Annotated in this window: 46 protein-coding genes and 1 pseudogene; 31 read left to right on the forward strand and 16 right to left on the reverse strand. The window is 62.9% G+C overall.

The window, feature by feature from the left end:
- The first annotated feature begins 518 nt into the window (after nucleotides 1–518).
- The 3 genes from ACFFIC_RS19325 to ACFFIC_RS19335 are packed head-to-tail and all read left to right on the forward strand — an operon-like array spanning nucleotide 519 to nucleotide 6,340.
- Nucleotides 519–1,823, forward strand: coding sequence for a TolC family protein (locus tag ACFFIC_RS19325; protein ID WP_377053356.1), 1,305 nt, complete (start codon nucleotides 519–521; stop codon nucleotides 1,821–1,823).
- On the forward strand, nucleotides 1,823–3,082 hold the full coding sequence (locus tag ACFFIC_RS19330) for an efflux RND transporter periplasmic adaptor subunit (RefSeq protein ID WP_377053358.1): 1,260 nt from the start codon (nucleotides 1,823–1,825) through the stop codon (nucleotides 3,080–3,082). The genes ACFFIC_RS19325 and ACFFIC_RS19330 overlap by 1 nt, the downstream gene beginning before the upstream one ends.
- Nucleotides 3,083–3,094: 12 nt before the next feature.
- Entirely contained in the window at nucleotides 3,095–6,340 is a 3,246-nt protein-coding gene (locus ACFFIC_RS19335; RefSeq protein ID WP_377053360.1) for an efflux RND transporter permease subunit, read from the forward strand.
- Between the two features lie 787 nt (nucleotides 6,341–7,127).
- On the opposite strand, the gene ACFFIC_RS19340 is transcribed toward ACFFIC_RS19335, so the two are convergent.
- Entirely contained in the window at nucleotides 7,128–7,778 is a 651-nt protein-coding gene (locus ACFFIC_RS19340) for a TFIIB-type zinc ribbon-containing protein (protein WP_377053362.1), read from the reverse strand.
- On the opposite strand from ACFFIC_RS19340, the gene ACFFIC_RS19345 reads away from it, so the two are divergent.
- From ACFFIC_RS19345 to ACFFIC_RS19360, 4 genes are all read left to right on the forward strand, one after another.
- Entirely contained in the window at nucleotides 7,738–7,971 is a 234-nt protein-coding gene (locus ACFFIC_RS19345; RefSeq protein ID WP_377053675.1) for a hypothetical protein, read from the forward strand. The two genes, ACFFIC_RS19340 and ACFFIC_RS19345, sit on opposite strands and share 41 nt — an antisense overlap.
- Nucleotides 7,972–8,148: 177 nt before the next feature.
- The gene (locus tag ACFFIC_RS19350) at nucleotides 8,149–8,559 is read left to right on the forward strand and encodes a MerR family transcriptional regulator (RefSeq protein ID WP_377053364.1); all 411 of its coding nucleotides are present in this window, start codon (nucleotides 8,149–8,151) and stop codon (nucleotides 8,557–8,559) included.
- 85 nt (nucleotides 8,560–8,644) lie between these two features.
- Nucleotides 8,645–9,571, forward strand: coding sequence for a cation diffusion facilitator family transporter (locus ACFFIC_RS19355; RefSeq protein ID WP_377053366.1), 927 nt, complete (start codon nucleotides 8,645–8,647; stop codon nucleotides 9,569–9,571).
- 110 nt (nucleotides 9,572–9,681) lie between these two features.
- Nucleotides 9,682–11,979 carry a heavy metal translocating P-type ATPase gene (locus tag ACFFIC_RS19360; RefSeq protein ID WP_377053368.1) on the forward strand — a complete coding sequence of 766 codons (2,298 nt, stop codon included), beginning with the start codon at nucleotides 9,682–9,684 and terminating at the stop codon, nucleotides 11,977–11,979.
- On the opposite strand, the gene ACFFIC_RS19365 is transcribed toward ACFFIC_RS19360, so the two are convergent.
- On the reverse strand, nucleotides 11,969–12,472 hold the full coding sequence (locus tag ACFFIC_RS19365; RefSeq protein ID WP_377053370.1) for a DUF2933 domain-containing protein: 504 nt from the start codon (nucleotides 12,470–12,472) through the stop codon (nucleotides 11,969–11,971). The two genes, ACFFIC_RS19360 and ACFFIC_RS19365, sit on opposite strands and share 11 nt — an antisense overlap.
- A 421-nt stretch (nucleotides 12,473–12,893) precedes the next feature.
- Here ACFFIC_RS19365 and copM point away from each other — a divergent pair, with 421 nt between their 5' ends.
- The 4 genes from copM to ACFFIC_RS19385 all read left to right on the forward strand — a co-directional run bounded on the left by copM (nucleotide 12,894) and on the right by ACFFIC_RS19385 (nucleotide 16,519).
- Nucleotides 12,894–13,346, forward strand: a complete 453-nt coding sequence (gene copM / locus ACFFIC_RS19370) for a CopM family metallochaperone (protein ID WP_377053372.1) — start codon at nucleotides 12,894–12,896, stop codon at nucleotides 13,344–13,346.
- Between the two features lie 124 nt (nucleotides 13,347–13,470).
- Nucleotides 13,471–13,980: a DUF305 domain-containing protein gene (locus ACFFIC_RS19375; RefSeq protein ID WP_377053374.1), complete on the forward strand. Its 510-nt coding sequence runs from the start codon at nucleotides 13,471–13,473 to the stop codon at nucleotides 13,978–13,980.
- A gap of 786 nt (nucleotides 13,981–14,766) precedes the next feature.
- On the forward strand, nucleotides 14,767–16,212 hold the full coding sequence (locus ACFFIC_RS19380) for a calcium-binding protein (protein WP_377053376.1): 1,446 nt from the start codon (nucleotides 14,767–14,769) through the stop codon (nucleotides 16,210–16,212).
- 76 nt (nucleotides 16,213–16,288) lie between these two features.
- Complete coding sequence (locus tag ACFFIC_RS19385; protein ID WP_377053378.1) at nucleotides 16,289–16,519, forward strand: hypothetical protein; 231 nt, start codon at nucleotides 16,289–16,291, stop codon at nucleotides 16,517–16,519.
- A gap of 335 nt (nucleotides 16,520–16,854) precedes the next feature.
- On the opposite strand, the gene ACFFIC_RS19390 is transcribed toward ACFFIC_RS19385, so the two are convergent.
- From ACFFIC_RS19390 to ACFFIC_RS19400, 3 genes are all read right to left on the reverse strand, one after another.
- Nucleotides 16,855–17,742: a copper resistance D family protein gene (locus ACFFIC_RS19390; RefSeq protein WP_377053380.1), complete on the reverse strand. Its 888-nt coding sequence runs from the start codon at nucleotides 17,740–17,742 to the stop codon at nucleotides 16,855–16,857.
- The gene (locus tag ACFFIC_RS19395) at nucleotides 17,739–18,116 is read right to left on the reverse strand and encodes a copper resistance CopC family protein (protein ID WP_377053382.1); all 378 of its coding nucleotides are present in this window, start codon (nucleotides 18,114–18,116) and stop codon (nucleotides 17,739–17,741) included. Before ACFFIC_RS19395 ends, ACFFIC_RS19390 begins: the two co-directional genes overlap by 4 nt.
- 150 nt (nucleotides 18,117–18,266) lie before the next feature.
- Complete coding sequence (locus tag ACFFIC_RS19400; protein WP_377053384.1) at nucleotides 18,267–18,473, reverse strand: heavy-metal-associated domain-containing protein; 207 nt, start codon at nucleotides 18,471–18,473, stop codon at nucleotides 18,267–18,269.
- 229 nt (nucleotides 18,474–18,702) lie between these two features.
- Here ACFFIC_RS19400 and ACFFIC_RS19405 point away from each other — a divergent pair, with 229 nt between their 5' ends.
- Nucleotides 18,703–19,698 (forward strand): hypothetical protein, encoded by a 996-nt coding sequence (locus ACFFIC_RS19405; protein ID WP_377053386.1) that lies wholly within the window; start codon nucleotides 18,703–18,705, stop codon nucleotides 19,696–19,698.
- A 113-nt stretch (nucleotides 19,699–19,811) separates the two neighbouring features.
- Here the strand turns inward: ACFFIC_RS19405 and ACFFIC_RS19410 are convergent, their stop codons facing one another.
- The 4 genes from ACFFIC_RS19410 to ACFFIC_RS19425 all read right to left on the reverse strand — a co-directional run bounded on the left by ACFFIC_RS19410 (nucleotide 19,812) and on the right by ACFFIC_RS19425 (nucleotide 25,102).
- A complete protein-coding gene (locus tag ACFFIC_RS19410; protein WP_377053388.1) occupies nucleotides 19,812–21,176 on the reverse strand; it encodes a sensor histidine kinase in 1,365 nt (454 codons plus the stop codon).
- Nucleotides 21,164–21,898, reverse strand: coding sequence for a response regulator (locus ACFFIC_RS19415; protein ID WP_377053390.1), 735 nt, complete (start codon nucleotides 21,896–21,898; stop codon nucleotides 21,164–21,166). Before ACFFIC_RS19415 ends, ACFFIC_RS19410 begins: the two co-directional genes overlap by 13 nt.
- A 118-nt stretch (nucleotides 21,899–22,016) precedes the next feature.
- Complete coding sequence (locus tag ACFFIC_RS19420) at nucleotides 22,017–22,667, reverse strand: copper resistance protein B (RefSeq protein ID WP_377053392.1); 651 nt, start codon at nucleotides 22,665–22,667, stop codon at nucleotides 22,017–22,019.
- Between the two features lie 143 nt (nucleotides 22,668–22,810).
- Complete coding sequence (locus ACFFIC_RS19425; RefSeq protein WP_377053394.1) at nucleotides 22,811–25,102, reverse strand: multicopper oxidase domain-containing protein; 2,292 nt, start codon at nucleotides 25,100–25,102, stop codon at nucleotides 22,811–22,813.
- A 325-nt stretch (nucleotides 25,103–25,427) separates the two neighbouring features.
- On the opposite strand from ACFFIC_RS19425, the gene ACFFIC_RS19430 reads away from it, so the two are divergent.
- On the forward strand, nucleotides 25,428–25,913 hold the full coding sequence (locus ACFFIC_RS19430; protein ID WP_377053396.1) for a hypothetical protein: 486 nt from the start codon (nucleotides 25,428–25,430) through the stop codon (nucleotides 25,911–25,913).
- Between the two features lie 92 nt (nucleotides 25,914–26,005).
- Here ACFFIC_RS19430 and ACFFIC_RS19435 read toward each other — a convergent pair whose 3' ends face one another.
- A complete protein-coding gene (locus ACFFIC_RS19435) occupies nucleotides 26,006–28,408 on the reverse strand; it encodes a heavy metal translocating P-type ATPase (protein ID WP_377053398.1) in 2,403 nt (800 codons plus the stop codon).
- A 191-nt stretch (nucleotides 28,409–28,599) separates the two neighbouring features.
- On the opposite strand from ACFFIC_RS19435, the gene cueR reads away from it, so the two are divergent.
- The 5 genes and pseudogenes from cueR to ACFFIC_RS19460 all read left to right on the forward strand — a co-directional run.
- Entirely contained in the window at nucleotides 28,600–29,091 is a 492-nt protein-coding gene (gene cueR / locus ACFFIC_RS19440; RefSeq protein ID WP_377053400.1) for a Cu(I)-responsive transcriptional regulator, read from the forward strand.
- Nucleotides 29,088–29,555: a DUF411 domain-containing protein gene (locus tag ACFFIC_RS19445; protein WP_377053402.1), complete on the forward strand. Its 468-nt coding sequence runs from the start codon at nucleotides 29,088–29,090 to the stop codon at nucleotides 29,553–29,555. The genes cueR and ACFFIC_RS19445 overlap by 4 nt, the downstream gene beginning before the upstream one ends.
- A gap of 576 nt (nucleotides 29,556–30,131) precedes the next feature.
- Nucleotides 30,132–30,908, forward strand: coding sequence for an efflux RND transporter permease subunit (locus ACFFIC_RS19450; RefSeq protein WP_377053404.1), 777 nt, complete (start codon nucleotides 30,132–30,134; stop codon nucleotides 30,906–30,908).
- A gap of 27 nt (nucleotides 30,909–30,935) precedes the next feature.
- On the forward strand, nucleotides 30,936–31,061 hold the full coding sequence (locus ACFFIC_RS19455) for a hypothetical protein (protein WP_377053406.1): 126 nt from the start codon (nucleotides 30,936–30,938) through the stop codon (nucleotides 31,059–31,061).
- A 337-nt stretch (nucleotides 31,062–31,398) separates the two neighbouring features.
- Nucleotides 31,399–31,503 (forward strand): annotated as a pseudogene (locus ACFFIC_RS19460) (transposase domain-containing protein); the annotation flags it as partial.
- Between the two features lie 145 nt (nucleotides 31,504–31,648).
- On the opposite strand, the gene ACFFIC_RS19465 reads toward ACFFIC_RS19460, so the two are convergent.
- On the reverse strand, nucleotides 31,649–32,308 hold the full coding sequence (locus tag ACFFIC_RS19465) for a PEP-CTERM sorting domain-containing protein (RefSeq protein WP_377053408.1): 660 nt from the start codon (nucleotides 32,306–32,308) through the stop codon (nucleotides 31,649–31,651).
- Between the two features lie 474 nt (nucleotides 32,309–32,782).
- On the opposite strand from ACFFIC_RS19465, the gene ACFFIC_RS19470 reads away from it, so the two are divergent.
- On the forward strand, nucleotides 32,783–33,838 hold the full coding sequence (locus ACFFIC_RS19470; protein ID WP_377053661.1) for a transposase: 1,056 nt from the start codon (nucleotides 32,783–32,785) through the stop codon (nucleotides 33,836–33,838).
- A gap of 586 nt (nucleotides 33,839–34,424) precedes the next feature.
- Here the strand turns inward: ACFFIC_RS19470 and ACFFIC_RS19475 are convergent.
- Entirely contained in the window at nucleotides 34,425–35,744 is a 1,320-nt protein-coding gene (locus ACFFIC_RS19475) for a type II restriction endonuclease (RefSeq protein WP_377053410.1), read from the reverse strand.
- A 419-nt stretch (nucleotides 35,745–36,163) separates the two neighbouring features.
- Between ACFFIC_RS19475 and ACFFIC_RS19480 the strand changes: the two genes are divergently transcribed.
- Nucleotides 36,164–36,451, forward strand: coding sequence for a hypothetical protein (locus ACFFIC_RS19480; protein WP_377053412.1), 288 nt, complete (start codon nucleotides 36,164–36,166; stop codon nucleotides 36,449–36,451).
- A 70-nt stretch (nucleotides 36,452–36,521) separates the two neighbouring features.
- On the opposite strand, the gene ACFFIC_RS19485 is transcribed toward ACFFIC_RS19480, so the two are convergent.
- Nucleotides 36,522–37,844 carry an MFS transporter gene (locus ACFFIC_RS19485; protein WP_377053414.1) on the reverse strand — a complete coding sequence of 441 codons (1,323 nt, stop codon included), beginning with the start codon at nucleotides 37,842–37,844 and terminating at the stop codon, nucleotides 36,522–36,524.
- A 601-nt stretch (nucleotides 37,845–38,445) separates the two neighbouring features.
- Here ACFFIC_RS19485 and ACFFIC_RS19490 point away from each other — a divergent pair.
- The 3 genes from ACFFIC_RS19490 (at nucleotide 38,446) to ACFFIC_RS19500 (ending at nucleotide 44,344) form a co-directional block, all read left to right on the forward strand.
- Nucleotides 38,446–39,819, forward strand: a complete 1,374-nt coding sequence (locus ACFFIC_RS19490) for a TolC family protein (protein ID WP_377053416.1) — start codon at nucleotides 38,446–38,448, stop codon at nucleotides 39,817–39,819.
- A 203-nt stretch (nucleotides 39,820–40,022) separates the two neighbouring features.
- Entirely contained in the window at nucleotides 40,023–41,060 is a 1,038-nt protein-coding gene (locus ACFFIC_RS19495; RefSeq protein WP_377053418.1) for an efflux RND transporter periplasmic adaptor subunit, read from the forward strand.
- 11 nt (nucleotides 41,061–41,071) lie between these two features.
- Nucleotides 41,072–44,344: an efflux RND transporter permease subunit gene (locus ACFFIC_RS19500; protein WP_377053420.1), complete on the forward strand. Its 3,273-nt coding sequence runs from the start codon at nucleotides 41,072–41,074 to the stop codon at nucleotides 44,342–44,344.
- A 324-nt stretch (nucleotides 44,345–44,668) separates the two neighbouring features.
- On the opposite strand, the gene ACFFIC_RS19505 is transcribed toward ACFFIC_RS19500, so the two are convergent.
- The gene (locus tag ACFFIC_RS19505; protein ID WP_456306951.1) at nucleotides 44,669–45,013 is read right to left on the reverse strand and encodes a metal-sensing transcriptional repressor; all 345 of its coding nucleotides are present in this window, start codon (nucleotides 45,011–45,013) and stop codon (nucleotides 44,669–44,671) included.
- A gap of 790 nt (nucleotides 45,014–45,803) precedes the next feature.
- On the opposite strand from ACFFIC_RS19505, the gene ACFFIC_RS19510 reads away from it, so the two are divergent.
- From ACFFIC_RS19510 to ACFFIC_RS19545, 8 genes are all read left to right on the forward strand, one after another.
- A complete protein-coding gene (locus ACFFIC_RS19510; RefSeq protein ID WP_377053424.1) occupies nucleotides 45,804–46,418 on the forward strand; it encodes a PepSY domain-containing protein in 615 nt (204 codons plus the stop codon).
- 98 nt (nucleotides 46,419–46,516) lie between these two features.
- Nucleotides 46,517–47,308, forward strand: a complete 792-nt coding sequence (locus ACFFIC_RS19515) for a COG4705 family protein (protein ID WP_377053426.1) — start codon at nucleotides 46,517–46,519, stop codon at nucleotides 47,306–47,308.
- A gap of 811 nt (nucleotides 47,309–48,119) precedes the next feature.
- Complete coding sequence (locus ACFFIC_RS19520) at nucleotides 48,120–48,743, forward strand: cytochrome b/b6 domain-containing protein (protein ID WP_377053428.1); 624 nt, start codon at nucleotides 48,120–48,122, stop codon at nucleotides 48,741–48,743.
- Nucleotides 48,740–49,417: a winged helix-turn-helix domain-containing protein gene (locus tag ACFFIC_RS19525; RefSeq protein ID WP_377053430.1), complete on the forward strand. Its 678-nt coding sequence runs from the start codon at nucleotides 48,740–48,742 to the stop codon at nucleotides 49,415–49,417. The genes ACFFIC_RS19520 and ACFFIC_RS19525 overlap by 4 nt, the downstream gene beginning before the upstream one ends.
- Nucleotides 49,418–49,607: 190 nt before the next feature.
- Nucleotides 49,608–50,360, forward strand: a complete 753-nt coding sequence (locus ACFFIC_RS19530) for a COG4705 family protein (protein WP_377053432.1) — start codon at nucleotides 49,608–49,610, stop codon at nucleotides 50,358–50,360.
- A 321-nt stretch (nucleotides 50,361–50,681) separates the two neighbouring features.
- On the forward strand, nucleotides 50,682–52,112 hold the full coding sequence (locus ACFFIC_RS19535; protein ID WP_377053434.1) for a sensor histidine kinase: 1,431 nt from the start codon (nucleotides 50,682–50,684) through the stop codon (nucleotides 52,110–52,112).
- Between the two features lie 53 nt (nucleotides 52,113–52,165).
- Nucleotides 52,166–52,861, forward strand: coding sequence for a phosphatase PAP2 family protein (locus ACFFIC_RS19540; RefSeq protein WP_377053436.1), 696 nt, complete (start codon nucleotides 52,166–52,168; stop codon nucleotides 52,859–52,861).
- A gap of 188 nt (nucleotides 52,862–53,049) precedes the next feature.
- A complete protein-coding gene (locus tag ACFFIC_RS19545) occupies nucleotides 53,050–53,856 on the forward strand; it encodes an undecaprenyl-diphosphate phosphatase (protein WP_377053438.1) in 807 nt (268 codons plus the stop codon).
- A 111-nt stretch (nucleotides 53,857–53,967) separates the two neighbouring features.
- Here the strand turns inward: ACFFIC_RS19545 and ACFFIC_RS19550 are convergent, their stop codons facing one another.
- Nucleotides 53,968–54,564: a cation transporter gene (locus ACFFIC_RS19550; protein ID WP_377053440.1), complete on the reverse strand. Its 597-nt coding sequence runs from the start codon at nucleotides 54,562–54,564 to the stop codon at nucleotides 53,968–53,970.
- 259 nt (nucleotides 54,565–54,823) lie between these two features.
- Complete coding sequence (locus ACFFIC_RS19555) at nucleotides 54,824–56,170, reverse strand: ImmA/IrrE family metallo-endopeptidase (RefSeq protein WP_377053442.1); 1,347 nt, start codon at nucleotides 56,168–56,170, stop codon at nucleotides 54,824–54,826.
- Nucleotides 56,171–57,549 lie beyond the last annotated feature (1,379 nt).

Raw genomic sequence — 57,549 nt, forward strand, 5'->3', positions numbered from 1 at the left:
TTACACTTAACCGAAGTGCGGTGCGTGACAGCCGCAGAGGGATGGGTTAGAGGCTGTCAGAGTATGTTCCCCGTGGAGACATCGCCGTTCTTCGCAGCCTGCCGTCGCGGGCTCTCGGCGTTGCTGTGCGTCCTTCTGCTCTCTGCCGCGGTTGTTCCCCCCTCCGCGGCCTCCCAGGCCGCCTACCTGTCCAGTGAGTTGTGCGCGATCACCGCTCAAGCTGGAGATGCCGAGGGCGGGCCGGACAGACCCGATCAAGCGCCCTGCAATACCGCCCATCATTCCTGCGGTAACCCGGCAGCGCTTCTCCCAAACGACATGGCCGATGGTCCTTGGGTGACCCAACGCTTAGCGACACTCACGCCAGCGCCTACCCACGCCCTGCTGTCCGGCATCTCGGAACTCCCGACAGAACCACCGCGCGCCTAGCGCTCCGCTTCTCCCTGCCGGTCCAGCGCGGTTGCCATCTCGGCATCCCCGCTAGGCCCGTCCGCGGCTCGCAATAGCTAGGTGCATTTATGCAAATCAGTGCTGTTTGGCTGGCGGTAACGCTTGCCGCCTTACCTGCTGTGGTGCACGGGCAGGACGCCCGCACCCCTGCTGGGCCAATCACGATCAGCTCCCCTCAGCAGGCAGTTGCCGCGGCCCTGGCCCGCTCACCTGCCCTGCGGGGTGCTGGAGCAGCCCAGCAGGCCGTGAGAGCCGATGCCCTCCAGGCTCCGCTTCGGCCTAACCCGGAGGTCGGCGTAACCGTCGAGAACTTCGGTGGCCTTGGCGGGCGTGGTGATTACCGCGGTGGCCGCACCGTTGAGACCACAATTGGCGTCGCGCAGCGGTTGGAGCTAGGCGGCAAGCGCGCTGCTCGGATCGGCTTTGCCGCCCGGAGCGGCGAGCTTGCAGGCCTGGATTTCGCCAGCTTCAGGCTGGACCTGACCCGCGACGTTATCACGGCGCTCGCCGATGCCGAGGCCTCGTTCCGTTTGGTTGCGGTAGAGCGTGAGCGCGCCCGGCTGGCTGGAGAAACACTCCGGGCCGCACGTGCCCGGGTCGAGGCGGGCCGGGATCCACTACTCCAAGCCCAGAGGGCTGAAGTTGTACGTGCGACTGCCGAGATCGCGGCCGAACGGGCGCAGCGCGACTCCGAGATCGCTTTGACAGATCTGGCAGCACTGATCGGGGCGCCCCGAGTTGATCTGGCACCGAGGCAGGCTTGGTTCGAGGACATCGGGCGGGCACCTGGCACCCCGGTACCGGCCGATCCTCTTGCCCGTCTCGCGGGCAATCCTGACCTGGCCCGGCTCCAGGCCGCCGTTCAACAGCAGATCGCCAACGTGGCTCTCCAGCGATCCACGGCCGTCCCTGACCTTACTGTGCAGGGGTATGCGCGTCGCTTCGAGGAGACTGGCGAGACCGCCTTTGTTGCTGGAGCCTCCATCCCCCTCCCGTTCAGCAACCGGAACCAGGGCGGCATCGCCAGGGCTCAGGCCGAGCTACTGCGGGCCGAGGCAGAAGCCGATCGCACGCGGATCGCGCTTGTAGCGGCCCTGACCGCGGCCGAGCAGCGGACCGCCCTGTCCTGGAGAACCGTCCAGAGCCTGAGGCGCGACGCCTTGCCAGCTGCTGAGCAGGCCGCCCGGTTTGCTTCGGGCGGCTTTGCTGAGGGCAAGTTTTCCTTCCTTGAAGTCCTGGATGCCCAGCGCGCCCTTTCGGACGCTCGGGCTCAACTGATCGACGCCATTCGCGAGTTCCACACCCGCCGCGCCGCCGTCGAGCGGCTCCGCGGTCAGCAGCCCGCCGCTATGGCGAATGGGAGTGCCCGTTAATGCTCCGGCTCACCCTGGCCGCTGGCGCCGCCCTGGGCGGGCTGGCGCTTGCCACCGCCTTTCCGTCCATCCCACAGACTGCTCGAAGCCTGGTCGGCCTCCCCGTCTCGTCAGCCTCTGGCGCGGCGCAGCCCGCCGCTCCGGCACCCGCACGCCAGCAGGACGGCCATGGTCACGCCGCGGGCAAGGAGGAGGACCACGGCGAAGAAGGCCACATCGCCATGACCGCCGAGCAGATTGAGGCGGCAGGCATCCAGGTCGCCAAGGTCGGCGGCGGCAACCTTGTGACCAGGACTGCGGTCCCCGGCGTCCTGTCAGCAAGCCAGGACCGACTGGCGCGGGTTACAGCCCGGCTTAGCGGAACTATTGCCGAGGTCCGAAAGGGCCTGGGTGACGACGTGGCCCAGGGTGACATTCTTGTCGTCATCGAGAGCCGCGAGATCGCCGACGCCAAGGGTGAGTACCTGGCTACCCTGCGCCAGGCTGCCCTGGTGGAGACAACCCTCCAGCGTGAAACACGGCTGTGGCGGCAACGCATCTCCGCCGAGCAGGATTTCCTCCAAGCCCGAGCGGCAGCGGAAGAGGTGCGGATCAAGATCGACCTCGGCCGCCAGCGCCTCTCGGCGCTTGGCCTCTCCGAGACAGAGATTGCGGGCCTGCCACGTCAGCCTGCGGCTTCCCTACGCCGTCACGAGGTGCGGGCACCGATTGCCGGTCGGATCACCACCCGGGCAGCGGTTCTTGGCGCTGCTGTCGGCGCTGACGCGGAGCTTTTCACCGTGGCGGACCTGTCCGTGCTCTGGGTCGAGATGGCGATCCCACCGCGGGATCTGCCACTGGTGCGACAGGGCCAGAAGGTGGCCATCGCTGGCGAGGATGATGTTCGTGGTGAAGCCAAGATCATCTTCCTCAGTCCCCTGTTGGATCCGGAGACCCGTTCTGCGCGCTCCGTCGCGGAGTTGCCGAATGCCGATGGCCAGTGGCGGCCGGGAGCCTTTGTCACGGCCCAGCTAACCACGGCTGAGCAGCCTGTCGATGTCATGGTCCCCCGGGACGCAGTCCAGGAGGTCGAGGGCACAAAGGTTGTCTTTGTTCGGACCGAGGACGGCTTTGAGAAACGCGAGGTCGCCTTGGGTCGGGAGGACGCAACCGGCTTTGAGGTTGTCTTTGGGCTGGATACCGGCACGGAGATCGCGGTCGGCAACGCGTTCTCGCTCCGCGCTGAACTCAGCAAAAGCGAAGCCGGTCATGCCCACTGAGGAGCACTCCACATGATTGGCCCCATCCTCGACTTCTCCGTCCGAAATCGCTGGACCGTGGTGCTGCTAGCCGTAATTGCGGCCTGCATCGGCGCCTGGTCGGTGACCCGGCTGCCTATCGATGCCACGCCGGACATCACCAACAACCAAGCCCAAATCAACACGGTGGCGCCCTCCCTGTCGCCTTACGAGATCGAGAAGCAGGTGAGCTTTCCGATTGAGACAGCGTTGGCAGGGATTCCTGGTCTAGAGAGCACGCGCTCTCTCTCCCGCAATGGTTTTAGCCAGGTCACCGCGGTTTTCACTGAAGCCACGGACATCTACTTTGCCCGTCAGCAAGTGCTTGAACGCCTGATCGAGGCCAGAGAAGCCATGCCCGAGGGGGTGGAGCCCCGCCTTGGTCCGGTCTCCACCGGCCTCGGCGAGGTGACGATGTGGACGCTCCGCTTCGCGGATCGGAAGCAGGGTGACGTCGTCCCCGACGGGCAGCCGGGTTGGCAGGCAGACGGTAGCTATCTCACCCCCGAGGGCGAGCGCCTTTCCGACGTGGCCGCACGCGCTACCTACCTTCGGACCGTGCAGGACTGGATCATCCGGCCCCAGATCAGGAACGTGGCGGGCATTGCGGGCGTGGACGCGATCGGCGGCTACACCAAGCAATTCGTGGTTCAGCCTGACCCGGCCCGCCTGATCGGTCTCGGATTGGGCTTTGCTGACCTATCCACAGCTATCGAGCGCAACAACGTCAGCACCGGTGCGGGCTACGTTGAGCGTGGTGGCGAAGGATTGGTGGTCCGCTCTGGCGGGCGGGTAACCAGTGTTGCGGAGCTGGAGCAGGTGGTTGTCGCCACCCGCGAGGGGGTGCCCATCCTGCTGCGGGACGTGGCGCGGGTCGCAATTGGGCAGGCACCCAGGACGGGCAGCGCCAGCGGCAACGGCCAGGAAATGGTCGTCGGCACCGCCCTGATGCTGATTGGCGAGAACTCCCGCACCGTTGCGGCTGCTGTCCACAAGAAGGTGGACGAGCTCAAGCGAACCCTGCCACGGGGGATTGAGGCAACGGCCGTGCTGGACCGTGGCATCCTTGTGGACGCCACCATCAAAACCGTTGCCAAAAACCTCGGCGAGGGCGCGCTCCTCGTGGTGGTCATCCTCTTCGTGATGCTGGGCAACATTCGGGCGGCCGTGATCACTGCGGCCGTCATACCGTTCACCATGCTTCTCACCGCCTTCGGCATGGTGCGCGGTGGCATCTCCGCAAACCTGATGAGCCTGGGCGCTCTCGACTTCGGCCTCATCGTGGATGGTGCCGTCATCATCACGGAGAACAGCCTCAGGCATCTGGCCGAGCGCCAGCACGAAAAGGGGCGTGGTCTCACGCTGGAGGAACGGCTGCGCACCGTGGCGGCGAGTGCTCGGGAGATGATCAGACCGTCTCTCTATGGCCAAGCCATCATCATCCTCGTCTATGCCCCGCTGCTCACCTTTACGGGTGTCGAGGGCAAGATGTTCATTCCCATGGCCTTGACGGTCATCATCGCACTTGTCTTCGCGTTTGTGCTCTCCCTTACGCTGGTGCCCGCCCTGATCGCGATCTGGATTACTGGTCGCGTCAAGGAAGAGGACGTCTGGATCGTTCGGGGCTTGAAGCGGGTCTACGCGCCTGCACTCAGCCGGGCCTTGCGTGTGCCCGTCATGGTGATCGCCGTGGGGGCCGTGCTGTTTGCGGGCTCCCTGACCATTTTCGGGCGCCTAGGACAGGAGTTCATCCCGACGTTGGACGAGGGCAACCTGGCCATGCAGGCGCTCCGCATCCCGAGCACTTCGTTGCAGCAATCACAAGCCATGCAGTCCGTGCTGGAACGACGCATCTCTCGCCTGCCGGAAGTACAAGTCATCTACTCGAAGACGGGCACTGCTGAGGTCGCGTCCGACCCCATGCCGCCGAACGCCAGCGACACCTTTATCATCCTGAAGCCCAGGGATCAGTGGCCTGACCCCTCTTTACCCAAGGAGGAATTGGTCCGGCGCATTGAACAATCGGTCGCGGGCATTCCCGGCAATGCCCTCGAGTTCACACAGCCGATACAAATGAGATTCAACGAGCTGCTGGCAGGCGTCCGTGGCGACCTGGCTGTCAAAGTTTTTGGGGACGAGTACGGCCCCATGCTCCAGGTAGCTGGGCAGATCGCACAAATCCTGAACAGCACCGAGGGTGCTGCCGACGTAAAGGTTGAGCAGGCGACCGGCTTGCCTTTCCTGGAGATCACCGTGAACCGGGCCGAGATTGCCCGACGTGGGCTCAACGTCGCCGACGTGCAGGCGGTGATCTCCGCCGCGGTTGGCGGTCGGGAAGCCGGGATGGTCTACGAGGGCGATCGAAGGTTTGCGATCGTGGTCCGCCTGCCAGACGCCCAGCGTGGTAACTTCGAGGCCCTCAGGGGCTTGCCGGTGCCCCTGCCCCCTGTTGCGGGCAGGCCAGCGGCGTCGGTTCCCTTGCAGCAACTGGCGACGCTCCGTGTCGTGGAGGGGCCAAACCAGATCAGCCGTGAGCAGGGACGCCGTCGCGTCGTCGTCCAGGCCAACGCTCGGGGACGCGACATCGGCTCGATCGTGGCGGAGGCACAGGCTAGAGTGGAACGAGAGGTCCAGTTGCCCCCTGGGTATACAGTGACCTGGGGCGGCCAGTTCGAGAACCTCGCCAAGGCCAGGGAACGGCTAAGCATCGTGGTTCCCGCCTGCTTCCTTCTGATCTTGGTGCTGCTCTACGCCGCTCTCGGGTCGGTGCGAGACGCCATCCTCGTCTTCAGCGGGGTGCCCCTGGCGCTCTCGGGCGGGCTGCTGGCTTTGTGGCTGAGAGACATGCCTTTCTCGGTTCCGGCTGCCGTGGGCTTCATCGCCCTCTCTGGCGTGGCAGTGCTGAACGGGCTGGTCATGGCAACCTCGATCCGAGACCTGATGGAACGGGGGCACCTATCTCTCAGGGACGCCGTGTTCCAGGGAGCGATGACCCGGCTCCGCCCCGTTGCAATGACTGCACTGGTGGCCTCCTTGGGCTTCGTTCCCATGGCTATTGCCACGGGTGCCGGTGCCGAGGTGCAGAAGCCCTTGGCGACTGTGGTCATCGGCGGATTGATAAGCGCAACGCTACTCACTCTGCTGGTGCTACCCGCCCTCTACGTTCGCTTCGGTCGCGTCCACACGCCTGCGGAAGCAGACTCCATCCTGGCCAGTGCACAAGCTGCACCGGCTGAGTAGAGACACGCGCAGGAAATCGGTTGAGAACCGGGCTCCTGCGTGCTGTGCCTGACATCAAGATAAGGGAATAGCCCGCATGAAAAATCTCGTACTCGCCGTCATCGCTGCGGCATCTCTGTCCACCAGTGCACTCGCTCAGGGGCATCAGGGGCATGCAGACCGTGGCGCACATGGCGGGCCCATGCAGGACGTTGTCGGAGTTCATGCCGAGCTCCTGCTGGCAGAACGGTCGGTGACCGTCCACCTCTACGATGAGGCAGGCAAGCCCGTTCCGTCCTCCGGGTACACGGTGTCCGCGCTCGTCGGGACGGGACAAGCACGCCAGGTCGTACAGCTAGCCCCTTCCGACGAGAACGTGCTGACGGGAACGGCACCGAACGTTGTTGCCCGCGGCACCCCTCTAACGCTCCAGATCAAGGCACCTAGTGGCCGGACTGGCCAAGTAAGGTTCTGAGTTGCGACGATGCATGACACTCGGCCAATGGCAGGGATGTCATGCATCGGCCAGCCATAACTACCTCCCACACGTGACCACAAACTATCATGGAGGGCGTCACATGCCGGTGCTCGGCCACCCCGGAAGTCGAGTGATCCCTTCTGTCCAGGGCAGAGAGAACGCCACGCATAGCGATGGCGTGGCAATGTAACGCGACATTCCCGTTCTGCTCAAAGGAAGCTGTCACAGGAGCCGGGTGTGACACGGCAGTGGACCGATGAGGGTGGATGGCACATAGCGGCCGAGATTGGCGCGGGTTCCATGCCACCATTTGCCTCCGCACAGCAACCGTCATCCCTGTATGGCGAGGGACGGTATATCATGGTGGTCGAGGACGACGAGGAGGTGCGGAAGCTTCTCCTGAGCCACCTGCGTCGTAGCGGCTTCCGTGCCAGCGGGGCGCGCGATAGCACTGAGATGCAACTCGTAACCGGCGTGTCCACCACCGGAGCCGCCATGGCCCCAGCTATACTCTTTGCTACCGCTGTGACCGGGCGCGTAGCTCCCTGGCGCTGGCGCACCAGCCAGCCGCGGGCCGCATTGCGCGGAAGCAGGAGGTTGCGCCAAGGGAGCGGACTGGATCAGCAGTTGCTGCAACTCAGCGCTCCGTTCGAGGATTTTATCGAGTTCTCCGCGATCAAGCCAGACGCCCCTGCACTGGGCGCAGTAATCTATTCGATGCCTTGGCGATAGCTCATGACGAGGTCTATGCGACACCGAGGGCGCGGCATTCCGACGGCCGCCCGGTCGGTGCTGAGATCGCTCATCGGAATGCTCCAGTTTTCCTGGGACGTCGGTTGTGGTTGTCTTGCTCGAGAAGTGACGGCGAGGACCGTCTCGAAGTCCACACCGCCTCATCGCAACTTCAGGGCTTTGCTGGGGCGCTCTTGTCACGGTGCTCATGTTCGTCCAGGTCACCTGCCTGATGACCCGGGTGATCATGGTGAGCCCCCGGCTTCTCGGTCACGCTCTTATCGCGGTGCCCATGCTCGTCGAGATCACCGGGAGTGTGACCGGGGTGATCATGATGCTGACCCGGAACTTCCCTAACGGACTTGTCGCGGTGCCCGTGCTGGTCCAGGTCGCCCGGCTTATGCCCAGGGTGATCATGGTGCTGACCAGGCTTCTCTTGTAGCATGTGGTTCTCCTTGCGTGACTAGCAGCAAAGACCAGCGCATTTCGGGCAACGCACATGCGCCTGTTGTGGCGCAGAGGTGCGTCAACTACCTGCGTGGTCACCGGAGGAGATCGAGATGTCTCCGTCTCTCCGGCCTCCCTCTGCTATTTGTTCCAGTCGCTAGAGGAGCAAGCCGTGATAGAAGACGTCCTTGCGATCGGAACCGTCTCAAGGTTAGCGCGCTTCAAGATCTCGACGATGCGATACGACGAATCGGTTGGCCTGCTTCCTGCTCCGCCTCGCTCAGAAGGAAATCGGCGGGCCTTTTGCATGGCGGACGTGAGACGGCTCATGTTCATCCGACATTCTCGCGCCCTCGGCTTTGGTCTGGATGCAATAAGGCAGCTACTCCAACTGGCGGAGATGCCAGAGGAACCTTGTGATGAGGCCGATGCAATCGCCCGCGAGCACCTAGAAGCCATACGGCGCAAGATCGATCAGCTGACCGCCCTGAGCGGGGAACTGAAGACCATGCTCGATCGGGGCGCTCATGGCACCATCGCCGAATGCCGTGTCATAGAAGCGCTTGCCGGAGAAGACGGCTAACCGCCATTTTCTGCTTGCACCTCCAGCCGCTGGAGATGTCATGCCTGGGAGTGGAAGCACGAATCAACCCGCCTCGAGGACATCCATGAGCCAGGATCACGACCACGTTGGGGGCAGTACCAACGCCGCGGCGCTCAGTAAGGCACTGGCGTTGACCGGAGGCTTCCTCCTGGTTGAGGTAGCTGGCGCATTCATCTTCAACAGTCTGGCGCTCTTGTCGGACGCCGCCCACATGTTGACCGATGCGGCAGCGCTGGCTGTTGCCCTGGCTGCCATCAAGATTGGCCGCCGTCCCGCCGACAAGCGACGGAGCTGGGGCTATCACCGCTTCGAGATCCTGGCAGCAGCGTTGAACGCCTCGCTGCTGTTCCTCGTCGCGCTGTACATCCTCTACGAGGCCTGGGGCCGGTTCCGCACGCCTGCTGAGGTTGGCAGCATTGGTATGCTTCTCGTCGCCGCGGTCGGCTTGATCGTAAACTGGATCTCCATGCGCCTCTTGGCCGCAGGCAGCACAGGCAGCCTCAATATGAAGGGGGCTTACCTGGAGGTTTGGAGTGATCTCCTCGGCTCTATTGCGGTCATCATCGGGGCAGGCGTTATCTGGGCCACAGGATGGACCTGGGTTGATCCAGTGCTGGGTGTTGGGATTGCGCTTTGGGTTCTCCCGCGGACCTGGACCCTGTTGATCGAAGCCGTCGATGTTCTCCTCGAGAGTGTTCCCCGCGGCATTGACCTCGACACTGTTGAGGCCGCGATAAGGGAGATGCCGGGTGTTCAAGACGTCCATGACCTGCATGTCTGGGCCCTGACCAGCGGCAAGGTTGCCCTATCTAGTCACGTGGTGGTGGACGGCTCCCTGGCGCGAGAGGAGCAGCTCGAGGACGGGCTGGCAGCCATGCTTGCCTCTCGCTTTGGCATCACGCACGCGACTGTCCAAACCGAACTCGCCAGTGCCCATGGAGGAGTTCCACCCAAGGAGTGGCACGCTCCAACAGCGGGCAACGCCCGCTAACGAACTTAGGGCGGAGGGTGCCATCAACCTTTGTGGTGTTGGCTGCTCTTTTCTCTTGATCCTCCAGTGGCTGGAAGTCGCAAGAAAGAGGCTACGCAGGAGTTCACGTGATGACCCGGATACCGACAACTGAGGACAATGGGCTGTCCATGTCCTGGCGCGTGGAGGGCATGGACTGTGCCTCGTGCGTCAGCAAGGTCGAGACTGCCCTCAACCGCCTTCCAGGCGTCACAGATGTCGCTGTGAACTTGATGGCGGAGCGGCTGACGCTGCGCCTGGCTCCTGGGCAGACTAGTGCGGAGGCGGTGGAGCAGTCCCTGTCAGGTTTGGGCTACACAGCTCACCAGGTCGGGACGCCGCCGGTGCAGATGCCCCTCCCACCTCTCGCAAGCGGGGTGGACAACGGCCACCCTGATGAGGATCATCATAGCCATCCTCATGCGGGGCACGCTCATGAGGAGGCGGGTGGGCATGGCGGTTTTGGGCACTCCCATGCGGATCATGACGACCCTGCTGACGCGTTGAAGCCGTGGTATGGCACCGGGAAGGCCCGTCTGGTCTCGCTTCTCGGCGCCTTTATTATTGTCGCTTACGTCCTGTCCCTCGTTCTTCCAGAGCGGCTTACCTACCCTCTTTTCCTGGTCGCCACCGCCGTTGCTCTTGTCCCGTTCGGGCGGCGCGCCTTTGCCTTGGCAAGGGCGGGGACCCCTTTCTCCATCGAAACCCTCATGGTTACAGCCACGGTGGGTGCCGCCGTCATTGGTGCCGCGGAAGAGGCAGCCATTGTTGTCCTGCTCTTTGCCCTGGGCGAAATGCTGGAGAATGTTGCGGCGGGGCGTGCCCGAGCAGGTATTCGCGCCCTTGCCACTCTCATGCCTCGGACCGCCCTGCGCCTGGTTGCAGAGGTTAAAACTGAGGAGGTCTCATCCGACCAGTTGGTGGTAGGCGACCTCGTTCTTGTTCGTCCGGGCGACCGTGTTCCCTGCGATGGCGTGATCGAAGAGGGTCAGTCCGCCCTCGACGAGAGCCCTGTGACTGGTGAGAGCGTGCCGGTGTCGCGTGGGCCAGGAGATGGTATCATTGCTGGCTCCATCAACTCGGACGGGGCTCTCCGTGTTCGCGTCACACGCGGAGCGTCGGATAATACAATCTCGCGCATAATCCGGATGGTTGAAGAGGCGACTGCCGCCAGAGCGCCAACCCAGCGCTTCATCGAAAGGTTTTCAAACTACTGGACGCCAGGTGCCATGGTGGTTTCTCTCCTCGTGATCCTGGTACCGCCCTTCCTGCTGGGCTGGGACTGGGGAACGAGCGTGTATCGTGGCCTGGCGGTTCTGCTCATTGCATGCCCATGCGCTCTGGTGATCTCCGTTCCTGCCGCGATGGCTTCCGGGCTGTCCGCCGGTGCGCGCCGGGGATTGTTGATCAAGGGTGGTGCCGCGTTGGAGGAGATTGGGGCTGCCCGCACGGTGGCCTTCGACAAGACCGGCACCCTGACGGAGGGCCACCCCCGGGTGACCGACGTGCTGCCCGTCGCTGGCATGACGGAGGACGATCTTCTTTCCCTTGCAGCAGGCGTCGAGCAAGGGTCATCTCACCCGCTCGCAAAAGCCGTCATGTCCGAGGCAGCTGCCCGCGGCATTGCTACACCCGCGACCTCCAACCAGGGCGCCATTCCCGGGCGGGCTGTTACCGCGGTTGTGGTTGGACGCCAGGTCAGCGTCGGCAGTCCCAGGTTTGCCGAGGAGTCCGGCGCATCTCTGGGTGCGCTCGCCGTGGAGGTGTCCCGCCTCGAGATGGAGGGCAAGACAGCCGTTGTTGTTCTTGCCGACGGAGCACTCGCTGGTGTTTTGGCCCTCCGTGATGAGCCGCGTGGGGACGCTGCAGAGGGAGTCGCGGCACTCAAGGCCTTGGGTATTCGCTCGATCATGCTCACCGGCGATAATGCTCGCACAGGTGCAGCAATCGGAGGCGGACTAGGCCTGGACGTCAAAGCGGGGCTCCTCCCCGATGACAAGCTGCAGGAGATTGCAGCCCTCCGTGCCAACGGGTCGGTGGTGATGGTCGGCGATGGCATCAATGACGCGCCAGCCCTGGCCGCGGCATCAGTCGGCATTGCTATGGGTGGTGGCACCGACGTGGCACTGGAGACGGCAGATGCAGCAGTGCTCAAGGATCGCGTTACCGGGGTTGCGGAGTTGGTCGGCCTCTCGCGCGCGACAATGGCAAATGTCCGTACCAACGTCGCCATTGCTGTCGGACTCAAGGGGGTGTTCCTGATCACGACCTTGATGGGAATCACCGGGCTATGGCCCGCCATTCTTGCCGATACCGGCGCCACGGTGTTGGTGACACTGAATGCCCTTAGGCTTCTGGGCTGGAAGCCTTCCAGTCCGCCTACGCGCTGAAAGGCATGTTCCTGGTCGTCCCAGACCGCCGTGAGGACGAGGCGTGGGCGCAACTGATCCGTCCTACATTCTTTCGGGCCGCCGACCTACCGGCGCAGTACCTGCCCGCGGTGAACTCAAGGCCAACCAGGATTCCATTGTCCGCTTGCTCAGGGCATGAGGCCGAACGGACCAATGCGCGTGAACTCGTCCCAAGGATTTCCCTGAGTTGCAGTCCGGTCCTCGGCTGCCGCGCATCCTGCACGGCACCCCTGACCTGACTGCTAGTTCCACCATTATGGCCGCCGTGGCCGTGATACATGAGCAGGTGCATCAGCGGACAGGCGAGGAGCAGGAGGTACGGCAAGCCCAAGGCGAGCACGTAATGCTCACGCAGGACGTAGAAGGCGACAATCAAGCCGAGGCCGATGAGGGCAACGCCGCCCCTGCTGCGCCACCAACGGGTCGCAGAATAGTTGTGCATCTCAGTTCTGCTCAATCTGCTTTCCAACATCGTCTCTGGCGGCGCCCTGCGGCGCCTTGATCCAACTCAAGCCCGGAAAAAACTGCCGGATTGGCACTCTTCCCACCCTGCGCTCGGTGCCGAACCAGGCGCGGGTCGCCGCAAGGTGGACCGAGTAGCACCCCGCTTCGGGGTGCCGCGGCGGGACCGTCTTCGGCAGCAAGGGCGTATTCCCAGTGCGGTCTCCCCTCGGCTTATAAAGTTTACGACGCACCTCTGCAGCCGGAGCTTGGGGAGTACTTCGTCATTGAGGGCACGCCGGGCCGGAAAGGAGCGTCACCCTTCAGCTTGTCCAGGCGCGGCAGACCGCCCAGACGGCAGATCAGGAAACAAAATGTTGTAATTCTGCGTCTGCCGGGCTGCCGCTTCGGAGCGTTACGGGCAGGCAGTCTGGATCGGCGCATACGACCGCGTGCTGCGCCTGCTTCCAGCAGGAGAAATTGCTCGATCCGTCACACGGCGCCATCGAAAAGATGAGAAGGAAGAGCATTCAATGAGCAAACGAGGCGACGTCGCCCGAAACACTGCTGCCATGGTGTTCGCACTTCCCCTTCTATGGAGTGTCCCATCAGTCGCTCAGGGCGGCGGTCAACAGGGCGGACATCAAGGGGCCACAGCTGGGTATCACGCGGTCATGGAGAAGATGAATCGCGAGATGGCGGCTGGCCCCGTGACCGGCAACGCCGACCATGACTTCGCGAGTATGATGGCGAAGCACCATCAGGCGGCCATCGATATGGCGCGGGTCGAGCTCGAGCATGGGCGTGACCCAGAGATGCGACGGACGGCTCAAGAGATCATCGCCAAGCAGCAAAAGGAAATTGCCGACCTGAGGACCTGGATGTCGCGGCATCCCTCTCGGTAGCTGCGCCTGACAACCAGGATCACTAAGCCGCCGTCCTTACAAGGCCCCCCGACGGCTACCCGGTTGAACTAGGCAGGAATAGCAAGATGCCAGCGGCCTGGCGCCGCCGTTTAAGGAAGTCGTGATGAGCTACGCCCGCTTTAGCGTAATGATCCTAGTGTCAACCGTGATCATGTTTGGCTTGATGTACCTCAACACCTACGCCCTTGAGCATGTCTTCTACAGCCAAACGCGAAACTGGATGGCCCTCCTGATGGGCGCGACCATGGCTGTCATCATGATGTTGTTCATGTTGAAGATGTATAAGAACAAGCGTGCAAACCTGGCGATCATCGCCGGGAGCATTGTGGTGTTCGCGGCCTCCCTCTTCCTGGTGCGCAGTCAGGCGACTGTCGGCGATGTCGACTACATGAAGGCTATGATCCCGCATCACTCTATTGCAATCATGACGAGCGAGCGGGCTCACATCCGCGACCCACGCGTCCGCCAACTCGCCGATCAAATCATTGAGGCCCAAGTTAGAGAGATTGCTGAGATGAAGCAGTTGATCGCGGGCCTCGAACGTAACCCGACACCTCCCAACGCGCCGGATCTGGCGCCGCGCAGTGTGAGGGTCGAGGCGGGAACACGTTGATCACTTCGACAGAGCGGCAACAGCACTTGGTCACCCTGAGGGCGTCCGCAGACCCGAGTGTCGTGCCATGCACGACGACAGGCATGTTATCAGAGCAGCGGTCCGCTCCGCTTTGAACACCACCAGGTGACTCCAGAGCCACTCCGGCCGGAGCTGCATGTGCTTCGGGTGCCTCCTCAGTATGGGGCATCGCCGTCCTCCCTCACAAAGCCGGGACGGCCAGACTGGTTCTCCTTACAATAGCCTTTGCCGCAGGCAATGCGCCGTTGCCGTCTGGCGCTGACGAGCGTGGTGCCCGCAATGCCGTCTAGCCAGGTATGACTGACTACGCGGGCCGCCCTGATAATGAGGCTGATCGCCGCCTTACTCTCGGCGGCGTGCCCACGGTCCTGGGCTCTGATGCTGGCCTTGAATAGGCGAGCCAGAGCCAGTCAAGTTGAATGACGGTCGCCCACCATCTCAGACTCCGCGCAATCACTGCGAAGCAGCGCCTGCGACCAGATGCCCTGGTGCGGCGACGTTCCATGAATATCCGCGCTCGGCCTGCCCAATATCAGTGCGAATGTGTTCCATATCGTCTGGCGAGATGTTATGAGATAATCTGCGATCTGAGACTGATAACATGCCGCAGATCGGTGTCAGCACAGCGCAGCATCTCACATTACATCGTTTTATTACACGCCAATCCCTTCCCGCCGGGATCCGTTTCCATTGACCCGCTGGTGAGGCGCGAACCTGAGTTCCGCTTCGGAGGTCGGTACACCATTTGTACAAAAGGAAACCGTCATGGCGCACAACCCAGAGCATACCGAGCTTGGTAGTGCCGATGGCCTGGAGCAGACGTTTGGCGACTACCACCTGCAGATAGGCAATTCAGGGCTGAACTTCCTCGCCGGGGCAGGCTCCATGGACATCCAGTTCGGCCGTGCGAACACGGATGTCCTGATTGGGGAAGTCCAGAACGATGATCTCCTTGGCGGAGCCGGAAATGACATCATAGCCGGTGGTGCGGGCATGAATCACCTCGACGGGGGTGAGGGTAATGATCTCCTGGTTGGCGGCGATTCTGCCGACCAGCTGCGAGGATCAGGCGGCCGCGACGTGCTGAGTGAGGGCACCGGACATGGCGATATCGAGGGAGGGGCTGGTAATGACCTCCTCTTTGGTGGGCTAGGCGGCGATGCGTTCATTGTTGATCGCACCAGTGGCCATGACATCGTCGGCGACTTCCAGGCAGGACCAGGCATCCTCGACCACATCGCCTTCCGCGACATCATGCCCGAGGAACTCGTCTTTCAGGACACCCTCGCTGGTGTGAAGATCAGCTGGAACGATGACAACGCCTCGGTGCTGCTTGCCGGTGTTCAGAAGGCGGACTTGGCCCAGGACGACTTTATGTTTGCGGACGACCGCATGCTGCTCCAGCCCACTAGCGCCGGTGCGAACCATGTCACGTCGGTCAGCTTTGCCGTGGACGAGGGTTTCAATCTGTCTGCGCCTGAGATCGGTGCGAGCACGACGCCAGCCACCTCTGTCTCCTTCGATGACTTCAACGTGCAGGTCGGCACGGCCAGGGCAGATACCTTTGCTGGTACGGAGGCCCGCGACTTCTACTTCGGCTTGGAAGGGGATGATCGGTTTTCAGGTGCAGCCGGTGACGATGACCTGACCGGGGATGCCGGAAGCGACACCCTGGACGGCGGAATGGGTCAGGATCACCTCGTCGGCGGCGTGGGGGCAGACCAACTCTTCGGGGGTGATCAGGCCGACAGCCTCATGGGCGAGGACGGCAACGACACCCTATATGCGGGTGCTGGTCACGACATGATTGAGGGCGGACGAGGCGATGACGTCCTGAACGGAGGCGATGGCGCCGACGCGTTCATCGTGGCACCGGATAGCGGCAACGACGTGGTCACAGGCGGTTTTGACGCCGGGCCTGGCGCGTTTGACCACATAGCTTTCCGTGACATCACTCCCGATGAAGTCAGCGTCGCCGACACCGCTAACGGCGTGTTGGTTAGCTGGACCACCGAAGAGGGTGTAGGGTCATTGCTGCTCTCTGGGTTGGCCAAGAGCCAGATGGCGCAGGACGACTTCATGTTCAACGCGGGTGCCGGTGCGAGTGGCGCATTCATCAACGATCCCGCCATCACGGACCAGGGTTCTCTCCTCCTCTTCCGGGATGGAACTGAGGCGGCTGCGGTGCAGCAAGACTACCTCTTTACCTAGTCTGGGCCTCGGAGCCCGCATGGTAACTCGTGCAGTATGAAGCCAGCGGTCCATGTAGCAGCACGGACCACTGGCGTTGATCGGCTACTTCGGTGCTTTGTGGCGATTTCCACCAACGGAAAACCGGATGTCCGGTGCCGAAGACCCCAAGGTCGTCCAGATTATTGCCAAAGGTGCACGTAGTCAGACTAGAAGTGTGATCGCGACCAACACCCTGATGCTCAACTCTGCTGAGAGCTTGGCCTACGACGCGGTCATCAATTGGTGGCACGAACTGATCATGGGTGTCTCTGCCAAGTTAAGATAGCAGATCGCGAGCTTGCCGCCTTGGACAAGGTGATACGCCAGAACTGGACCTGCTTGGGAGACGCCAACGACTTGCCACCCATCCGCCACCAATTGTGCGACTGAGCGGTTCAGGCTGACTTCCCCTACCGGTTGGCCGTCGTCAGGCGCCCCGCGCGATGACTGCGCAGAGCCGGGATGGGTCTGGATGACGGCCAAACAGATCAGGGCTCCTAACGTGACCGCTTTTACTACTCCCGGGATCAAGGCGGCGTGCCCTCCTCTGCGAAAGCGATGACAAGCGTCCGACGTTGGCCGAGCGGTCCCTGTTTCCAGGTCTGCTCGGCCAAGGCAGCTTCAGCCCTCCCCCTGGGGGCTGGTCGACGTCATCTCCGACACTGCCCAGAACACGAGAAGCATCACAGCGGTCTCCCAGGCGATCGAAGCCGCCAGGCGGGCTCCGGCTCCAGGAGCGTCTGCCGCCAGAGCGGGAGTTAGCCGAAAACGGTGCCACGCCGCGAAGCCGAGAAGCACACCAACCAAGCTAACCTTCGTAAGGAGGGCTATGCCGTACGGGGTCGTCACCAGGGCGTCCAAACGCCCGACCAGCAGCCATGCCAAGAGTGCTCCGGCGAGAACAAGACCGGATACGATCCACCCAGCAGCGCGTGCCCACCCCTCGATGAGGCGTGCCGCTGTTGCGCCACCGCGTTTGGAGGCCAGAGCCAGCGGCCACAGGCTTCCCGCCCAGAATGCCACCGCGAGGAGGTGCACCACCAAGGCGGCAGCCAGCAGAACCCGTGGCTGATGCTGCGTGGTGTGTCCGACCGCCGTAAAGCTACCCGCAACGGCCAAGATGCCGACAGCACCCAGGATCACCGCACTCCGCCCCACCCAGGTCGCCAAACCGATAGCGAGCAATCCTGCCCAGGTGATCATGACCGAGATCCCGGGGCGGGACGTCAGCATCACACCCCAGATCTCAACGTCGAGGACGTCCCCATCGGACGCCAGGGCGACCTGGGAGGCCAACCAGGCGCCACTGGCAGCCAAGCCGATCACCACCATACCCAAGGTAACCTGGCGACCGGCCGCGACGTCACGGGGATCCTGAAGGGTGCCGAAGCCTAGCGAGAAGATCGCCAGCCCAGCAGCTCCCAGGGACGCCACGTAGTAGGCGATCCTCAGTGCTGCGGCCGTTGCGCGGAGGAGTTCTGGTTCCGGCCGCAGGACCTCCAGGATCACCGGGCGGCAGCCACAGCAAACTTTACTGTCCCGCTCATTACATGCCCGTCGTCACCCATGGCGCGCCACTCCAGCCGGTAGGCACCGGACGGCAGAGGAGCCGCCACCGTAGCCGTCGCCCTGGCAGACGCCCCACGTCCCCCCTCGCGGCGCACCTGGTGCTCCCGGCCGCTCTCGTCGACCAGGCGCAGCGCCGTAACTCGGCATTCCTCGCTGAACGCCAAGTTCAGGGCGCGTGGCGAAGAAGGCAGGGTTGCCCCATCCGCCGGGTCAGAACTGTGGAGCATCGCGTGCGCCGATGCCGCCGCTGGGGTAAGCGCACCCAGGGCGAGCGCCAGCAAACCGCTCCTGAGGAGATGAAAGCGTGAAAGCATGAATTCTCCATTGCTCTGGCCCTGTGATCCCGCCTCTCATGAGAGAAGACGAATGCGGGCACAGCCTTTTCATAACTGGCCCCGCCGACCACGCCACCCGGATTTCCGCACCAATTTGTTGCCGCCGCGGTCACCCGAAGAGCGACAGCGTCAGGCGGCTACGATCTCCGCCTTCCAACCAGCAGCCTGGAGAGCGGCGATCAGCGGGCTGCCATCACTAGATATCCCAGTGACCGCTATCTGCTTGCGATCCAGGTCAACCTCGATCTGTGCAGAGGGGTTTGCCTCCTTTACCGTGGATGTCACCCCCTTTGCGCAGCCACGACAGTTCATGTTCGAAATCGCTATGCGAGCCATCGTAGTGCTCTCCTTTCCGGCAGTGAGACAGATGGGGTTTCCCATGGTGGGAAGGTCAAGCTCGGCTTGAGTTCGTCCCGTTATTTCTTCGTGCACCGGGCACGCGACTGAACCGTGCAGGCCTGCATAGGGGTACCAAGTCTGCCGAATCTCAAGATTTGAGGTCAGGGGGGCGTCACACATCGGGCCACATGCGTCGTTACGTCAGGGAGATCAGGAGTGCCGATCCATGGGCGTCTGCTCAATTGCCGCCGGTCGAACCGAGCGACTGCTCCAAGCAATCCCTCAGGATCGTTTTGCGAATACGCCTACCCTCCAAGCCCTTGCTGCGACGACCGGGCGCAACTCCGTTGCCGGACGCCGCCTCATCATTCGTATAGCTGAGTTAAACCTCGACGCCCGGCCCGTTGTCACTCATGGAAAACAGCACTCGGCCGTAGCCTGGAGCTATCCGTGCCCAAACCGCTTCCGGTTAGGGAGCGAAGTAAATGGCAATCGCGGCGTGGTGTTTGAAACCGCCGTGGCCATTGCCGGAAAGCGCGTCAAAAAGATCGCTGCCGCGGTGACAACCTGGTTCGGCTGGCACGCCCTCGCTCGCTGGTTTGAGCGAACTGGTTCGACTTCTCAGCCCGCCGCGTTGGCGGCAATGTCCGAAGCCGTACTGAGTGTCAACTTCATCCGCGCCATTGCGATCACACCCCTGGTGCGGGATGCGCTCCTCGAGCGCAATGGACATCTACCCATCGTGGTGCCCACAGCCAGTGGCGCCTTTCTCGGTTTTCTTCGCCTCATCTACATCGTAGACCGGTTCCATCTCGCTGCGGACCTCTCGACCTTCCTCCCCGACAACCGGCTGTCTTTGGGAGAACTGTCTGCGGCTCAGGATATCCGGGATCTTGCCTCCGCACATGACGTCCCAGCCGACCTTCTCGCACGGCGATTTATGTTAGCGATGGAGGCGGCGAACTACGACAGCGTAGCGGACAGGCGTCTGCGCCGATCCGGTGTCGCCACGTTCAAAGCCAATGCTCCAATAGCTTCCGTTCTGGATCAGGTGCTTTCATCCTTCTCAGCAACAGTCTCCCTATGTGTGGCCGGTCATCTCGGCCCTGATGAAACAGCCAAGCTGCTGGAGCATGAAGGAGCTGTTTACGATGCGACCAGTGATCAACGGGATCACGGCCTGCCCTCAACTCCGGGATCAGGCACTTGGGCTAACCGTTGAGGCAAGCGAGCTTTAGACTGGGTCAGCGCCAACGAGACGTCGCCGCCCGAACGCAGTATACCACCGTCCACCGCAGTAGCGTCCTGTCTTGGGCACGGGCACGACACCATCGACTACCTGTTTACGACGGAGGTCTCAGCGCGAGCTTGCCTCCGTGGAAATCGAAGCGTCACCACAGCTCCCTGCCCTGGAGTACTCTCAATTGAGAGGCTACCACCATGGGCTTCAACGATTGCCCGCGTTGTGGAGAGGCCCAGTCCGCTACCGCCCCGGCCTGCTGTTCTCGCGGGGTCGCCTCTGAAAAAGGGCTCAGTGACCCGCGGTAGATCCTGCATGGATATTCCAGACCCTCGGTCACCGACGCGAACCAGCACGTCATCTCCAGCTTCGACCACCTCGACCCAGGGTTCACGGCCATGCCTGACGGCGTTGGTGACGACGTTGGTCACCGCCCGCTTGACGGCAACCCGCCTGGCAGGGATGACCGCATTCTCATCCATGCGGCCTTCCTCGATAGGGGTGCCCGCATCCGCGAACTCATCGACGACCGTTCGGACCAGGGCTGTCACGACCAGCGGTTGGATGGCTTCACCGCCATGTCCGCCCCGCAGGTAGGCAAGGACATCGGACACCATGGTCTCCATCTCCGCCAGATCCCGGCGAATGGGTTCCTGGACCTCATCGGGTAGGTCCTCCGCCCTCAGGCGCAGCCGTGCGATAGGTGACATTAAATCGTGGGATAGTGCCCCAAGGGCCAGGCTGCGCTGGCGGAAAGCGTCGCGGGTACGTGCCGCCATATCATTCAAAGCCTGGGCCAACATCCGCACCTCACGAGGACCCGAGGCAGGCAGCGTCGGGATCTCCTTCTCGAGGTCGAGCCGGGACACGGTGGCGGCGAGGGCTGAAACGGGAGCAGATACCGACCGCGCGGCGAAGCCCACCGCCAGGAGCAGGACAAGACCAATGGCTGCGGCATAGGAGTGCAAGGCAGCCTGATCGGTCGACAACACGTTGAAAGAGGCAATCTCAACCTGGAGCCAGGAGCCGTCCTCCAGGCGAGCTATGGCACCGATGCCCGCAATGCTGGCCGAAGAGTTGTCGAGGCTACCCGAGCGGACGCGCACCTCCGTGGTCCGACCAGAGAGAGCTTTGGTTCTGGCCGCAACCGACTCCCAGTTGGCAGCCGTGGGGTGCTCTGGAGTAGGTTCCATGTCCCGCCGCCAGTGCACCGTTAAGTCTGTGCGCGACAAGGCGTGTGCAAGCCGGTCACGATCTGCTTCGGGTGCCGCTGCAACGGCATCGATTAAGATCGAGAGCCGCTGCGCCAGCAACTCCTCCGTCCCGTTTTCTACGGCCTTCCGCAAGAGGACATCGTGGAGCCCAACCATGGTGGCGAAGAGTACGGCAAAGGCGATCGTAAGCGCTGCGAGAGTTCGGGCAGCCAGGGACTGGGGAAGTAGCCGGGTCACCCCGTCCATTCCACAGGGCTCGAGAGCATATACCCGACCCCGCGGACCGTCTTGATCAGGCCGGGCTCTCCCTCCTCATGCGGCCTCGCACCCAGCTTGGCTCGCAGGCGACTGATCTGAACGTCCATGGACCTGTCCAATCCACCGTATGGGCGGTTCCGTGCGAGATCGAGGAGCTGGTCACGGGTCAGGATACGCTGGGGGCGTTCGACAAACGCCAGGAGGAGATCGTACTCGCCGCTGGTCAGCTCCACGACCACGCCATCTGGCCGGAGCAGTTCACGCCGCCTTGTGTCCAGGGACCACCTTGCAAAGCGAGCTACCTCCCGTCCCTCCCCGCCATGCGGTCCCTCGGGGTTCTCCACCCGCCGGAGGACGGCACGGATGCGAGCCACCAGCTCGCGTGGGTCTGCGGGCTTCACCACAAAGTCGTCCGCACCCAACTCAAGCCCGATCACCCGGTCCGAGGCTTCCGCGAGGGCCGTCAGCAGGATGATTGGGATCCGTCCCTCAGCGCGGAGATCTCGGCAGAGTTCAAAGCCTGAACGCCCCGGCAGCATGACATCGAGCACAACGAGGTCCACAGGGGCCGAGGCAAGAAGACGGCGCATCTCGATGCCGTCCCGAGCCCCGCTAACCCGGAACCCGCTCCGACGCAGCAGGGAAACCAGGAGCTTGCGCAGCTCGCCGTCATCCTCGACGATAAGAACATGCCGTCCTTCGCCGGACATCGGTGGTAGATCAGGTGCCGACACACCTCGATGAGGGGAGCCTCCAGCACGGTCGCTCACCGTGCTGCTCCCCTGATCTGCGGACGAACACAACGTGCTCTCACCGGTGTGGCCCCACTCAGAAGTAGAGGCGGACGCCCGTAAGGAACTCAAACGACTCTGCTTTGCCTCCCTCGTCCCGGACATAGCGTGCCGCTTCCCCAAAGCGACGCGTATAGTTGACACCAACATAGGGAGCGACCTCACGCGTAAATTCATACCGGAGCCGAAAACCTGCCTCGACGTCACTGACGCCGCTGTTGACACCAAGCTCTCGCACCCGCTGAGCCGCGACGTTGATCTCGACGTTCGGCTGGAACACCAAGCGTTGCGTCACATAGAGGTCGTAGGATGCCTCGAGACGGGCAGAGAGGTCACCCCTCTCGCTCACGAAGGCCTGCAGATCGACTTCAAAGAGTCCAGGCGCCAAGCCCTGGAGCCCAATCACACCATAAGTGCGGTCCGGTAGGGGACGTGCGTCATACCGTACACCGGCTTGGAGGTCCCAATAGTAGCCCAGGAGCCTGGAGTAGAGGAGCTGGACCTCGGCGTTCTCGGCCCGGCGTCCGCGCTCAAGCTCGCCCTGGGTCTTTACCCACACCTTGTCGTAGTCCGTGCCGTACCAGGCCTGCCCATCCCAGCGTGCGATGTTGGGCGTGCCGTTTAGGCCGATACCCCACTCCAGCTTCTCAAAGAGCACAGCACCATAATAGAGCTCATGGGAGGCCATGGCGTGGGCGCCTGGATCGCGGGCTGCGTTCTGTGAGGCCGCCTGCTGCGCTGAGGCTGGGCCGCCTCCGGCGAGTCCAAGCAGGACTGATAGAGCGAGGAGGATCGTGGACGAGCGACGCACCGATGTTTGCTCCATAGCCGTTAACCCGCGGACGCGACGCGCGGCGAGCGCCGGATTTCAACCTTGCGCATCATCCCCGTCTCCATGTGGAAGAGCATGTGGCAGTGGAACGCCCACCCGCCCTCGGCATCGGCTTCCACATCGACGTCCATCGTGCTGCCGGGTCTGATTGCGACAGTGTGCAACAGAGGATTCTGGGCACCATTGCCGACTTGAGGCTGCATCCACACACCATGCAGGTGCATGGGGTGGGACATCATGGTCTCGTTGATGAAGCGAAGCCGCACCCGTTCACCAAGCACCAGCGAGATAGGCTGTGCTTCGCTGAACCGATTGCCGTTGATGGCCCAAAAATACCTCTCCATATTTCCGGTGAGGCGGACCTCAATGATCCTGTTCGGTTCCCGCACGGGGTAGGGGTTCGCGAGTGCCTTGAGGTGCCGATAGGTGAGCACCCGGGTGCCAGGAGGCGCCCCCGTGTTCACGGCGAACGCGTCGGGTGGCGCCATCCCGCCATGGCCAGCGTGGGCGTTCGCGGCAGACATATCGACCTGGCCGACCTGCCCCGTGCCCGGTGCGCCGTGCCCCATAGCCGCGTGATCGGGGGCTGCCGGAGCCGCACTGCGCTGATCACGCCTGGGGGCTGGGGGCTGGTTCTGCCGTCCCTGGGGCCTGCTGGGTGGGGTCTGCTGGGCCGGGCGCTGCTGGCCCATGCCAGGCATGTTGGAGTGGTCCATACCCGGCATGTTCGAGTGATCCATGCCCGGCATGGCACCCTGCCCCTGGCCAGCCTGTGCGAGGGTGAAGCCACCTGCACTCTGCACGGATGCCAACGGCAAGCGTGCGGAGGCCAGCTGGAATCCGGGGTCGCTGGCAAGGGAGGACCTTCGCCCCATACCGGGCATCGTGGAGTGGTCCATACCCGGCATGTTCGAGTTGTCCATGGCAGGAGCGCGAGAGGGCGCTGTTGCCCCCCTTCCGCGCCCGGCCGCGGGCGGGGCGGTCATCCCGGGCATGTTGGAGTGGTCCATGCCCTGCATGCCGCCCCCGGCGCCACCGCTCATGCCGGACATCCCAGACATGCCGGAGTGGTCCATGCCACCCATGTCTCCCATGGAGCCCATGGGAGCGATCTGACCAGGCTGGTCGGTCTCGGGGCGCAGAGTGCCGCGATCCAGGCCCTTGGGTCCGTAGTCGCCACCCATGTCGGCCATGGTCAGGAGCGGCCGCTCGCGGTGCGGCGGCAGGGCCATCATCGGCAGCCCCTCCTGGGTGGCGATGCTCGCGCTGGCGAAGCCCTGACGCCCCATGGACTCCGCCAGGACCTGGAATTGGCGTCCATTGGTGGGGCGCACAAGGACGTCAAAGGTCTCGGCGGGTGCGATGCGGAATTCGTCAATGGGGACAGGCTGCACGTTGTTGCCGTGCGCCTGGACCACGGTCATCTCCAGGCCGGGAATGCGGACGTCGAAGTGGCTCATGGCGCCCGAGTTGATAAAGCGCAGGCGGACGGTCTCACCGGGCCGATAGACTGCCGTGAAATTCTGCTGCGGCGTCCGGCCGTTCACCAGAAAGGTGTAGCCGGTGACATCCTCGATGTCGGTCGGGTCCATGCGCATCTGGCCCCACATCATCCGGTCCCGGATGACGGCTTCCCGGGCCGCCGCATTCGGTGCCCGCGCCAGTTCGGCCGCAAGGCTCGCAGCGGTGCGCTTGTTGTAATTATAGTAGCCGGGATCCCGCTTGAGGTTCTGGATAACCCGGTGAGGGTTCTCGTCCGTCCAGTCGGAGAGCTGGATGATGTAGTCGCGGTCGTAGCCAAACGGGTCGGGACGGGTCGGCTCAATGATCAGCGGACCGTAGAAGCCCGCCTGCTCTTGGGTGCCCGAGTGGCTGTGGTACCAGTAGGTGCCGGACTGCACGAGGGGGAACTGGTACTGGTGCGTCTGGCCCGCCGCGATCCCCTGGAAGCCGTCGCTGATACCGGGCACACCATCCTGTCCACTGGGGAGAATAAGACCATGCCAGTGAACAGAGGTCTCCTCGCGCAGCCGGTTGGCTACGTTGATAACGACCTCCTCACCCTCGCGGAACTTCAGGACAGGGCCCGGAACCTGGCGATTTATCGCGATGGCTGAGCGCGCTTGTCCCGTGATGTTCAGGCTCACGTGCTCAATGGCCAGATTGAACTCGCGCGGCAGCGAACGTCCAATGCCGGGCTGTGCCAGCGCGGCGCCTGACACCGAGGGAGCGGCAACGGCGGCAATCCCTGCCGCCAGCATGCTGCGCCGCGACATGGAAAACAGAGCCATGCTGGAATACTCCTACGAACCGAGGTGACGCCCACGACCACTGGTAGCGGGCGGAAAACAGGTCGGGGCTGATATCAACTCTGCCATCCTCTCCAGCAATGAGAGTCTGACCTCAGACATAAAATGAAAGATTTGCCAGGGCCCGGCATTGAGGACGGCCTTGCAGAGAGCGTGTAGCTTTCGACCGTGCCGCGCTGACGCGCGTTACCAGTCCCGGTAGGGCCGAGTGGCCATGCCGTGGCTCAGTCGTCTGCTCCCGCCGGACACGGGAATCCCAGAATGTTGGCCAGCCCGGTCCGGCGCGGCTCGGCCAAGAGGAGGACACATGAACATTACTTCGCATGGATACAGGCATACGCGGCTGGTTCTTGGCCTGACCCTGGCACTGGGCGCTGCGGCGTGTGCCCAGCAGGCGACACCAATGGCGTCGGCTCCTCAGGCCGCCGACATGTCGATCCAGCCTGCTGGCCGCTCGACCGCCATGCCCGCATCGAGCCCCCAGGGCATGCAAGGGAGCAGCATGCAGGGGATGGATCACTCCAACATGCCGGGTATGCGGGGAGGCAGCATGCAGGGCATGGATCACTCGAACATGCCCGGCATGCGGGGAGGCAGCAACGCTCAGGGCGGTGGCATGCAGGGGCAAAATATGTCTGGCATGACCATGCCGCAGATGATGGCCCACTGTGCTGAGATGCGTCAGCAAATGCGGGTGGGTGCCAGCATGAGCTCCGATATGCAGGCCATGATGGCGCACTGCGACCAGATGGGGGGCTCCACCGGCACCCAGCGCGGCGCTCGGGCTCGCTGAACAGGGTTGTGGTGGCGGCCAGTCTGGCCGCCACCACGCACTGATGAGTACACGCGGTTGCCCGAACACCCCATCCACGCTCCCGAGGGTTGTCACCGCACGCCATCGATCCGGACGGCCCTGAGCCGCAGGGCGTTGCCGATCACCGAGACCGAGCTCAATGCCATTGCCAGCGCGGCGACGACTGGGCTGAGCAGGATGCCCAGGAACGGGTAGAGCAAACCGGCCGCGAGCGGTATTCCGAGCCCGTTGTAGACAAAGGCTAAGAACAAGTTCTGCCGAATGTTTTGCATGGTCGCGTGGCTCAGGGCGCGGGCCCGCGCGATACCCGCGAGATCTCCCTTTACCAGGGTGACGCCCGCACTCTGCATGGCAACATCGGTGCCCGTCGCCATGGCGATGCCTACATCTGCTTCGGCCAATGCTGGCGCATCGTTGACGCCATCGCCCGCCATGGCGACCACTCGCCCTTTCCCCTTGAGCTCCCGCACAATGCGGTGCTTGTCCTCGGGAAGGACGTCACCTTGGAATTCGTCGATGCCCAACTTCCGGGCGACGGACGCAGCCGTGGTGGCGTTGTCTCCGGTTAGCATGACGATGTGGATGCCTTCGGCGCGCAGACTTTGCAGGGCGCCAGGCGTCGTCTCCTTAATGGGGTCAGCCACCGCGATGACGCCACCTGCCCGACCATCGACTGCCAGGAATAGAGCACTACCTCCCTGGCGGCGGAAGTCATCAGCTCTGGCGGCGAGATCTCCAAGATCGACGCCGAGATCACTCATCAGGCGAGCGTTGCCCAGGGCTACCTGACGTCCACCGACAGTTCCGCTGACGCCCTTACCGGTGATCGAGGCGAAGTCGCCGGGTTCCTGGAGCTCCACCTCACGGTTGTGGGCCGCTGCCACGATTGCGGCGGCAAGTGGGTGCTCACTGGAGCGCTCCAGGCTAGCTGCAAGCGGCAGCACCTCTTCCTCGGTGAGACCCGGGCCAGGGATCACGGCGACCACCTCGGGTTTGCCAACAGTAAGGGTGCCCGTCTTATCCACCACCAGGGTGTCGACCTTCTCCATGCGCTCGAGCGCCTCAGCCGAACGGATGAGGACACCGGCGCTCGCGCCCTTGCCCACACCGACCATGATCGACATCGGGGTCGCCAAACCGAGCGCGCATGGGCAGGCGATGATGAGCACGGAGACAGCAGCGATCAGTCCGTAGGAGAGTGCCGGGGCCGGGCCCCAGACAGCCCAGGCGATGAAGGCGACAACCGCCACGGCGATGACCGCCGGGACGAAGTAGCCGGACACCTGGTCGGCCATGCGCTGGATGGGAGCCCGGCTGCGCTGGGCTTCCGCCACCATGGCGACGATGCGGGAGAGCATGGTGTCCGAGCCCACCTTGTCGGCGCGCATCACCAGGGATCCGGTGCCGTTCACCGTACCGCCAATGACCTTGGAGCCGGACGCCTTCTCGACTGGCAGGGACTCCCCGGTGACCATGGACTCATCCACCGAGCCGCCGCCCTCCAGGACCTCGCCGTCCACCGGAACACCCTCACCGGGACGCACCCGCAGTCGGTCGCCCAACTGCACCTCGGCCAGGTTGACCTCCTCGTCAGTCCCATCGGGCCGGATACGGCGCGCGACCTTGGGTGCGAGGTTCAGGAGAGCGCGGATGGCGCCGCCGGTCTGCTCCCGGGCACGGAGTTCCAGCACTTGGCCAAGGAGCACCAGGACCGTGATGACGGCTGCGGCCTCGTAATAGACGGCCACCGTCCCTCCCATACCGCGGAAGCCTTCGGGGAAGACGCCTGGGGCAAAGGTGGCGACTAGGCTGTAGAGGTAGGCGGCTCCTGTCCCCAGTGCGATCAGCGAGAACATGTTGAGGCTGCGGTTCACGACGGACTGCCAACCGCGCACGAAGAAGGGCCATCCCGCCCAAAGGACCACCGGTGTCGCCAACAGGAACTGAAGCCACGTCGACGCGGTCGGCGAGATCAGGTTGTGCAAGCCGAGCCCGGGAATGTGGGCGCCCATTTCAAGGATGACGACCGGGATGGTTAGGGCAAGCCCGATCCACATCCGCCGGGTCATATCGATCAGCTCGTGGTTAGGTCCGGCCTCTGTCGTGACCTCAAGGGGTTCGAGGGCCATGCCGCAAAGGGGGCAGTTGCCCGGTCCCTCCTGCCGGACCTGAGGGTGCATGGGGCAGGTGTAGATGGCGCCCTTCGGGGCAGCGGTCGGCGCCGTAGCCACCTTCGGAGTGAGGTACTTCCCAGGGTCGGCTTCGAACTTGGTTCGGCATCCGGAGGAGCAGAAATGGTAGGTGGTCCCTGCGTGCTCCAGGCGGTGCTTGGAGACCGCCGGATCCACCTTCATGCCGCAGACAGGATCTGTGACCTTCCCGTTGTTGGCGGCCATGGCGCCGTGGCTGTGGTGGCAGCCCGGTCCGTGCTGATGGCCGTGTGCGTGTCCGTGACCGGAGTGCTGACCGCTCATCTTTGCCGCTCCTGGTTCAGCTCGCTCCTGGAGGAGCCGCTGTGACGAGGCTCTAAAGCTGGGGTTTGCCATCGTGGGAAGGTCAAGTGCCGTCTGGTCTGACCCGTCCATCACTTGGGGCTTGACCTTCCCACAGTGGGAAACCCCATCTCTGCGGCATCGGGGCTGGGTGGTCCGGGTGGAGGTAGAAGATGCAGATCGGACAGGCGGCCAGAGCGTCCGGCGTCTCGGCCAAGATGTTGCGTTACTATGAGAGCATCGGTCTCCTCGGGAAGGCAGGGCGGACAGAGGCTGGTTACCGGGTCTACTCCGAGGCTGACGTCAAAACCCTGAAGTTCGTTCGGAGGGCGCGCGACCTCGGACTTCCGCTGGACCGGATCAAGCTCTTGATTGGTCTCTGGCAAGACGAGGATCGGGCGAGCGCCGACGTAAAGCGGATCGCGACCGAGCATGCGGCGGAACTCAGGGCTAAAATCGGGGAGCTGACACGGATGTGCGAGGCGCTGGAGGGCATGGCAGCGGCCTGCCACGGTGACCACCGACCAGAGTGCCCCATTCTGGACGAGATCGCCGAAGGAAGCAGTGATCTTGCTGCCCCGAGCGCATCGGCAAAGGGGCAGCGAGCAAGACGTGAAGCACCAAGTGCCACGGCGCACCGAGCCAATCAGGGAGCTATGTCATGAGCGAGACTTCCGCACCGCCATTGCCCAACAGGCGTTGGATCCTGGGCCTCGGCCTGGCCGCCGCAGCCGCACCGCTCGCGTCTGCTCGCGCGGCTCAGGGCACCCCGATCGAGGTCTGGAAGGACGCGACCTGCGGCTGCTGCGAAGGCTGGGTAGAGCACATGCGCGCCGCTGGCTTCCAAGCGACCGTGCACGACGTCGGTGACCTCGCGGCCATCAAGACCGCCAGAGGCGTCCCAGAGGCCCTTCAGTCATGCCACACAGCCGTGGTGGACGGCTACGTGATCGAGGGGCATGTCCCCGCGGGCGACGTCCGCCGCCTGCTCCTGGAGCGCCCTCGCGCCGTGGGGTTGGCTGCACCGGGGATGCCGCCGTCCTCGCCGGGGATGGACATCCCGGGTACTCCGTACCAAGTCGTCGTGTTCGGCGGGTCTGGTGGCAACCGGGTCTGGGCACAGCATTGACCCTCGCTATCGTAATGGGAGCCAGGACCTCCCGACCCGGGCCCGGATTTCTCCCCGGCCGGGTTCTTCGAAACCTGTCCGTCCGGGACTAAGCTGACGTCATGTCCTCTCGCCTCTCCTAGCTGGTCATTGCTGTGATCGCGATCTGCGCCTTCCTGGGTGCCGGTCTGGTGCAGAACCTTCCCTTGTCCGCCAAGGCGGCTCCGGCTGGCATGACCATGATGGCTGACGAGGCAGAAGACAGCGGCGCTCTGATGCCGTGCCATGAGACCTCGGCGCCACCCTGCAACGACCAGGTGCCGGGCTGCATGACGGACCTGGGCTGTATTTTCACGGTCGTGCTCCCCCCGCCAGCCACACGAACGGTGGAGCACTCGGCCTGGGGTTCCATTTGCTACTGGACTGAGACCGGCCGGTCTGAGGGCGTCTCGCCCGAACCCATCATCGGACCTCCTATTCGCCTCGTCTGAACTGAACCGCGGGCGCCCTCCGGCTGCCGCGGCTTCTCCCTGCTCATATTCCTAGTTGGCTACCCCTCCGCGGACGATCCTGTCTGCTGCGTGGTTGCCGTCAGGGTTGGAGCGGGTTCCAGACGACATTGACCCCGATACACCGTCAACGTCCGCTACCCACGAGGACTTCGAAGCGACCCGCAGGGCATCGCAAGCCAGGTTCTCGTCCAGAAATACCCAGGGAGTCGCCATACCTCTGGGGCAGTTAGCGGCGGTCCAGCTACGCCGCGGCCCGTCGACAATTCGCACCGAGAACGCTCATCTCGTGAACTATGTCTATGTAGACATGCACCGCCGGGATATCGGCGGTTACGTCGCGGATGCCCAGCGCGCCGTCTCTGAGCAGGTCAGCATGGCCCCAGGTTACCATATCGAGTGGAGCGGACAGTTCGAATACATGCAGCGCGCAAAGGCGAAGCTGGCCATCGTGGTGCCGGTAACCCTGCTGCTGATCTTTGTGCTCCTCTATCTGAACTTTGGGCGCCTCACCGAAACGCTCATCGTCATGCTCTCGGTTCCGTTCGCCCTGGTTGGCGGCGTCTGGCTCATGTACCTCATGAATTTCAACATGAGCGTGGCCGTCGCGGTCGGCTTCATCGCCCTCGCCGGAGTCGCAGCCGAGACGAGCGTCATCATGCTGATCTACTTGGACCACGCCTTTGCGGAGATCCGGGAGCGGCGTCGTGCTGAGGGAAGCCCACTGACTCGCGAGGATCTCCGCCACGCCATCATGGAAGACGCCGTCGAGCGCGTGCGACCCAAAATGATGACCGTGACAGCCATCATGCCGGGCTTGGTGCCCATTCTTTGGAGCACTGGGACGGGGTCGGAACTCATGTAGCGGATTGCCGTTCCCATGGTGGGTGGGATGGTGTCCTCGACGGTGCTGACCCTGCTCGTCATCCCGGCGATCTATGCCACCGTAAAGGGCTGGCGACTTCCCAGTGCTGAGAGTGCCGTGCGGAAGGCGAAAACCTTGGCGGTGGTGGAGTGACGGACTGCACCTGATCGGCCAGCCACCAACAGGAGGACTAGGCGCGAGTGCCTTCCACTGTTCACCAACGGAAGGCACATACCGCGAAGCGGCCTAGGTGATGGAGAAGCGATAATAGACGCCACCACGAACTGGCTCTCCACCCCGCTCCTCGACTTGGCTACTACCTCTGTGGGCGACCTCGCGCAGGAGTGTGTCCACCGTCTGCTCTACGCCCAGCGGCAGAGCCGCACAGCGACACAGCGACACACGGCGACGCTCCTAAGAGGCGGTTTACACTATTACTGCAAGTAGATAATTTCTTTTCCGGCGGGCTGTTGGGCTTCTTCGGGCCATCGCCAAGCTCGACGACGTCGACCCGCCTGCTTAGCTCGCCGACGTGCTCGCCCGCATCGCCGACCACACCGCCTCCAAGCTCGATCAGCTCCTGCCTTGGAACTGTAAGACCAGGTCATACCAATCGCCTTGGTTGACGATCGGTCTCGCCCCCTCCCGGATCTTCGTACCCGCCCTCAGATGCAGCACGAGAGGGGCATGCGGCCCTAAAAACAAAGAAGCGGCGGCACCGTAGGTGCCGCCGCAATGTCTCACCCCTGTCGCGCGCGCTGGCGCCAGACCAGACCCAGCCCAAGGAGGCCCGTTCCGAACAGCACTACCGAGGCGGGCTCAGGCACCGCCACGGCCCTGATCTCGCCGGACGCTACGGGAAGCACGGCCTTGTATCCCGGCGTGCCATCCGCCTCGCCGGGCCCGAAGCCCAGTCCAGTCTGCGAGGTCAGCAGCTCCCCGTGCAGCACGATCTCCCGCAGGGTCAGCGGAAGAAGATCTGCGCTGGTGAAGCCCGCCACGAAGGCGGGGCTGTTCGAGAGGTCATAGATCTGCGTGAAGTTTACCATTCCGTTCGGCGCCGTCGGGAACTGGCCCGACCCAGGCGGTGCGTCGAGATTCAGGATGATCGGCCCATAGGTGCGAGCGCCCTCTGCGAGTTCGATGAAGCGATCGCCATCCAGGTCCTGCGCCAGGGTGGGCGTCATTGCTCCGACTGGATTTCCGGCTTCATCGGAGGGGCCGTGAATGTGCTGCACATGGACCTGGTCTGGGGTGAGGCCGCTCGCCGTGATGTTGACGGTCAGAAGGTTGCCGTCCTGGCTGAGCCTGGCGAGGCCTGACACGCCCGAGTTGCTCAACGGCGCAAGTACAGCCTCGTAGAGCACCGGCGCAGCGTGGACCGGCACGGCGGCAAGCATCGTCGCGCCCGCCAAAGCTGAGGCCAGGGTGAAGCCGCCTAACCCCTGGTGGCGCCTTATCGAGGGCGGGGCGGCAGCCTTTTTGGATTGCATGCGAATTCCTCCTGAAGCCGGATCGCAGAACGACAACCCGGAAATGGGGAGGAGCGCAATTTTCGAGCCGTTCCGGAGAAGGCTTTTACATCAGAGGTTTACAACTGAGCAAATACTCGAAGGTATACCTGATGTCAATTTGGCCGACGAATTGCGGGGGTCTGGAACTTGCCATGTAACACCAAATATATAATGCGAATTTTATCTTTCCATTTTGCATCCGGTTGATACCATCACGAACAGATTGGCCCAGGAGGTGGTTTTCACTACGACTGTGAGTTGAGAAACTCTTTTCCGGCGAGCTGTTGAGCCTCTTCCCACCTGTGCGGCTTTGGCGCGGAGGGGGATGTGGAAAGGATCCTGGGGCTGATCGCGACGGCAATGGAGTGCTGCGAAGGGCGCCGCTCTCGCGGACGTGGCCACCCGTCTGCCTCCCTACTGCGGCAGCTGGCCACCCTACGGGTGTTCCTGCGCGAGGGCACGCCATGGCTCAGCTTGCGCGCGACACCGGAGAGGGCCAGCGGCTCGATCCTGCTCCGCTGTTTGGCAGCGTGGCCGCGCACGAGCCTGTTGGGGCGGGTGAATGCTCTGCTTGCCCGCCTGCTGCGCGGCCACCCCAACCTGATCCTCGAGAGCTGCTCGGTGCGCGCCAAGCGAGGCAGGGACACAACTGGCCCAAACCCGACGGCCCGGGCCAAGCAGGGCAGCAAGTACCATGTCGCGACAACAGGCGACGGGCTGCCGGTAGCCTGCGCCGTCACGGGCGCCAACGTGCCTGACACCCTGCTGTTCGAGCGCCTGTTCCTAGCTGCCTTCGCCGTCCTGGCGCGCATCCGTACGGTTCTCGCCGACAAAGGCTACGACGCCAAGCGGCACCGAGGTCACTGCCGCAAGTTCAGCGTCAGGGCCCGCATCCACAAACGCGGTTGGGCACCCGGGTCAGGTCTCGGCAAGCGGCGCTGGCCGGTGGAGCGCACCAACGCCTGGCTGCTGAAGAACAGGCGTCTGGCTCTGCGCTACGACCGTTGCGACTTCATCATACAGTCCATGCTCCAGACCGCGTACATATTCCTGGCTGCAGGACGCCTCGCTCGGAAATTCTGGAAGCCGCCTGTAAACCTTTCGAGCATGCGCGACGTCCTCAGCGTTGACGCGCCGGGGCAGCCTTCGCCCCGGAGTGCCTCTGTCTTACTGCGAGCACCCTACATTCCTGCCATTCGAAATCCTACAGAGCAGCCGCCTACCCTGCCGCAATGCAGAGCAGGTGGGGTTCATATCGACAGGAACGGTCATCCCAGACGACGCGATGATGATGGTGCCCCTGACTATGGGCCAGGTGCTCGCAATCGTGGGCAGAACGCACGCACCCGATGGGATGCCACTGGGACTGGTTGTACTGGACTCCTACAGCGGGTAGCTGCCTACCGCCCTCAGTAGCGGCCGCAATGCTTGGTAGAGCGGTTGGTTCAGCCGCAAGAACTTGGGGCGCCGACAGAAGGCAGGCCCCCAGCGTTACGGAGACAATCCAGCGACTCATCGTCCTAGCTCCCCTGATGGATTACTGCTCCAGAGCCTCTCTCAGTCATGTCGGGAATGGCCGGTGTATTCCTGATCAGGCCTACGGTCGGAATACCCGCCGTGCCGCCGCGCCTCCATCTCGGCTTGCTGCGCCCTCCTCAGGGCGTGGGCAGCCCCATGGTAATCGCCCACAGCGGCATCCCGTCCCCCATGGTCGAGCTGGCGCTCCGACTCCTGGGCCGCATGGTCGGCGCGGTGCTCATCACGCGCCGCGTGCTCTGCCCGATGTTCATCACCGCGCGACCACCCGCCCGGAGTGTCGTACTGGTAAACAGGCTGGCCAACAGCTGGCAGTGTACTCACCACAAGTGTTCCAGCGAGCACAGTAAGCTGCAGCGTGCGCAGCTTCATTCCTCCCAAGCACATGGAACAAACGGCACTCACCGCGGCGGGCTTTATTTCTTTTTATGTCGTACTCGGCCGTGCGGGAGAGGTGCGCTCCCTGCTAGACAAGCTCGCGGGCAATGGCCTGGATGGGCTTCATGCCTTGCCCAAAGCGAGCAATGGCCTCCCGGTGCGCTTTCAATTCGCCGTAGGGCAGGTAGTGCACCTTGAGGTCCGCCACACGGGAGAAGGCAGGCCGCGCCAGCTGTGCCCGCACCTCCCCCTCGCGGCCATCCGGCGCTACCAGGAACATCCCCTCCAGGGCATGGGCCTCAGGCCCGAGCGCGAGGTCCAGCATACGCACGATGCCAGAGTAGATAGACGTCGTGTGCTCGACCTCATAGGCCGCCACGATCCGTCCGGACTCCCGTCCCAGCCACAGGACATCGATGAGCCGAATGGCATCAGCACCAGGGGCGCCGCGTAGGGCCCCCGGTAGATCAGCCAGGCAACCATCACCCAGCTTACCACTATCCAGAGCTCGGTTGCGATCGTTAGCGGCGATCCAGACATCGTAGCCCAAAGCCTTCCCGAGATCTCGGAGCCAGCCCTGCACCTGGGTATGGGTCTCATCCTCCTGGCGGGCTTCCGCGAGGGCCTTGGCGGTCCTGACACCCTCCTCGCGGACCTCTGCCAAGTCGGCCATCCACGTGGCTTTGGCACTGACGTCGTCGGCACGGGGTGGCGCCGTATAGCGGCCGCTGCCCAGGTCGAAGAGAAGGCCGCCAATGGCACCAAGGTCATTCGACAGCAGGCTGCGGTGCCTGGCGTTGAGGGCGAGGATTCCCTGCCGCATGGCGAGGTACTCTTCCCACCGACCGAGCTTTACCCTGGCGCCGGTGAGCGCGTTGTACCCGTTGACGATAGCCGTGTTGAAGGGTGGCATGATCGTGGGATGTAGGAAGTACAAGAGATTCGCGACTGCTGGGCCAAGGCCCTTGATGCCTACCCTGTCGATCTCCCGGACCGCGGCGAGAACCTGCTGCTCCGCAGTGCAGCAGACACAGGTATCCAGCAGGCGTCCAAAAGCCCGCTGGTTCCCTGGGCTCTCATAGATGTCTGGGATCCGGAGCTTGGGCTTCCACAGGAAGGCGTGGTCAGCACCCTTGAAGATCTGACGTTGCTCAGCGATGGAGTGGACAACCGTTTCCAGGGACGACCCTCGATAGGCGACGCCAAATGTTCCGGACTGGATCTCCGCCACGACCTGCTGAAGACCGCGGCGAATCGACCGAAAGTTTTTTACCCGCTCCTCCCAAAGAAACCAGCTCTGGTAGGTGGCACCCCGGTCGTCCCGCCAGCGTGCCAACAAGGCCGTCAACAACTCGGGCGAACTCGCGATGCTGTCCTCAGCAGCCTGGAGAGTGGGTGTAGTCTGCATCCTGAAACCCCGAAGCCGCCGTTTTTGGCTATACCAATCTAGGCAGTGATATGCAGGCCTGAACACGCCGGACGCAAGACATCGCCCTGACTGAGTAGCAGGAGGAGCTGGGAGCCATCCATGGCGAAGAACCGCCTCGGCGGCGGCCCGGCTACTTGAGGCTCAAGGAGTTCATAGGCGCCGTCGAGGATGCCTGCGCCTGAAATATCTTGTCGCCCTTTCGCAAACCCGGCGCAATGTAAGGGCCCCATCTTGGTTGGGTCAGCAAGAAAGGCTGACGGCAAGTGGATAGATGATCCAAGCTCCCCTACACCAGTTTTCTCGGGCTGCTTGGATTTGAAACCTCGAACCGGGAGATGACAGCCCGCATAAGGGACGCGGGCTGCTTCCCCATTCAATTAAGATCAGGAGCCCAGCACATGAAGATCCTCACCACTCTGGCACTCTCGTTGATGTTCGCGTCGGGCGCGGCCTTTGCTCAGCAGGCTGGAGGGACGGTTGCGCCGCAGCTCGGCGGCGTCGGCACCGCACCGACGCCGCGTGCTCCGACCGGCGTGACGATCGACCAGGGTGCTGGAGTTCCTGGCGCGGCTGCGTCCGGGCTTGCTCCGCACCCGAGCACGCCGCACCCGCATGGCCCCGATAACCCGCAGGCCAACACGCCCGGCACCCAGGATCCTTCTCAGCTGGGCGGATCTGGAGGTTAAGCGCCATCCGCTTCAGGAATTGCGGATCGATGGACCTCTTCGGCACTGCCGTAGAGGTCCACTTGTAATCTCAGGGGCGCTCCGGCCAGTTTGCGTGCAGTTCATCATCTGTCGAGGCATGGGCGTGCTGTGGACCACCTCCTGTCTGCACCCCGGCCCGGAGGTGAGGGTGGGATTGCGGCAAGTCGTTGTGCGTGTGCTCAACCAGATCCTCGTCCGACCCAGGCCAGAGCTTCGTAGCCAGGAAGGTGGCTGCCGCAGCGATGATCGCAAAAGCAGCAAAGGCAACACCAAAGCCGAATTTGGCGCCGATCCATCCTGCGAGCGGATAGGTAATGAGCCAGCATGCGTGGGATAGCGCGAATTGTGCCGCGAAGATGGCCGGGCGGTCCGCGGCCGGGGCTGAACGACGAAGTAGGCGTCCAGTTGGTGTCTGCGTGGTGCTGTTCCCGAAGCCAAGGACAAACCAGAGTGGAAGGAGCAGGGCATAGCTGCCTACGAAGGTCCCCACAGTCAGACCAGCCACCAGCAGTCCGCCGCCTGCCAGCATCACCACCCTGTCCGGTCGGCGGTCGAGCACGCGGGGCAGGCTCAGCGCGGCCGCCATAGAACCGGCCCCATAGGATGCCAACGCCAACGCGGTAGCCCGCTCGTCCAGACCGAAGGCCGCTTGAACCAGCACGACGGTGTTCACGATGACCATCGAACTGGCAGCTGAAACGGCCAAATTCAGCGCCAGTAAACCGCGTAGGCGTGGCGTAGCAAGGTACATCCGCACGCCGCGGGTGGTGCGATCATAGATGCCACGTCGCTCCGTGGACTTCGGGCTGGGCAGGGTCACCGACATCACCAGGGCCGCCGAGATGAGGAATCCAACCACTGTGCCCGCAAAGAGTACGTGGAAGCTGATAACTGTCAGCAGGGCTGCCGCGAGCATCGGACTGACCACGCTCTCCATGTCATATGCCAGCCGGGACAAGGATAGGGCTCGTGTGTACTCAGCCTCGTCCGGAAGAACGTCGGGAATGGTTGCCTGGAAGGTTGGCGTAAAGGCGGCCGAAGCCGCCTGCAGGACAAAAATGAGCACGTAGACATGCCAGATCTCCGAGACGAACGGGAGAAGTAGAGCAACCGCGGCCCGGACGAGATCGAGGGTAACCAGCATCGTTCGTCGCGGCAGCCGTTCCGCAAAGGCGCTCGCGATCGGTGCAACAGTGACGTACGCAATCATCTTGATGGCGAGCGCCGTTCCGAGCACCAGCCCCGCATCTGCTCCAGCCAAGTCGTAGGCGAGAAGCCCGAGCGCGACGGTTGCTAACCCTGTGCCAATCAAGGCGACGACCTGCGCCAGGAACAAATGACGGTAGGTGCGGTGTCCAAGAATAGCGAGCATCTATGTGCGTTTCCTTTGAGGCACGCCCTAGTGCGAGTCCTGCCCTGTTGGCCATCAGGAGGAAGTCTACCTTCTACCGGTTGACCATAACCTCCCCTGGGGGATAGGATCAAGGCGTCGTGCAAAGCGAGGGCTGCCTCTCGCGCTTCCGGGGGGGCTGATGTTTGCGCGCGTTGTGTTTGTGGTGCGGATCTTTGTGACTTGCTTGGTAGATTGCGCGCTGATTGTGCGAGTATTGCACCACGCGCTCCCTGCCCAGCGCGCCTATGGCATTAGCGTTTTGCATGCGCAGGTTTCTACAGAGTTGGCCGAGCTATTTGCGGAACCCGATTGTTCACTACCTAACGAGACCAATCAATTTTATGCCTCGGCCGTCAGGGTAACTGTTGTGAACAGCCACACCCCCTTGTGTAGCCGCCTCACGACTGGAGCGAAACGCGTTGGTCTTGAAGACGCACGGCTGAATGTGGTGCCCGCTAGCAGGATGCAACGACAAGCACCCGATCCACCTGATCAGCCCATCCTGGCCGTTCTAGCTGTCCGTTGGTCTCGGACTCAGGACAGGCCTCATCTTTCGTCGCTCGGTCTTTAGGGTCGAACCATGGTCCCCAAAACCTATCGTGCGAGTGATTGCACAGCCGCTCGCCATTGCGGGTCCATTCTGCTGACCCGGCTTGCAGGCCCCATTGTCGTCGCCTTTACGCCCTCTTGGACGGGCGTGGCGGAGGCGCGAGAGCCACAGGTGCGTACATTGAGAACCGGAGAGGCTGTCCTTCGGGTCGCCTCGCAGGAGGAGGCCGTCTCGGCGGTTCTCCAACGATCCCCAGCGCTCGCAGCGGCCCAAGCAGCCGTTGATGCAAGTCGCGGTAGCTTGACCCAAGCTGGAGCAAGGCCGAATCCGGCGGTCAGCATCACCGCCGAGAACATCGCGGGCTCCGGCGCCTATCGTGGTACCAGCCGGGCTGAGACGACCTACGAGCTCTCCCAGCTGCTTGAGGTCGGCGGCCAGCGTGGTGCACGGGTCGGGGTCGCCCAACGTGACCTTACCCTTGCTGGACGGGATCTCGACGCAACACGCCTCAACCTCGTGCGCGCTGCGCGTCAAGCGTACGCAGAGGCTATCGCAATGCGGCGGGCTTCCAGGCTTGCGGCGGACAGCGTTCGCTTAGCAGAGGGAGTGCTCCGTATTGCGCGTGAGCGTGTGAGTGCTGGACGCGAGCCATACCCCCAGCAACGGCGTGCGGAGGTGTCCCTGGCGTCGGTACGCTTGGCTCGACAGCGTGCGGAAGACGAGTCAGGCTTGGCACGCCGCGCGCTCGCAGTACTCTTAGCGGTACCAGAGGTTGACCTTGGGACCACGGATGCCTGGTTCAACGACATTGGTCCAGGCCCCGCAAACCGTCCTGCCAGGGATCCAGAGGCAAATCCCGATTTCGCCCGCTGGCGTGAGGAGGTAGCCCGCGCCGACGCAGCGCTGCAATTGGAACGTCGTCGGGCGGTTCCCGACCTACGGGTCGGGGCGGCGATCAGGCGTCTCAGCGGCACTGATGACACCGCCATGGTCCTGAACTTTTCGGTGCCGCTGCCGATCTTCGATCGCAACCAAGGTAACATCGCGCGTGCCGGGGCCGAGCGCTCGCGGACCGAACGCCTGGCAGAACTGAACCAGATCGCGATCGGTGCAGGACTGCTGGACACGCACCAGCGCCTGGAGACCGCGTGGCGCGAGGCGGACGGCCTTCGCCGCGTGGTCGTTCCCGGTGCCGAGGAAGCGTTTGCATTCGCCAGGGAGGGCTACAGTGCAGGCAAGTTTCAGTTCCTCGAAGTTCTCGACGCACAGCGGGTCCTCTTCGAGGCACGTGCACAGCTGAATCTAGCGCTCCGCGATTATCATCTGCGCCGGGCGGACGCAGACCGGCTCACAGGGAACGCTCCGCATCCTCTTACGCCCAGCGCTCGCGGAGACAGTCGATGAATGCCCGGCCCAAGTTGCTCCCCGCCGCAGTAGCCGCAACCCTCGCCATCCTCCTGACCGCCCGCTCGTCTACAGCCTTGCCGCCTGTGGAGACCCGGCCGGGAACCAGATCGGGGAGTACGCCCACTCTGCCCGTTGCCCCTGCTAACACTGGCGTACCGGCGCGCATCCAACCCGAGACTGCCAAGCCCCCAAGCGTCCGCATGACAGAGGCGGACGCCGAGCGGGCCCGTATTCGGGTCCTGGCGGTAACGCGCCGAGCAGTTGCACGCCAGGTTCAGGTGCCCGGGACGATCATCCCCAACGGGGACCGCCTTGTCCGGGTTCCCACCCGCGTGGCGGGACTTGTGGCGGAGCTACGTAAGCGTCCTGGTGAGCAGGTCGCGGCTGGAGAGGTCCTCGCTGTCATCGAAAGCCGCGAGGCGGCCGATGCGAAGGCAGAGTATCTCGCCGCGTTGCGGGTCGACCAGCTTTCCTCCGCCATTTATCAGCGTGAGCGCCGCCTTTGGGAGCGGCGCATTACGGCGGAGCAGGACCTGCTTCGAGCGCGTGCCGAGGCGGAAGGCACACGTATCCGTGTTGACTTGGCGCAACAGAAGCTTGCGACCCTGGGCCTTTCGGTCGAGCAGATCCGGGGGCTGCCGCGCCAGCCGACTTCAGCGCTCTCCCACATGGAGGTGCGGGCACCGATCTCGGGCCGAGTGAGCGAACGCAGCGTGGATCTAGGCGGCGCCGTAACTGCGGAGACCCAAGCTTTCACGGTGGTGGACCTCTCGGTCGTTTGGGTGGAGATGGCGGTGCCCTCCACGGAGCTGGCCTTTGTGCAGGAGGGGCAATCCGTCACCGTAACTGGGCCGCAGCCCGAGTTGCGGGGGGACGCCAAGCTGATCTTCATCAGTCCAGCGCTCGACAACCAGACGCGTTCAGCACGTGCCGTGGCGGAAATGGTGAACCCCGAGGGTGCCTGGCGGCCCGGAATCTTCGTCAACGTGACCGTACAGGCTGGGCGGCCGGGGACAGGCTTGGTGATACCGCGAGAGGCTATCCAGACCGTGGCAGGCGGGCCAGTGGTCTTTGTGCGCACACCCGATGGCTTTGAGCGTCGTCCTGTCCGGCTAGGCGCCTCCGATGACCGCAACACGGAGGTTCTCTCCGGCCTGGACGAGAACGAGCGCATCGCTGCCTCCAACACCTTTCTCCTCAAGGCCGAGTTGGCAAAGGTCGAGAGCGAGCGCGAGTAGGGGCACAGACTATGATTGCTCGCATCCTCGACTTTTCGGTCCACCAGCGATGGTTGGTGGTGTTGCTTTCTATTGGGGCCGCCCTCTACGGCATCCGCTCTCTCCAGGTGTTGCCCATCGATGCCGTGCCCGACGTCACGAACAGGCAGGTGCAGATCAACACGGTGGCCACGGCCTATTCCACGTACGAGGTGGAAAAGCTCATCACCTTTCCAATCGAGACCACCCTGGCAGGGATTGCCGGGCTGACGGAGACGCGTTCCCTCTCTCGCAATGGCTTCTCGCAGGTCACAGCGGTCTTTGCCGACAACGTCGACATCTACTTTGCTCGGCAGCAGGTGCTGGAGCGGATCACCCAGGCGCGCAACGCGTTGCCTGAGGGCGTGCAAACGCAGATGACCCCAATCTCGACCGGCCTCGGCGAGATCTACATGTGGTCGATTGACTACCGTCGCCCATCGTCGGGAGCCCCCGTCCACGATGGTCAGCCAGGCTGGCAGGCAGATGGCAGCTACCGGACTCCGGAGGGGGAGGTCCTGGTTAGCGAGCTGGAGCAGACTGCATATCTCCGGACAGTGCAGGACTGGATTATCCGGCCACAAATGCGGACGGTGCCGAACGTGGCAGGCGTCGACTCCCTTGGAGGCTACGTTAAGGAGTACGTCGTCCAGCCGGACCCCGGTCGGCTCATTGCGCTAGATCTCTCCTTCGAGGACATCGCCTCGGCAATTGAGCGCAACAACGTCAGCCGCGGCGCCCGCTACCTGGAACGGAACGGCGAGGGCTATGCCGTCCACTCGGCCGGGCGTCTCGAATCAATGACCGAAATCGGCGACGTGGTCGTTGCAACACGCGACCAGGGAACACCAATCAGGGTCCGCGACGTTGCCGAGGTGTCCATAGGGCGCGAGCTTCGCACCGGCAGCGCCAGCGTTGCGGGGCATGAGGCGGTGGTGGGTACGGCCCTCATGCTGCTTGGCGGCAACAGCCGCACGGTGGCGGACGCAGTGCGGGCGAAGCTAATGGAGATCTCGCGCGCGCTACCTCCGGATGTCGAGGTAAAGACGGTACTCGACCGATCCCGTCTCGTGAACACCACCATTCAGACGGTCACCAAGAACCTCGCTGAGGGCGCCTTGCTCGTCGTCGTCGTGCTCTTCCTGCTACTTGGTAATATTCGGGCGGCAATCATCACCGCCCTCGTCATCCCGATCGCTATGCTTCTGACCCTCACGGGTATGGTGCAGGGTCAGATCAGCGCGAACCTAATGAGTCTCGGAGCACTCGACTTCGGCCTCATTGTCGATGGGGCAGTGATCATCGCGGAGAACAGCCTCCGCCGCTTGGCAGAAAGACAGCATGAAAAGGAAGGGAAGCTGACATTGGAGGAGCGGCTCGAGACAGTAGCCGCGTCTGCACGAGAGATGATCCGGCCATCCGTGTTCGGGCAGGCTATCATCATCCTCGTCTACGTGCCCTTCTTGACCCTGACCGGTGTCGAAGGCCGGATGTTCTCGCCCATGGCAGTGACCGTCATCATCGCGCTTGGGGCAGCGTTCATCCTGTCGCTCACCTTTGTCCCGGCGATGATTGCCATCGTCATCACGGGCAAGGTCAACGAAGACGACAATCTCATTATCCGCTTCTTCAAGTGGGTTTACCGCCCTGCCCTCAACCTTGCAGTCCGGTTGCCCCTGCCCGTCGTGTTAGCTGCTGCAGCCTTCTTCGCAGGCTGCGTAATGTTAGGTGGGCGGCTGGGACAGGACTTCATGCCGCAGTTGGACGAGGGCGATATCGTCGTCGCCTCGGTGCGCATCCCCAGCACTTCGCTCACGCAATCGCAGGAAATGCAGCTGCGGTTGGAGGAGGCGTTGAGCGTGCTGCCGGAGGTGGCCTACGTTTTCTCGAAGACTGGCACCGCTGACCTGGGGGCAGACCCGATGCCGCCTAACGCTTCCGATGCCTACGTTATGCTTCGCCCCCGCAGCGAGTGGCCGGATCCATCGCTACCAAAGAACGACCTCATCAAGCGAATTGAGGAGATCTCGGGCAGCTTGCCAGGCAACCCTGTAGAGATCAGCCAACCCATTCAGATGCGTTTCAACGAACTCCTGGCGGGCGTCCGTGGCGACGTGGCGGTCAAGGTGTTCGGCGAGGAGTTCGGGCCCATGCTTACCTCGGCAAATCAAATTGCCACGGTCCTCGGCAGCATCCAGGGAGCCGAGGACGTACGGGTGGAGCAAGCAGACGGCCTGCCATTCCTCGAGATCACTGTGGACAAGGCTGAGATCGCCCGTCGTGGTCTGAGTGTTGCGGCAGTACAAGACATCATCGGCGCCGCCATCGGTGGGCGGGAGGCCGGGTTCCTGCTGGAGGGCGATCGGCGCTTTCCCATCATCGTCCGGCTGCCGGACGCGGTGCGTCAGGAACTGGATGTCCTCCGTAACCTCCCCGTGCCCTTACCGCGTGTTGAAAGCGGTCCGGGTGGCCGCCGGGGCCTACCAGGCTCCGTACCACTCAGCACTCTAGCAAGGTTTGAATTCACGGAAGGACCTAACCAAGTGAGCCGGGAGAATGGGCGTCGGCGTGTCGTGGTGACCGCCAACGTACGTGGCCGTGACATTGCTTCCTTGGCGGCTGAGGCCCAAGCTCGCGTAGCCGCTGAGGTTCAGCTACCCTCCGGTTACTTTGTCACTTGGGGTGGTCAGTTCGAAAACCTGGCGTCCGCGCGTGCCCGTTTAATGATCGTGGTCCCGGTCTGCTTCTTTCTTATTTTTCTGCTTCTCTACATCGCCCTGGGCTCACCCCGGGATGCTGTACTTGTTTTCAGCGCCGTTCCCCTGGCGCTATCGGGTGGGCTGGTCACGCTGTGGCTACGAGACATGCCGCTGTCCGTCTCGGCTGTCGTCGGCTTCGTAGCGCTCTCCGGGGTGGCGGTGCTCAACGGCTTGGTAATGCTGACGCACATCCGGCAACTCCTGGCAGATGGCTTGTTCCCGAGGGAGGCGGTACTGCAGGGGGCCATGGACCGGTTACGGCCGGTGGCAACAACGGCGCTGGTCGCCTCCCTCGGCTTTGTACCAATGGCCTTCGCCACAGGTGCTGGAGCCGAGGTACAGAAGCCGGTTGCCACCGTCGTTATCGGAGGGTTGGTAACGGCAACTCTGCTGACCCTGCTGGTGCTGCCCGCCTTGTACGTGCGCTTCGGGAGCCGAAAGGTGTCGGAAGTCCAGGCTACTGCGAAAACGGCGGGTGGCTCGCTGGCCCATCACCTGGCGGAGTGACGCTTGACCTCCCGAAAACTGGGCAACCTCCGGATGCTTTGCCGCTGTAGGCCTGGGCAACTCCGATGTCACGCTGTCAGGGCAGTCGGGTGTGCTGTCGGCGGATTGCCTGAAGCCAGCCTATGCCCCCAGCCTGCTGACGACATGTGGTCGCATTCCTATTCCGTAGAGACCATGTTGGAGGTGTTGTTGTAGTCGCCCTGCTCGGACGGCAGCACGACCTCGAACCGTGAACCCGGGCAGGTGGTCATTCGTCTCAAGAAGCTTTGCGCTTCAATGCGCGAAATCCAGGAGGCGGCTGTCTAAGCAGGCAGACGTGGGGTCTCAGAGGTACTTTGTAATGGCTTTGAATTCCTCGATGGGCCCTCTCTCCGCGCGCGGTACGGCGCCGACCACGTGATCAAGGCAGTGGTCAAGGTGGTCGTGAATAAGGGTGCGCTTCGCGTTGGAAATCGCCGTCTCAACCGCCTGGAGCTGCTGGGCAACGTCGAGGCAGGACCGTCCGGCTTCGATCATCTCCATAACAGAGCGGAGATGCCCTTCCGCCCTGCGTAGGCGCTTCATAACTTCCGGATGGGAGGCGTGAACGTGCGGTTTGGACATGAAATGTCCTATCGACCTGGGAGGTATTAGGTCAAGCGGCGATAGCAACCTCGCCAGGGTCAGCATTGCGCTGAACGGCGGGGGAGGCTGACCACAACGAGTTCCTGCTGAGTGTGTCCAGCCCCAGAGTTTGCGCTCCCGGAGATGCGCACGGCGACAGGCCGTTGCTGACACAAATGCTGAACCTCGACGCTATTAGGTTCACGCCGAACCTTCAAAGACTTGACGCACGGCCCGATCACCGTGGCATCTCCAATGTGCCCTCATCCTGGCCCAAATTGCCACTGTCGCGCCGATGTCGGCCGAGGCCGGGGCACAGGGAGTCTGGGAAGGAGTGATCCCTGGAGGGGGTTCGCAGTGGTACATCAACCGGCGCCCGGTCAAACGTGTCAAATGGTACCAAAACCAGGAGGGAGGAGCACTGAACGCCAGCCGAAGGCGCTCAACTGTTGAGCTTGGGTCCGGACGAGGTGATCAGCCCTTCTGTCCTTGTGGCTCGGCACAGCCTGACAGCACCAGACTTGGAGGGAGCGAGGTTTGATCCCTTGATCTGCTCCTCCGGCATCACCTGCGTATCTGGACAAGCGTTGGAGGTCAGTGCGGCTCACGGAGCAGGTTCGGGCTACCGTCCCCGCCACGAGGAGCTCCCCGCGGGCGAGCAGATGCCGATGTGCAGCTCGAACAATTCAGAAAGAGCAGCAGCTCAGCCATACTCCAGGCTGCGACACTCAAGGTTACTCAAGCTTGTGGCATTGGGGATCCGTATAGCCCGGTCCAAGGGCTGACGAGGTGCGTGGTCGTAGTTTCGGCACCGTTGGTCTCTGCCACCGGAGACCACGGCACAGGAACGTGGACAATGATCCGTAATCGCATTCTTTCGGCTGCGCTCGCAGGTACGCTAGCGGCCTTTACCGTTGGTGGTGCGGCCCTGGCGGCCCCGGAAGGCCAGCGGCAGCGTGGCAGCACCGAGCATCAAACGGAGGCAGCTGCTGTGTTGGGGGCGCGCATCGCACCTGCCGATGCAGTCACGGCGGCTGAGCGTATTGCGAGCGGCCGTGCGGTCAAGCTTTCGATGGAGCACGAAAATGGCGCCCGACTGTATGAGGTTCGGGTGGCCTCCGGCGACCAGATGGTAACAGTGATAATTGATCCTTCTACAGGTGCCGGGCGCGCCATAGAAAACCAGGGTTTCCTTAGCCGTCTCCTGGATCGCGCGGACAAGGATGAGTTGCAGGCAATGCTCCAGGCGTCGACCACCCTTGGCCAAGCGATCGCTGCTGCCGAGCATGCCGCTGGCAGTGGCCGCGCCGTTGAGGCGTCCTGGGAGGACGATGGTCAGGCGCACGGCTATGAGGTCGAGGTAGCCCGGGAAGGCGGCTCCGTCACAAAGCTCTTTGTAGACGCAGCCAGTGGACAGGCCCGTGTCGTGGGTCAGCCTGCTTTGAACGGCAATAGGGGGCAGGTTCGCTGAAAGGCGGGGCTGGGATCACCCGGGGGCACCATGGCGGCAGCCAAGAATGTTCCCGGCGTTCCGACCCCGAATGACGAACCTGTACGGAGCCTGCCGACATGACAAACCTTGCCGCTCAGCGCACAACGCCGATGCTCAACAAGGTGCCGGAAGTCACTATCTATTTCTGGATCATCAAGATCTTGGCGACGACGGTCGGTGAGACTGGCGCCGATTTTATGTCAGTGACGCTGAACTTGGGGCTCGGCGGCACGTCTATGCTTATGGCTATCCTGCTGGCGGCGGTGCTCGCCATGCAGATACGGGCACAGCGTTACGTGCCCTGGATCTACTGGTTCACCACAGTTCTCGTGAGCGTTGTCGGCACGTTGATCACCGACAGCATGGTTGACATTCTCGGTGTTAGTCTTCCAGCTGCGACAGCTGGCTTTGCCGTCGCGCTCACGGCGACCTTTGCCGCATGGTACGCTTCGGAGCGCACGCTTTCCATCCACAGCATCCATACACGACGGCGCGAACTGTTTTACTGGGCGGCAATCCTTTTTACGTTTGCCCTCGGCACAGCCGCAGGCGATCTCACAGCAGAAGGCCTTGGCCTCGGTTATGCGCCGTCTGCCCTGGCATTCGGTGCGCTGATCTCGCTGGTGACGATGGCCTATTATTCTCTGGGCGCCAATGCGATCCTGACCTTCTGGATCGCCTATATTCTTACGCGTCCTCTCGGTGCATCCCTGGGTGATTTGCTGTCACAGCCGACAACGAACGGTGGGATAGGCCTGGGAACGGTGCTGACGAGCATCATGTTCATTGCCATCATCGGATCACTGGTCGTCTGGTTGAGCCTCGGTGGGCGCGACCCTGATCTGGGGCGCACGACAGCCGAGCGCTGATGCGGGCGATCTTGCCCGGCTTAGATAGAGGGCCACCCCGGCATCTATGGGACTGGCCCTCACCATGTCTGCCCTGCACGCATCTTCTGGCTGCGCCCCCCTGGTTTGCAACCAGCCCGGCGCAGTTTGCGGCAGAAGCGAACACCACATTGGGAAACCGTATAGCGACAGCCAATGAAGGGCAGCCGGGACAGTGACAATCTCCACTCGGCGCCATCGGCTGCACTGCAGGCCACTAGCCAGAAGGAGACCAAGCTGATGGACAGCCGACAATCAGCCCGCGACGCCTTGGTGCAGGAGGCACAACTCGAATTGCATTTGACGTCGAATGGTCCCGTTCCGGCATCAGCGGCGTTGGATAGTAGGCTAATGCCCAGTACACCGGACCCTGTTGCCTACGCGATGGGCTACCGGGGGACCACTCACCCTGCACCCCGCAATCCCGCTGCGACACAGAACACGGGCATGCGGGCTTGGCAGACCATCTTGAGCGTTGGTGCGTGCCACGTTCACGCGATCAGTCTAGAGGACTGGAGTACAGAGAAGGCACCGACTACTCTTATCGTCGCCCCTGACCAGGGTTCAGGCAGTAACCGGATGTTGCGGCTGATCTCACCTAACCCTCACAGTGTACTGGTCAGCGCCACCACCTGCGGCGCCCTGGAGCTTGCAGGCGGCGCTAGCCAGCCTTTGACTTACGCAGCCAAAGCGCTGCTGGACGTCAACCGCGCACCGCCAGTTGCGCCACGAATCCCCTGCGCTCCCGGTGGGTTGCTGGCGCTGCTGCAGAACCAAGGCAGAGGGGGCGGAGATGCCTGAGGCCAGACAAGTTGGGCCAACGGTACCGGGGGTGCATGCCATCACAACCCGTCTCGCCCACCCGGGCGTCGTGACGATTGTTGCGGCGCAACTCGCTACCAGTTCGGTTATGACGCCGCCCCCGCGAGACGGTGGAGGAGCGGGGGACCTTTGGTTCGCGGCTCACACGCTGCTTGGCCTTGGAGCAGTTGCCGCCGTCATGTTGGTCTGGCTGGCGATGCTGGCTCGCCCAGCAGGCGGCACAACGCCGCGAAGCGCACTCTTCCCTTGGTTCTCGGCCCGCCGCCGCATCGCCTTGGCAGAGAACATCACTAGGGTCATTCGGCGGATTCGTGCAGGTCGCTTGCCGCATGCCGCCGACACCAGCGGAGCACTTGCCCCGGCCGTGCACGGCCTCGGCCTCCTTGTCCTTTCGGCAGTTGTGGTAACTGGCTTCCTTGGTTGGTACGGCGGCTTTCGAGCGCTGCTCGCAGCCCATCCAGTGTTCACGACCCTACTCTGGGTCTACCTCAGCGGCCATGTTGGGTTTGCACTCCTGCATCAGGGCATGGGCGAGGGGCGGTTAGGCTATATGTTCCTCGCATGGCGGCGGGACCGACAGGGGACCAGGCTATGAAGATCCTCGTCGTTGAAGACGACAAGTCGACCCGGGACTACCTAACCAAGGGCCTGACCGAGGCAGGCTATGTGGTCGACACAGCGGCGAACGGCCGCGACGGGCTCTTGCTTGCGGCTGGTGAGCCCTACGACTTGATGGTGGTTGACCGGATGTTACCAGGCCTCGACGGCGCAGGAATCGTTCGCACAGTACGCGCCGCTGGGGTTCGCACGCCGATCCTGCTGCTGACCACCATGGGCGGCATCGACGATCGGGTCGAAGGCCTTGACGCCGGTGCTGACGACTATCTTGTGAAGCCGTTCGCCCTCGCTGAGCTGCTCGCCCGTCTCAATGCCCTCGCCCGCCGCCCACCACTCGGAGCGGAGCCGACCCGCCTACGCGTCGCGGACCTCGAGATGGACCTGCTCAAGCGCACTGTCATTCGCGCCGGGCAGCGGGTGGATCTCCAGCCTCGCGAGTTCCGCCTCTTGGAGTGCCTGATGCGGCATGCTGGCCAAGTGGTAACTCGCAGCATGCTGCTGGAGAAGGTTTGGGACTTTCACTTCGATCCGCAAACCAACATCGTGGAAACCCATGTCAGTCGCTTACGGGGCAAGATGGATCGCGGCTTCAACGTGGAGGTGATCCATACGGTTCGTGGCGCCGGTTACTGCCTACGCGCACCCGATTAGGACTAACCAGGACTGCTAAGCGCAGAGCTTGCGTTGCCATGTCCTTGGGCAGAGCACGACATTGGGAAATCTCAATCTTACGGCAAAGCCTTGGTAAATTGGAGGCGTCAATAGTGCAGCCGTCCGAGCCATAGGCGGAGGCTGCTACGCCATGGAAGGAAGCGATATGAGAAGCAACGCAGACCTTGTCTTGAGCAAGGTTCCCGAAGTCACCCTTGGGTTCTGGATCATCAAGATCGCTGCAACCACGCTGGGTGAAACAGCGGGTGACGCGGTGACGATGACTCTGGGTTTGGGTTACCTGGTTGGGACCGCCATCTTCGCCACCGCTGTTGCGATCGCGGTTACTGCCCAGGTCACTGCAAAGCGGTTCAACCCGTTCCTCTACTGGGCCGTCATCGTCGCAACCACGACCGCTGGAACAACACTGGCGGACTTCGCGGACCGCTCTTTGGGCATCGGCTATGTCGGAGGCTCGTCGTTGCTCTTTGTCCTCCTCATGGCGACGCTTGGCCTATGGTATCGTTCGCTCGGCTCCGTCTCGATCTATACCGTCACCTCACCCCGGGCTGAGGTATTCTACTGGGCAACGATCATGTTCTCCCAGACGTTGGGCACGGCACTTGGCGACTTCCTGGCCGACACTGGCGGGCTCGGGTACGGGGGTGGGGCAATCGTCTTTGGCGGCGCCCTAGCGGTGGTCGCAGCAGCCTACTTCTGGACCAATCTGTCGCGGACATTGCTGTTTTGGGCCGCCTTCATTCTCACGCGGCCACTCGGCGCGATGGTGGGCGATTTCCTCGACAAGCCCTTGGCGGACGGCGGACTGGCACTGGGCCGCTTCTCGGCCTCCGCGGTGCTTGCTGCCTTTATGCTGGCCTGCATCCTGCTCCTGCCCCAGAGAGCGGGCAGACACCCGGGGGGAAGTGAGCAGGCTCTATAATGCTAACCCAGGGACGGTGTGCCTTCTGGCGCTCCCAAGATATCGCTTGGACCTACCACGCCGTACGGCAGCTTCAAATCGCTCAGATGCCGCGGTCGTGCGCAGAGCAGCAGCTATCCGCTGGGGCGCACAGCCCTGCGGGAGAGCAATCCGGTACAGAAGGCATTCTGATTTTTGGTCGTGAACTCAGCCGCCAGCTATGCCGCAGTCATCGCACCCATGGTGGTTGGATCAGCCTGCCTCTTACTGGCACCCGAGATCATCCTGCCCGCGTAGAACTCGGAGCCATTACGCCTGCGTCTTCAACGGAGCGCCCCTGACTTGACCGGCAACGGAACACAAGGCCGCAGGGCGCCCGTATCCTGGCTTAGAGGACCGGGCGGCTTTGCACGACTACAGAATTCCACCGGGTTTCGGCTCACTCTGCTCTACGCCGTTGTGTTTGCTCTCTCCTCCATCGTGTTGTTTGGTCTCGTCCATTGGACAACGGTAGGAGCGCTACGGCAGCAAATCGGCGATGCAGTGGAGGTCGACCTCGGCGAACTGATGCGTACAGGAAACCGGCAGGGCGCGCGCACAGCCGAAACTCTCGCGCGTGTTCTGGCGGAACAGGAGGGCACCGACATGGTGCATGCAGGCTCCCACTACGCTGTCGAGAACGCTGCAGGTCAACGCTTGGTCGGCGCCTTACCTGCCCTGCCGCCGCACACGGCCGCCAATGGTTGGTTTGAAATCGGAGACGACGAAACCGCACTCCTGGGCAAGGTCGTTACCCTTTCTGGAGGTGGGCGGTTGGCCGTTGCACGTGATGCCGCCCGTCTCGATGAAACCGCTGATCTTGTCGAGAATGCATTCTTCTGGGCCGCTGGAGTCATGCTGCTGCTTGGTCTTGGAGGCGGCCTGATCGTCGCACAGGGCTTCCTACACCGCGTGGATGCGATTGCCGCTACGGCAGCAGCGATTGCGCAGGGCGAGTTGGACCGTAGAGTGCCGGTCCCGGTCGCCGGTCCAGTCGACGAAATGGACCGGCTCGGCGTCGCCATCAACGCCATGCTCGACCGCATCCGTGACCTGATGGAGGAGCTGCGTCGAACCAGTTCGGCCATTGCGCATGATCTACGCACACCACTGTCGCGCCTCCGCCAAGGCCTTGAGGCTGCCCGGGATGGGGCACCGACGCCTGCTGGGTACGAGGCGGCAGTAGAGGCAGCCATTGCCGAAACCGACGCTATCCTCCGCGGCTTCGCGGCCTTGCTTCGCATAGCGCAAGTTGAGACAGGGGCACGCCGAGCTGCGTTTGCTCCAGTCGATCTCTCATCCGTTGCCGTTGACCTAGTTGAGGCCTACGGACCATCAGCAGAAGAATCAGGGCGTAGCCTGACGACCGTCATCGAACCGGGTGTCATGGTGATCGGTGATAGGGAACTGCTGGTGCAAGCGCTGGCTAATCTCCTGGAGAACGCTCTCCGTTATACGCTTGCAGGCACATTGATCGTCGTAGGCGTCGTGGGGCCTCAAACCGATATGGGGCCAGCACTCATCGTCGAGGACAATGGACCAGGCATCCCGCCTGAAGCTCGTGGGCAGGTGCTGCGCCCCTTCCATCGTATGGATCCAAGCCGCTCCGACGAGGGGAGTGGTCTAGGCCTTACTCTCGTCGCAGCAGTAGCGAAGCTGCATGACGCTGCTTTGGAGCTCACGGCGGCGAGGTCGGACGGACACGGTCTGCGTGTCACACTTCGCTTCTCGTAGGCAGCAAGCCAGGTGTTGTGCTTACCCAACGCACCGAAGATTGGAAGACGAGGATGACTACGGAGAGCACGGCAGCCACGATCCGGGCGGGTCGGCGAGAGTTCCTGCCCATTGCCACGCTGGGCGGAGCGGCTGGGGCAGCCTGGGCCTTCCTTTCTCTGGCAAGCGAGGTGGGCGAGGGCGACACCCGGGCGCTGGATACTCGCCTGCTCCTAGCACTGCGTGAACCCGGCAATCCCGCTGACCCGCTCGGCCCACCTTGGTTGGAAGAGGTCGGTCGGGATCTGACAGCGCTTGGTGGCACCGGCGTGATGGTGATCCTGGTCCTGTCGGTGGTGACCTTCCTCGCGCTGGCGCGGCGCCGGGCCGAGGCGTTGACGCTGACAGCCGCATCGCTTGGGGCGATGGCGCTCGAACTGGGGTTAAAGGGCTGGTATGGGCGCCCGCGTCCGGAGTTGGTGCCCCACGGCGCTCGTGTCTTCACTGCAAGCTTCCCAAGCGGGCACGCAACCCTCTCAGCGGCTGTCTTCTTGGTCATCGGCGCCATGCTGGCGCGCGCGCAGCCTGACCTGCGGCTCAAGGCCTATGTGTCCTCGGTTGCCGTCCTGCTCGCGCTGCTGGTCGGCCTCAGTCGTATCTATCTCGGGGTTCACTGGCCCACGGACGTGATTGCGGGTTGGACGCTAGGCGCTGCCTGGGCGGCAATCTGCTGGGCAGCGGCTCTCTGGTTACGGCGTACAGGTGCTTGACAAACGTCCGCGGCGCGTCGCGGGAACAGGCACGGGCCAGACTGCGGCATGAAAGCTCCTTCTGCACGACTAGGCAGGCCAAAGCCGCCTGAATAGGTGTGTAAGAGGCCGCCGCAGAGATCTCGGGGAATCCAGCAACATGGCCCTCCCCGTTAATCACGCTGCAATCCCCACCAAAGGATAAACTGATGGACCTGACTGCGCTGGTTTCCGCCCTGCTAATGGGGCTGGTGGAAGGGCTTACCGAGTTCCTGCCTATCTCCTCAACCGGCCATCTGATCCTGTTAGGGGAAGCGATCGGCTTTCGTGGGCCGCCAGGCAAGGTGTTCGAGATCTCCATCCAGCTCGGGGCCATCCTCGCAGTTATCTGGATCTTCCGGGCAAAGCTTTGGCGCCTTGCCCTTGGGATGTGGCGTCCGGCGACAGCAGAACGGCGGTACGTTATCAACCTCCTGCTCGCTTTCCTTCCCGCATTGGTTTTGGGTGCCACACTTTACAAGACGATCACCACACTGCTGTTTAGCCCGCTAGTGGTAGCTCTGGCGCTCGTGGCCGGAGGAGTGGCTATCATACTAATCGAACGGTTCCGCCCCGAGGCGCGCGTGCATGAGATCTCCGAGATTAGGCCGGGGACCGCGTTGCTGGTTGGCTGTGGCCAGGTACTAGCGATGGTGCCCGGCACGTCCCGGTCGGCCGCCACGATCATCGCGGCCTTGCTGCTGGGAGTAGACCGCCGTGCCGCAGCCGAGTTCAGCTTCGTGCTTGCAATCCCAACGATGCTTGCGGCCACAGTGTTCAGCCTGTGGAAGGCTAGGGCGGACCTCGACGTCTCGCAGACGGGGCTGATTGCGGTGGGATTCATCACCGCTTTCGCCACCGCATTGTTGGTGGTCCGCTGGGTACTCGCAATCATCAGCCGTATGGGGTTTGCACCGTTCGGCTGGTACCGCATCACACTCGGGACAGTGGCGCTCGCCTGGTTGGCGCTGCGGTGATCCATATGTGGCGTATAAGGAGTTGATTTCTACGAGATGGGTTGGTGACCGGATCTGTAGGAGCGAATTGTTACGAAAGGGCAAGAGCATCGGCATTCCTGGAGGGGACGCCTATGGGGCCGCACGGTGCTCCTCGCGGGCAGCTTCCCAGACCTCTCGCGCGGCGTCGGCGTTCATCACGGCAATGCCAAGCCCCACGATCAGGTCAGGCCAAGCGGACACCCACAGAGAGGCCGTCGTCAAACCGGCGGCGATGATGGCGATATTGGCCAAGACGTCGTTGCGTGCAGAGAGGAAGGCAGCGCGGGTCAGGCTGCCGCCATGGGTGCGGAAGCGCGCCAGCATCATTGCACAGGTAGAGTTGACCAGCATGGCGCCGACACCAACCAGGGTTAATGCCAAAGGCTCTGGAGGCACCGGCACCATGATCTTATTCCAAACGGTCCAGAGCGTGGCGAGCCCAGGAATGAGCAGTATCCCGGACAGCGCCATACCCAGCCTCGCCCGCTGCCGCAGGCTCCAACCCAGCCCCAGCATGATTAGAAGGTTGACTGAAGCGTCCTCCAAAAAATCGATGCTGTCAGCAAACAGAGAGACGGAGCCGATGGCAACTCCTGCGGCGAACTCAATGCCGAAGTAGGCGAGATTCAGCGCTGCGACCCGGCGTACGACCTGTCGCAAGCCGATGTCGGCAGCCAAATCTTCCATGAGGTTGGTCCCTATCGATCCTCGTTATGTGCCTAGGAGACCTGCCTTGCGTACTATCGAGCAGGGCCTCGCAGGCGCGCACCGATGCGCCGAGCTCCACCTGTTCTTGGACCACTGCGGGAAACCAGAGAACACCGCTCGCCTGCACCCAGCAGAGGCATAATGCCCCGCTTGAAGCTTTCGTAATTCGAAGCCTCTTGCCGAAGTTGGAGGGGTTCTAGAACAGCTAACAGCGCTGCAGGCTCGTGCTGCGAAAGCCTCACCTCGTTAACTTAGGAGGTGGACCACGTCTCGTCCAAGCAGACCTAGAAGAAGCCTTCAGTGAAAGCTTTCTGATCTTGTGCTTGATGTCTCGACTCTGCTCAGACGTGGGACCACCTGGCCCCTCAGGATGATTATCGAGCTGTCGCAGGGCAAGAAGCTGACTGACTTGGTAGTGGCTGCAGAGGACCTCAAGCGTCTTGGCAAGGTCGCCCTGGCGAGCCAGCTCCCGTACCGCGGTTTCTCTTGGAAGCAGAAGCTCCGCGGCAAACGCGTTGGCCCGTTGTTCCCACGAAGCGTTGAAGCCCTTGGGACCATTGGTCCAGCGGACGTCAGCCACTGGGCGGCTGCCATTCCGATCCACCAGGAGATGCCCGAATTCGTGCGCTAAGGACGCCCGCTCACCCTCCGGTGTTCGCGAATGCCGACCTTGAGTGTTCACCACGATAACTGGTCCATAGCTGCCCCAGGCCGCGACAGCGTCTAGATCGGGCGCTTCAGGCACTGATAGCCGACGAATCTCGACGCCGAAATCGCGTAGCACAAGCGCAATATCAATCGGTTGGTTAGGCAATACCCCCCTCGATTGGCGGAAAGCCAGCGCGTAGGCGTGGCCCATCTCATGGAACGCACAGCCAACTTCAAGAACAATGCTTTGCTGCAGATGCTCGGCGACTTGGTCGAGCAAGGGGGTATCCTGAGGCGGCGAACGCCGAATCTCATCCAGCATTCTGCGCAATGCGACTGGCGCGACCCTGGATGCAGCGCTCCGCGCGACCACTCGGACATCGTCGGGATAAATAAGATCGTCAGTTTTCCCGACGGGAACGAGGCCGAGGTCATTATATTTTTGGGCCGAGATTTTCAAAAGGCTCGCGTCGAGTGCCGCGATATCTTCAGGGGTAACCGGCGCCCGATCCCGCCACCCCCTTGCTGCGAGGTGGGCCACTGGCAGGCGGGCGGACAACTGATTTCCAAGGCTGACAATGCCTCGGAGGACGTCGTCCGTTGGTACCACCTCATGATCCATACCACGCAGAGCACCATTCGGCGCGATATGGACGCCAAGTCCCACGCGGCAGAAACGCCATCCAATCAGATGTTTTTCGATCGGGACCAAGGGGTCAGCAAACGCCAAACCACGCCAGAGGCGTGTCATTGCCTCGAGAAGGACGACGACTGACCCTTGGAACTGTGTCTCGCCCCAGGGTGCCTTGGCAGCAACGTTGACCCACTCACCGGCGCTGAACGTCAGAAGGACCTCAAACCCTTGTCCAAGGGTCACCCACGCCGAACGTCGCCGTTCCGCCTTGGTCCGCCCGATCGGGATGTCGAAACCGTCCATCAAGCCGATCAGCCTTTCATTCCGTTTCGATAGCTTAGAGCACTCACGACTGAGACTGCCACCTGTTCCTTGCTATTAGGTTACCAGCCATTGTCCATCTTTCGGGCCACCCCTCCTTGAGGACCGCCAGTCCCTCCTCGCCAATCTCCATCACGAGACGGTCGTCGACCACTCCTGAACGTAAGGCAGGCAGATGATTCTGGTAAAATGCCTGGGCATTCGGCGATGGTTCGATGGCAATGCGCCCAGCCGTGCCCTCCGCCAGCGATAATTGGGCTGTGGCCATAAGAAGAAAACGGCCGATGCCGTTGAGTTGCTCCAGTTCACCCGGAAGGTTCGCTCGGTTCCAGGGTGCCGTAGCTAATGTGTCAAGGTAGGAAGCCTGAGGACGGCGCGGCAGCTGCCCCCTCCCGCGAGCAACCTTGGGGAGGAAGCTGGTTTCGTATCCGTGGGCGACCCGGGCAACGGCTTCGAGGCGCCCACCCCCACGCGCCGAGATCACTAGAAGCAGGCTGCCTCGCACGTAGCCGCCACTACCAGGATAGGTCATCCGCGGGTGGAAGACCTGGCAATACCACCGCCACTCCCGGTCTACATCCAGGTCAACAAGCTCGTCCCGGTTCCACAGCGGTCTCCAGGTGTGCCTGACGGCGTTCCTACAAAGCTGGAGCACCACGGGGTCCAAGCCGGGAACCCGCTCCCCCGCCTGGACGTCGTGACGAACGAAGGAGAGATCCACAGGCGCCCCGGAAGACGATTTCCACTGAAACTTCTGGCTTGTGGGAATGGATATGCGGCGCACTAGAGCTCAGCCACCCAGGCTTGGCAGCATGCCCCCCGGTCAAGGCAACCTTTGCTTGCATCCAACACGTCATCCATCCTTGCGCCCATCCCACCAGTACCCTTCCTGATCTCAAGGGGGAGAGCGGACGGCGGAATTCGCGATTGCGGCGCCTCATAGCACGCGTCCTCCGGGGCTCCCAGGTAGCCCCCGAACCCTCGATCAACCCGGAGCGGCAAAGCCGCATGATCAACCCACCGCATATCTGGGCTGATCACCATTCAACTGCAGGAGGCAACACGACGATTGTAGGGACCTCACGTCCACCACGGAGGCGTCGGACAGATCACTTTGGCTAACCTCCAAACTATTCTGTCGACCGCCCGTCGGTCTCCCTTCGGTCAAGCTGTTGAAGTCGGAGCAACTTCGGGATTGCAGCCGACGAGAGGATCGAGCTGCACCTGCTACCACTGTCAGGTTCCGCCTGGACCATGAACAAACCTGCTAATCCAATCTTGCCTGCGCCACGATCGCCGCATCTCTGAAACAGAGTCGTTGGCTTCCAAGACGTAGCGGAGGGCCTCTCAACCTGCCAAGT

Source organism: Muricoccus vinaceus (assembly GCF_042433125.1).
Classification (GTDB): Bacteria; Pseudomonadota; Alphaproteobacteria; order Acetobacterales; family Acetobacteraceae; genus Roseomonas; species Roseomonas vinacea.

Bases quoted from the DNA above. Each gene is read 5' to 3' on its own strand.
- ACFFIC_RS19325 (WP_377053356.1), top strand. From the start codon at position 519: ATGCAAATCAGTGCTGTTTGGCTGGCGGTAACGCTTGCCGCCTTACCT.
- ACFFIC_RS19365 (WP_377053370.1), bottom strand. From the start codon at position 12,472: ATGTTGGAAAGCAGATTGAGCAGAACTGAGATGCACAACTATTCTGCG.
- ACFFIC_RS19425 (WP_377053394.1), bottom strand. From the start codon at position 25,102: ATGGCTCTGTTTTCCATGTCGCGGCGCAGCATGCTGGCGGCAGGGATT.
- ACFFIC_RS19475 (WP_377053410.1), bottom strand. From the start codon at position 35,744: ATGCAGACTACACCCACTCTCCAGGCTGCTGAGGACAGCATCGCGAGT.
- ACFFIC_RS19355 (WP_377053366.1), top strand. From the start codon at position 8,645: ATGAGCCAGGATCACGACCACGTTGGGGGCAGTACCAACGCCGCGGCG.
- ACFFIC_RS19445 (WP_377053402.1), top strand. From the start codon at position 29,088: ATGAGCGAGACTTCCGCACCGCCATTGCCCAACAGGCGTTGGATCCTG.
- ACFFIC_RS19555 (WP_377053442.1), bottom strand. From the start codon at position 56,170: ATGGACGGTTTCGACATCCCGATCGGGCGGACCAAGGCGGAACGGCGA.
- ACFFIC_RS19405 (WP_377053386.1), top strand. From the start codon at position 18,703: ATGGGCGTCTGCTCAATTGCCGCCGGTCGAACCGAGCGACTGCTCCAA.
- ACFFIC_RS19400 (WP_377053384.1), bottom strand. From the start codon at position 18,473: ATGGCTCGCATAGCGATTTCGAACATGAACTGTCGTGGCTGCGCAAAG.
- ACFFIC_RS19360 (WP_377053368.1), top strand. From the start codon at position 9,682: ATGACCCGGATACCGACAACTGAGGACAATGGGCTGTCCATGTCCTGG.
- ACFFIC_RS19415 (WP_377053390.1), bottom strand. From the start codon at position 21,898: ATGTCCGGCGAAGGACGGCATGTTCTTATCGTCGAGGATGACGGCGAG.
- ACFFIC_RS19540 (WP_377053436.1), top strand. From the start codon at position 52,166: ATGACTACGGAGAGCACGGCAGCCACGATCCGGGCGGGTCGGCGAGAG.
- ACFFIC_RS19420 (WP_377053392.1), bottom strand. From the start codon at position 22,667: ATGGCCTCCCATGAGCTCTATTATGGTGCTGTGCTCTTTGAGAAGCTG.
- ACFFIC_RS19340 (WP_377053362.1), bottom strand. From the start codon at position 7,778: ATGATCACCCGGGTCATCAGGCAGGTGACCTGGACGAACATGAGCACC.
- ACFFIC_RS19520 (WP_377053428.1), top strand. From the start codon at position 48,120: ATGCCTGAGGCCAGACAAGTTGGGCCAACGGTACCGGGGGTGCATGCC.
- ACFFIC_RS19330 (WP_377053358.1), top strand. From the start codon at position 1,823: ATGCTCCGGCTCACCCTGGCCGCTGGCGCCGCCCTGGGCGGGCTGGCG.
- ACFFIC_RS19345 (WP_377053675.1), top strand. From the start codon at position 7,738: ATGTTCGTCCAGGTCACCTGCCTGATGACCCGGGTGATCATGGTGAGC.
- ACFFIC_RS19480 (WP_377053412.1), top strand. From the start codon at position 36,164: ATGAAGATCCTCACCACTCTGGCACTCTCGTTGATGTTCGCGTCGGGC.
- ACFFIC_RS19395 (WP_377053382.1), bottom strand. From the start codon at position 18,116: ATGCTTTCACGCTTTCATCTCCTCAGGAGCGGTTTGCTGGCGCTCGCC.
- ACFFIC_RS19380 (WP_377053376.1), top strand. From the start codon at position 14,767: ATGGCGCACAACCCAGAGCATACCGAGCTTGGTAGTGCCGATGGCCTG.
- ACFFIC_RS19515 (WP_377053426.1), top strand. From the start codon at position 46,517: ATGACAAACCTTGCCGCTCAGCGCACAACGCCGATGCTCAACAAGGTG.
- ACFFIC_RS19455 (WP_377053406.1), top strand. From the start codon at position 30,936: ATGGTGTCCTCGACGGTGCTGACCCTGCTCGTCATCCCGGCGATCTAT.
- ACFFIC_RS19465 (WP_377053408.1), bottom strand. From the start codon at position 32,308: ATGCTTGCCGCCGTGCCGGTCCACGCTGCGCCGGTGCTCTACGAGGCT.
- ACFFIC_RS19470 (WP_377053661.1), top strand. From the start codon at position 32,783: ATGGAGTGCTGCGAAGGGCGCCGCTCTCGCGGACGTGGCCACCCGTCT.
- cueR (WP_377053400.1), top strand. From the start codon at position 28,600: ATGCAGATCGGACAGGCGGCCAGAGCGTCCGGCGTCTCGGCCAAGATG.
- ACFFIC_RS19510 (WP_377053424.1), top strand. From the start codon at position 45,804: ATGATCCGTAATCGCATTCTTTCGGCTGCGCTCGCAGGTACGCTAGCG.
- ACFFIC_RS19485 (WP_377053414.1), bottom strand. From the start codon at position 37,844: ATGCTCGCTATTCTTGGACACCGCACCTACCGTCATTTGTTCCTGGCG.
- ACFFIC_RS19335 (WP_377053360.1), top strand. From the start codon at position 3,095: ATGATTGGCCCCATCCTCGACTTCTCCGTCCGAAATCGCTGGACCGTG.
- ACFFIC_RS19500 (WP_377053420.1), top strand. From the start codon at position 41,072: ATGATTGCTCGCATCCTCGACTTTTCGGTCCACCAGCGATGGTTGGTG.
- ACFFIC_RS19435 (WP_377053398.1), bottom strand. From the start codon at position 28,408: ATGAGCGGTCAGCACTCCGGTCACGGACACGCACACGGCCATCAGCAC.
- ACFFIC_RS19550 (WP_377053440.1), bottom strand. From the start codon at position 54,564: ATGGAAGATTTGGCTGCCGACATCGGCTTGCGACAGGTCGTACGCCGG.
- ACFFIC_RS19410 (WP_377053388.1), bottom strand. From the start codon at position 21,176: ATGGACGGGGTGACCCGGCTACTTCCCCAGTCCCTGGCTGCCCGAACT.
- ACFFIC_RS19525 (WP_377053430.1), top strand. From the start codon at position 48,740: ATGAAGATCCTCGTCGTTGAAGACGACAAGTCGACCCGGGACTACCTA.
- ACFFIC_RS19495 (WP_377053418.1), top strand. From the start codon at position 40,023: ATGACAGAGGCGGACGCCGAGCGGGCCCGTATTCGGGTCCTGGCGGTA.
- ACFFIC_RS19430 (WP_377053396.1), top strand. From the start codon at position 25,428: ATGAACATTACTTCGCATGGATACAGGCATACGCGGCTGGTTCTTGGC.
- ACFFIC_RS19490 (WP_377053416.1), top strand. From the start codon at position 38,446: ATGGTCCCCAAAACCTATCGTGCGAGTGATTGCACAGCCGCTCGCCAT.
- ACFFIC_RS19505 (WP_456306951.1), bottom strand. From the start codon at position 45,013: ATGCTGACCCTGGCGAGGTTGCTATCGCCGCTTGACCTAATACCTCCC.
- ACFFIC_RS19375 (WP_377053374.1), top strand. From the start codon at position 13,471: ATGAGCTACGCCCGCTTTAGCGTAATGATCCTAGTGTCAACCGTGATC.
- ACFFIC_RS19545 (WP_377053438.1), top strand. From the start codon at position 53,050: ATGGACCTGACTGCGCTGGTTTCCGCCCTGCTAATGGGGCTGGTGGAA.